The 57671-nt window shown below is 46.3% G+C and carries 52 protein-coding genes and 1 riboswitch (2 of these 53 running past the window's edge); of the genes, 12 read left to right on the top strand and 40 right to left on the bottom strand.

Annotated elements, in window-relative coordinates:
* From ABIA61_RS10285 to ABIA61_RS10240, 10 genes are all read right to left on the bottom strand, one after another.
* On the bottom strand, positions 1-4894 hold the 5' portion of the coding sequence (locus ABIA61_RS10285) for a DUF4132 domain-containing protein (protein ID WP_404521079.1). Its footprint begins 77 nt before the window's first position; 4894 of the gene's 4971 nt are visible here — the first part of the coding sequence; its start codon is at positions 4892-4894; the stop codon falls past the left edge of the window.
* A gap of 15 nt (positions 4895-4909) precedes the next feature.
* Entirely contained in the window at positions 4910-5329 is a 420-nt protein-coding gene (locus tag ABIA61_RS10280; RefSeq protein ID WP_283654758.1) for a hypothetical protein, read from the bottom strand.
* Between the two features lie 347 nt (positions 5330-5676).
* Complete coding sequence (locus tag ABIA61_RS10275; RefSeq protein WP_404521077.1) at positions 5677-6534, bottom strand: MetQ/NlpA family ABC transporter substrate-binding protein; 858 nt, start codon at positions 6532-6534, stop codon at positions 5677-5679.
* Between the two features lie 252 nt (positions 6535-6786).
* Positions 6787-7458, bottom strand: coding sequence for a methionine ABC transporter permease (locus tag ABIA61_RS10270; RefSeq protein WP_404580682.1), 672 nt, complete (start codon positions 7456-7458; stop codon positions 6787-6789).
* A complete protein-coding gene (locus tag ABIA61_RS10265) occupies positions 7451-8176 on the bottom strand; it encodes a methionine ABC transporter ATP-binding protein (protein ID WP_283654755.1) in 726 nt (241 codons plus the stop codon). The genes ABIA61_RS10270 and ABIA61_RS10265 overlap by 8 nt, the downstream gene beginning before the upstream one ends.
* 139 nt (positions 8177-8315) lie before the next feature.
* The gene (locus ABIA61_RS10260) at positions 8316-9107 is read right to left on the bottom strand and encodes an energy-coupling factor transporter transmembrane component T family protein (RefSeq protein WP_283654754.1); all 792 of its coding nucleotides are present in this window, start codon (positions 9105-9107) and stop codon (positions 8316-8318) included.
* A complete protein-coding gene (locus ABIA61_RS10255) occupies positions 9082-10584 on the bottom strand; it encodes an ABC transporter ATP-binding protein (RefSeq protein ID WP_404580114.1) in 1503 nt (500 codons plus the stop codon). Before ABIA61_RS10255 ends, ABIA61_RS10260 begins: the two co-directional genes overlap by 26 nt.
* Complete coding sequence (locus ABIA61_RS10250) at positions 10584-11180, bottom strand: ECF transporter S component (RefSeq protein WP_283654753.1); 597 nt, start codon at positions 11178-11180, stop codon at positions 10584-10586. Before ABIA61_RS10250 ends, ABIA61_RS10255 begins: the two co-directional genes overlap by 1 nt.
* A 379-nt stretch (positions 11181-11559) precedes the next feature.
* Positions 11560-12351 (bottom strand): TatD family hydrolase, encoded by a 792-nt coding sequence (locus tag ABIA61_RS10245; RefSeq protein WP_404580681.1) that lies wholly within the window; start codon positions 12349-12351, stop codon positions 11560-11562.
* A gap of 85 nt (positions 12352-12436) precedes the next feature.
* Positions 12437-13261, bottom strand: a complete 825-nt coding sequence (locus tag ABIA61_RS10240) for a nucleotidyltransferase domain-containing protein (protein ID WP_404580680.1) — start codon at positions 13259-13261, stop codon at positions 12437-12439.
* 242 nt (positions 13262-13503) lie between these two features.
* Here ABIA61_RS10240 and ABIA61_RS10235 point away from each other — a divergent pair, with 242 nt between their 5' ends.
* Entirely contained in the window at positions 13504-14829 is a 1326-nt protein-coding gene (locus tag ABIA61_RS10235) for a helix-turn-helix transcriptional regulator (RefSeq protein WP_404521070.1), read from the top strand.
* The gene (locus ABIA61_RS10230; protein ID WP_283654750.1) at positions 14804-15604 is read left to right on the top strand and encodes a WYL domain-containing protein; all 801 of its coding nucleotides are present in this window, start codon (positions 14804-14806) and stop codon (positions 15602-15604) included. The genes ABIA61_RS10235 and ABIA61_RS10230 overlap by 26 nt, the downstream gene beginning before the upstream one ends.
* A 55-nt stretch (positions 15605-15659) precedes the next feature.
* On the opposite strand, the gene ABIA61_RS10225 is transcribed toward ABIA61_RS10230, so the two are convergent.
* Complete coding sequence (locus ABIA61_RS10225) at positions 15660-16637, bottom strand: aldo/keto reductase (RefSeq protein ID WP_404521068.1); 978 nt, start codon at positions 16635-16637, stop codon at positions 15660-15662.
* Positions 16638-16658: 21 nt separating this feature from the next.
* Complete coding sequence (gene cysK, locus ABIA61_RS10220; RefSeq protein ID WP_283656198.1) at positions 16659-17582, bottom strand: cysteine synthase A; 924 nt, start codon at positions 17580-17582, stop codon at positions 16659-16661.
* 186 nt (positions 17583-17768) lie between these two features.
* Here cysK and ABIA61_RS10215 point away from each other — a divergent pair, with 186 nt between their 5' ends.
* Positions 17769-18977, top strand: a complete 1209-nt coding sequence (locus ABIA61_RS10215; protein WP_404580679.1) for an MFS transporter — start codon at positions 17769-17771, stop codon at positions 18975-18977.
* Positions 18978-19259: 282 nt separating this feature from the next.
* On the opposite strand, the gene ABIA61_RS10210 is transcribed toward ABIA61_RS10215, so the two are convergent.
* The 3 genes from ABIA61_RS10210 to ABIA61_RS10200 all read right to left on the bottom strand — a co-directional run bounded on the left by ABIA61_RS10210 (position 19260) and on the right by ABIA61_RS10200 (position 22245).
* Complete coding sequence (locus tag ABIA61_RS10210) at positions 19260-20258, bottom strand: glycosyltransferase (RefSeq protein ID WP_283654748.1); 999 nt, start codon at positions 20256-20258, stop codon at positions 19260-19262.
* A 52-nt stretch (positions 20259-20310) separates the two neighbouring features.
* Positions 20311-21348, bottom strand: coding sequence for an aminoglycoside phosphotransferase family protein (locus tag ABIA61_RS10205; RefSeq protein WP_404580843.1), 1038 nt, complete (start codon positions 21346-21348; stop codon positions 20311-20313).
* A 204-nt stretch (positions 21349-21552) separates the two neighbouring features.
* Positions 21553-22245 carry a pectate lyase gene (locus ABIA61_RS10200; RefSeq protein ID WP_283654747.1) on the bottom strand — a complete coding sequence of 231 codons (693 nt, stop codon included), beginning with the start codon at positions 22243-22245 and terminating at the stop codon, positions 21553-21555.
* 569 nt (positions 22246-22814) lie between these two features.
* Here ABIA61_RS10200 and ABIA61_RS10195 point away from each other — a divergent pair.
* Positions 22815-23387, top strand: coding sequence for a shikimate kinase (locus ABIA61_RS10195; protein WP_283656196.1), 573 nt, complete (start codon positions 22815-22817; stop codon positions 23385-23387).
* A 97-nt stretch (positions 23388-23484) separates the two neighbouring features.
* Here ABIA61_RS10195 and aroD read toward each other — a convergent pair whose 3' ends face one another.
* The 3 genes from aroD to ABIA61_RS10180 form a co-directional block, all read right to left on the bottom strand.
* Positions 23485-24249 carry a type I 3-dehydroquinate dehydratase gene (gene aroD / locus ABIA61_RS10190; RefSeq protein ID WP_283654746.1) on the bottom strand — a complete coding sequence of 255 codons (765 nt, stop codon included), beginning with the start codon at positions 24247-24249 and terminating at the stop codon, positions 23485-23487.
* Positions 24250-24354: 105 nt separating this feature from the next.
* On the bottom strand, positions 24355-25614 hold the full coding sequence (locus ABIA61_RS10185) for an MFS transporter (RefSeq protein WP_404580678.1): 1260 nt from the start codon (positions 25612-25614) through the stop codon (positions 24355-24357).
* A 133-nt stretch (positions 25615-25747) separates the two neighbouring features.
* Positions 25748-26659, bottom strand: a complete 912-nt coding sequence (locus ABIA61_RS10180) for a LysR family transcriptional regulator (RefSeq protein ID WP_283654744.1) — start codon at positions 26657-26659, stop codon at positions 25748-25750.
* A 177-nt stretch (positions 26660-26836) separates the two neighbouring features.
* On the opposite strand from ABIA61_RS10180, the gene ABIA61_RS10175 reads away from it, so the two are divergent.
* Both ABIA61_RS10175 and ABIA61_RS10170 read left to right on the top strand, forming a co-directional pair.
* Entirely contained in the window at positions 26837-28027 is a 1191-nt protein-coding gene (locus ABIA61_RS10175) for an MFS transporter (RefSeq protein WP_283654743.1), read from the top strand.
* A gap of 29 nt (positions 28028-28056) precedes the next feature.
* Complete coding sequence (locus ABIA61_RS10170; RefSeq protein ID WP_404580677.1) at positions 28057-28947, top strand: shikimate dehydrogenase; 891 nt, start codon at positions 28057-28059, stop codon at positions 28945-28947.
* A 93-nt stretch (positions 28948-29040) separates the two neighbouring features.
* Here ABIA61_RS10170 and ABIA61_RS10165 read toward each other — a convergent pair whose 3' ends face one another.
* The 5 genes from ABIA61_RS10165 to ABIA61_RS10145 all read right to left on the bottom strand — a co-directional run bounded on the left by ABIA61_RS10165 (position 29041) and on the right by ABIA61_RS10145 (position 34473).
* The gene (locus ABIA61_RS10165) at positions 29041-30267 is read right to left on the bottom strand and encodes an RtcB family protein (RefSeq protein WP_404521066.1); all 1227 of its coding nucleotides are present in this window, start codon (positions 30265-30267) and stop codon (positions 29041-29043) included.
* A gap of 329 nt (positions 30268-30596) precedes the next feature.
* Positions 30597-31805, bottom strand: a complete 1209-nt coding sequence (locus ABIA61_RS10160; RefSeq protein ID WP_283654740.1) for a M20 family metallopeptidase — start codon at positions 31803-31805, stop codon at positions 30597-30599.
* Positions 31806-31863: 58 nt separating this feature from the next.
* Positions 31864-32751, bottom strand: coding sequence for a MetQ/NlpA family ABC transporter substrate-binding protein (locus ABIA61_RS10155; RefSeq protein ID WP_283654739.1), 888 nt, complete (start codon positions 32749-32751; stop codon positions 31864-31866).
* Positions 32752-32795: 44 nt separating this feature from the next.
* Positions 32796-33458 carry a methionine ABC transporter permease gene (locus ABIA61_RS10150; RefSeq protein ID WP_404580676.1) on the bottom strand — a complete coding sequence of 221 codons (663 nt, stop codon included), beginning with the start codon at positions 33456-33458 and terminating at the stop codon, positions 32796-32798.
* Positions 33448-34473, bottom strand: a complete 1026-nt coding sequence (locus ABIA61_RS10145) for a methionine ABC transporter ATP-binding protein (protein ID WP_283654737.1) — start codon at positions 34471-34473, stop codon at positions 33448-33450. Before ABIA61_RS10145 ends, ABIA61_RS10150 begins: the two co-directional genes overlap by 11 nt.
* Before the next feature lie 139 nt (positions 34474-34612).
* On the opposite strand from ABIA61_RS10145, the gene ABIA61_RS10140 reads away from it, so the two are divergent.
* A complete protein-coding gene (locus ABIA61_RS10140; protein WP_404580675.1) occupies positions 34613-34798 on the top strand; it encodes a hypothetical protein in 186 nt (61 codons plus the stop codon).
* A 4-nt stretch (positions 34799-34802) separates the two neighbouring features.
* Here the strand turns inward: ABIA61_RS10140 and ABIA61_RS10135 are convergent, their stop codons facing one another.
* The 7 genes from ABIA61_RS10135 to desA all read right to left on the bottom strand — a co-directional run bounded on the left by ABIA61_RS10135 (position 34803) and on the right by desA (position 41413).
* The gene (locus tag ABIA61_RS10135; RefSeq protein ID WP_283656195.1) at positions 34803-35804 is read right to left on the bottom strand and encodes a Gfo/Idh/MocA family protein; all 1002 of its coding nucleotides are present in this window, start codon (positions 35802-35804) and stop codon (positions 34803-34805) included.
* A gap of 193 nt (positions 35805-35997) precedes the next feature.
* Complete coding sequence (locus ABIA61_RS10130) at positions 35998-36906, bottom strand: Rpn family recombination-promoting nuclease/putative transposase (protein ID WP_283654736.1); 909 nt, start codon at positions 36904-36906, stop codon at positions 35998-36000.
* Between the two features lie 209 nt (positions 36907-37115).
* Positions 37116-37754, bottom strand: coding sequence for a deoxynucleoside kinase (locus ABIA61_RS10125; protein WP_283654735.1), 639 nt, complete (start codon positions 37752-37754; stop codon positions 37116-37118).
* Positions 37751-38374, bottom strand: a complete 624-nt coding sequence (locus tag ABIA61_RS10120) for a deoxynucleoside kinase (protein WP_283654734.1) — start codon at positions 38372-38374, stop codon at positions 37751-37753. The genes ABIA61_RS10125 and ABIA61_RS10120 overlap by 4 nt, the downstream gene beginning before the upstream one ends.
* Before the next feature lie 181 nt (positions 38375-38555).
* The gene (locus ABIA61_RS10115; RefSeq protein ID WP_283654733.1) at positions 38556-39155 is read right to left on the bottom strand and encodes a response regulator transcription factor; all 600 of its coding nucleotides are present in this window, start codon (positions 39153-39155) and stop codon (positions 38556-38558) included.
* Positions 39152-40285 carry a sensor histidine kinase gene (locus ABIA61_RS10110; protein WP_283654732.1) on the bottom strand — a complete coding sequence of 378 codons (1134 nt, stop codon included), beginning with the start codon at positions 40283-40285 and terminating at the stop codon, positions 39152-39154. Before ABIA61_RS10110 ends, ABIA61_RS10115 begins: the two co-directional genes overlap by 4 nt.
* A 72-nt stretch (positions 40286-40357) precedes the next feature.
* Complete coding sequence (gene desA / locus ABIA61_RS10105; RefSeq protein ID WP_404580674.1) at positions 40358-41413, bottom strand: Delta(5) desaturase DesA; 1056 nt, start codon at positions 41411-41413, stop codon at positions 40358-40360.
* Between the two features lie 219 nt (positions 41414-41632).
* Positions 41633-41717: riboswitch (ZMP/ZTP riboswitch) on the top strand.
* 113 nt (positions 41718-41830) lie between these two features.
* Between desA and ABIA61_RS10100 the strand changes: the two genes are divergently transcribed.
* Together ABIA61_RS10100 and ABIA61_RS10095 are read left to right on the top strand one after the other, a co-directional pair.
* Positions 41831-42697: a bifunctional 5,10-methylenetetrahydrofolate dehydrogenase/5,10-methenyltetrahydrofolate cyclohydrolase gene (locus tag ABIA61_RS10100; RefSeq protein ID WP_404521063.1), complete on the top strand. Its 867-nt coding sequence runs from the start codon at positions 41831-41833 to the stop codon at positions 42695-42697.
* The gene (locus tag ABIA61_RS10095; protein ID WP_404521062.1) at positions 42694-43329 is read left to right on the top strand and encodes a cyclodeaminase/cyclohydrolase family protein; all 636 of its coding nucleotides are present in this window, start codon (positions 42694-42696) and stop codon (positions 43327-43329) included. Before ABIA61_RS10100 ends, ABIA61_RS10095 begins: the two co-directional genes overlap by 4 nt.
* 182 nt (positions 43330-43511) lie before the next feature.
* On the opposite strand, the gene ABIA61_RS10090 is transcribed toward ABIA61_RS10095, so the two are convergent.
* The gene (locus ABIA61_RS10090) at positions 43512-44534 is read right to left on the bottom strand and encodes an ABC transporter substrate-binding protein (RefSeq protein ID WP_283654729.1); all 1023 of its coding nucleotides are present in this window, start codon (positions 44532-44534) and stop codon (positions 43512-43514) included.
* A 314-nt stretch (positions 44535-44848) separates the two neighbouring features.
* Entirely contained in the window at positions 44849-45241 is a 393-nt protein-coding gene (locus ABIA61_RS10085; protein ID WP_404580673.1) for a winged helix-turn-helix transcriptional regulator, read from the bottom strand.
* Between the two features lie 142 nt (positions 45242-45383).
* On the opposite strand from ABIA61_RS10085, the gene ABIA61_RS10080 reads away from it, so the two are divergent.
* Entirely contained in the window at positions 45384-46058 is a 675-nt protein-coding gene (locus ABIA61_RS10080; RefSeq protein ID WP_283654728.1) for an NAD(P)H-dependent oxidoreductase, read from the top strand.
* A gap of 56 nt (positions 46059-46114) precedes the next feature.
* Here ABIA61_RS10080 and ABIA61_RS10075 read toward each other — a convergent pair whose 3' ends face one another.
* Both ABIA61_RS10075 and ABIA61_RS10070 read right to left on the bottom strand, forming a co-directional pair.
* Positions 46115-48994, bottom strand: a complete 2880-nt coding sequence (locus tag ABIA61_RS10075; RefSeq protein ID WP_404580115.1) for an S-layer homology domain-containing protein — start codon at positions 48992-48994, stop codon at positions 46115-46117.
* Between the two features lie 488 nt (positions 48995-49482).
* A complete protein-coding gene (locus ABIA61_RS10070) occupies positions 49483-50181 on the bottom strand; it encodes a hypothetical protein (protein ID WP_283654726.1) in 699 nt (232 codons plus the stop codon).
* Between the two features lie 216 nt (positions 50182-50397).
* Between ABIA61_RS10070 and ABIA61_RS10065 the strand changes: the two genes are divergently transcribed.
* Positions 50398-51126 carry a GNAT family N-acetyltransferase gene (locus tag ABIA61_RS10065; protein WP_404580672.1) on the top strand — a complete coding sequence of 243 codons (729 nt, stop codon included), beginning with the start codon at positions 50398-50400 and terminating at the stop codon, positions 51124-51126.
* 114 nt (positions 51127-51240) lie between these two features.
* Here the strand turns inward: ABIA61_RS10065 and ABIA61_RS10060 are convergent, their stop codons facing one another.
* Positions 51241-52620 (bottom strand): amino acid permease, encoded by a 1380-nt coding sequence (locus tag ABIA61_RS10060; RefSeq protein ID WP_283654724.1) that lies wholly within the window; start codon positions 52618-52620, stop codon positions 51241-51243.
* 20 nt (positions 52621-52640) lie between these two features.
* Between ABIA61_RS10060 and ABIA61_RS10055 the strand changes: the two genes are divergently transcribed.
* On the top strand, positions 52641-52874 hold the full coding sequence (locus ABIA61_RS10055) for a hypothetical protein (RefSeq protein ID WP_404580671.1): 234 nt from the start codon (positions 52641-52643) through the stop codon (positions 52872-52874).
* 259 nt (positions 52875-53133) lie between these two features.
* On the opposite strand, the gene ABIA61_RS10050 is transcribed toward ABIA61_RS10055, so the two are convergent.
* From ABIA61_RS10050 to rlmD, 5 genes are all read right to left on the bottom strand, one after another.
* Positions 53134-53304: a helix-turn-helix domain-containing protein gene (locus ABIA61_RS10050; protein ID WP_404580670.1), complete on the bottom strand. Its 171-nt coding sequence runs from the start codon at positions 53302-53304 to the stop codon at positions 53134-53136.
* 351 nt (positions 53305-53655) lie between these two features.
* Positions 53656-54099 (bottom strand): HEAT repeat domain-containing protein, encoded by a 444-nt coding sequence (locus ABIA61_RS10045; RefSeq protein WP_283654723.1) that lies wholly within the window; start codon positions 54097-54099, stop codon positions 53656-53658.
* Positions 54100-54740: 641 nt separating this feature from the next.
* Positions 54741-55265: a VOC family protein gene (locus ABIA61_RS10040; protein WP_404580669.1), complete on the bottom strand. Its 525-nt coding sequence runs from the start codon at positions 55263-55265 to the stop codon at positions 54741-54743.
* A 151-nt stretch (positions 55266-55416) separates the two neighbouring features.
* A complete protein-coding gene (locus ABIA61_RS10035) occupies positions 55417-56379 on the bottom strand; it encodes a helix-turn-helix transcriptional regulator (protein ID WP_283654721.1) in 963 nt (320 codons plus the stop codon).
* Positions 56366-57671, bottom strand: partial view of a 23S rRNA (uracil(1939)-C(5))-methyltransferase RlmD gene (gene rlmD, locus ABIA61_RS10030; RefSeq protein WP_404580668.1) — the 3' portion only. Its footprint extends 398 nt past the window's final position; only the last 1306 of its 1704 coding nucleotides appear in the window; its start codon lies off the right edge, out of view; it ends in the stop codon at positions 56366-56368. The genes ABIA61_RS10035 and rlmD overlap by 14 nt, the downstream gene beginning before the upstream one ends.

The raw sequence follows: 57671 nt of genomic DNA, 5'->3' as shown, positions 1-57671 counted from the left end.
TCTCGGCTGTTCTTGGATCTTCATCCAGGAACGGCAGGAAGATGCGCCCACGATGCTGCGAATGCACCGGAATGATATGCAGCGCTCCCTTCGCCTGCTTGTAGACACCGCCGCTTCCCAAATGCACCGCATATTCACCAAGACTGCCGTCTACACGCGCATAATTCCCATCCAAACGTACATTACTGATTTTCAACAAACGCAGCGATTCCTGCACAATAACGTTGCGCATTTCAATGGTCGTAAGACTGGCTTCCGGATCAACACCGCCCACATGAGCGACGCTGACGACCAAATCTACATCCCGCATGACTTCCGAGAACAGCACTGGAGGAACTTCCTCCAACGGCACACTCTTATACGTTGTCCGATCAAAGAATTGCACCGTCTCCAGTGTAGGAGCCTCGGTATCGGCTGGTGAGAACCAATCTGCCATCGCGTACAGGTTAGCAATCAGGTTTTCGGCATAATACACCTTCTGTAGTCCTTCCTCATAGCTGACCGTCCATTGGCGACCTTTCAGCAGGGCTACCGTTTTATTCGGCTGTACCTGATGTCCTGCATATCGACGGGAAACGGTGGCACTTGCACGTTCATCTGCATTCGGCAAATACAGCTCACGGAACACCTGTTTAAACGGCTGCCGAATCTGGCGGTCAAATAAATCCTTCTGGAAGTCGCTCCAGCGACCACTTTCGTACAAATGGAGCGGATGAGCGATGATCAGCTTGTCCTCTTCACCTACGGGATACTGTTGACCCGAAGGATCAGCCAACCCTGATGTATCTTCATTGAAATATCCCAAGCGATCTCCAGCCTTGAAAACTAGCGTTCGCACCAACGGAGCAAGCACAGGGTTGCCTAATAATCCCGTTAATTCCTTCATCATAAAGGCCGTGCCGGACTCCATAGAGCGTTCCAATTCCTTGCGGGCTCTACGATACTGATCTACCAGATCACCTTTAAGCTCCTTCAACGCAGCAACATACTCATCCTTCTTGAAGCGAGCCGGAATAGATTTCAGCGTCTTCCCTTTGCTGACAATCTCAATATCTGCCGTTCCTTCCTCATCAATGACAAGCTGTATCGTTGTAGCCTCTTCCAAAGCATGTGGCTCAAAATAAGACCGGAGATCCTCCAGCTTACGGGCTTCCATATCCCACACAAGCCGGGTTACATCATCATAACCTGCGTTACGTGCCAAATTCCCAAGCGCAATTCGTGAAACCAGAGCTTCACTGGCCTTACGCTGTGCCCCAAATTTTTTGCTCTGTTCCAGAAACTTCTGGATGAAGTCATAACGTTCCCGTACATCTGGTTCAGGAGGTTTGACAAGAGGAATCAGACTGTAGGTCAGCAAATGTTCCTTGTTTCGTTTGTCTTCCACCGACTTTTTCATTTCACTCAGTTTCAGCTTACCCAGCGTCGCATCCGCAAATAACTGAGACCTGCGATGATTGGCTCCGGCCGAAATATATTTGGCACAGTCGTACAGCAGATCAAATCGTTCCTCGCCCAACGTCTCATAGGCCTCATGAAACCAGTGAATATCGAAGGCTCCATCATTAAAATCCTGCGGAGCAATCGGCGAATAATGAGCTACAATCGTTTCCTTCTCGGCGGAAAAACCTTCATTGATATGCGCATGGAAGTACCATGCAGCACTGCGAAGACCTTCCCATCCAAGATAACCTGCTACAATTTCAATCCACTGTGGAGCATACATTGCCGCCTCCAGCAGACGTTTATCCGTAATTTTAGCGTTACTCAGCTTTTCCTTCAGCAAAGCAGCATCCTCGCCATCATGCGGATAACATGCCTTGAGCAAGTGGCTGAACGATTCTTTTTTGGTGATACGATCACCGTAGCCATACACATAACCACGCACGAACGTTTCCTTGTCGAGTCCCTCCAGAATACGAATGAAATAATCCATCCCTTCAATCCGGCTCAAGCCCATCACTTTTGGGGTGGCCTCGGTAGGCAAATCGCCTCGAACCAATTCAACCTCCAGCAGTCGTTCAATAACCGTACGCCGTATTTCCAAAAATTCCGGATTGCTGGCAATCCATGTATTGCGGGCATTCGTTAAGGAACTCATATGTCTTCTGCTATCACTGCCAGCCAACAGTTCCCGATACACTTCTCCTACACCGATCAGCCCTTTTTCATATGCCTTGAAATAATCCTCCAGCTCCAGCGGTGAATAAAAGTGATTTAATACGTTTGCCAGCTCATTATAGTTTACAAAAGTATGGAAAAAGCGCTTAAAGGACTCATCATCATGTACACGCCCTTTCTCCAGCCCGATCCACGGGCTAGACAGCAGGTGCAGCATTCCCATGTCCTCAGCAGGTCTGTCCTTGGGCATAGCTTGCATCAATGTATTCAACGAGAGATCAATGGTATCAAAGGTTTCCTCGCCAGGAGTGTCCAGAAAATAAGCATTAATCAGCGTTCTTACCTGATCGTTATACGTCAGCTCTGCTATCCATTGCTGAACTTCCTTCATTCGATCTAAAGGATACATTTGTTCAGCGAAATCTTTACGCCATCCTTCCAGCAGCTTGTGCTTTCTCAGTTCTGAATAGTCTATGTTATGATTGGAGAAATAACGGTAGTAGCGATCAAGTGTTTGATCCATAGAATCCAATCGGTCATATAAAACAAGCTCTAGCAGTTCACTTGCTTCCATGTCGCTCTCCTGCAAATAACGACTCCATTCCTCGTGAAGAGGATATAAAGACAGCATGGAGACTGCTTCCTCATTAGGCTGAGCCAAGCGTACGGTACGAAAATTAGCGCCGATTAGCAGCGTTTCTTTGTAGCCCGAATAATACTCAGCAGTATATTCTACATCACGATGCTGGTGGACAAGCTCATTCAGTCCGCTCAGGAATTGCTTCATCTTCTCCAGTGAACCCACAAAAACATCACCCAACCGGAAATCACCCAGATCCGGCTGCTTTTCCAGCCAAGCCTCCTTGGCAGCAGGCTCGTACAAGCCAAAGCCGTTTGTCCCCGTATAAGCATCCTCCTGCCCCAGCTTGGACAGCAGTTGTTCCTCCTTAGCCGTCGGCTGCTGAATGATATCTGCTAAAGGCTGGATAGTTTCATACTGCTCGGCACGCTCAGGGTCTGCATAAATCTTCGTCAATATTTCAAGTCCACCCAATCGTTGCAGCTCCGCCTTTGCCCGAAGCAACCGCTCCAATGAACTATTCAAAGACTTCTCCGGTTGTGCCAGCAGTACACCAATGACACTTTGCCGCAGGGAACCCGTCTTGAGCTTCAATAGCCCCTCCATTTGCTGCATTTCCTCTTCCGCCAGCGTCAGCTTGTGCGCCTTGGCAACAGCGAACTCGCGAATGCTCATACTTTTGTCGGACAAGCTTGAGAAAATAAATTCACGTTGCACCGTATCATCCGGATTCCGCACAAATTGATTCAGCAGCTCACCGCGTAGATTAGAGCTAATCTGATCCTTTAAGGCTATGATTTCTCCAATCCAGGTCGCGTCCATATCGTAACCGACAAGATACAGCATTTTTTGAATTGGCGCATCCGAACGGTGATGAACGTTTACAAAATCCAGCACCTTGGAGGGCTCGGTAGACTCGCCTTTTTTCATCTGTGCAAACAGAGCATGAAGTCGCTCAAAATCCTTGCGTCGCTCTTCTTTATTTTCCAGTAATGGAGTACGAACCACTTTAACGATCCGATCCGCGACCGTCCCGCCTTCTACCCATTCGTAAAAATAATTATTTGTATAGTTCGTCAGTACCCAGTATTGAAGCTCCGGGTCCGTCTCATTCAGATATTCTCTGGCAATCCCCAGACGCACATCCTTGTTTTCACTGTTAGAGAGTACATAAAGCGCTACAATCTTCTGATAAGGTGCTCCCTGTTCCATGACTTGCCGAACTTGTCCATACAGTTCACGTTCCTCATGTACTGCGGTAGCCCACAAGCTCATATATACCTCATTGGCATTCGCGCTAGTCAGCCATTCCTGACGCAGCTCGCTATTCGTCAATGCTTCATACGCCTGCTCAATCAGTTGGCGAACCACCCGCTGATTAGCAGACTCCAAGCCCATGCCTGTCCATACCGCAAGCGCCCGTACCACCGAGCTGTAACGAATGAATCCCTGGTCAATAATCACCTTCAACAGATATACAAGAGCCTCCGGGGTTCCTTCATCCATTTGCTCCACGATGCTTTGTCGCAATCCCTCCTGAAGCTTGGCAGCTGTCAAAAGCTCGCCGATCATATGGTAATTCTCCTCTTGATGGCTCAAGAGCATTCCTTTAATCATGGCACGCGTAAGAAGCGCAGTCTGGTTATCGCCATAAACAATACCTTTTAGCGCCTCCAAGACCTGCGGATTACCGTTGTCCAACTCATAGGCTATCCAATCACTAATCGTCTCTTGAATCCGATAGTCATTCCCATGTTCATAATCCTTTTTCGTTAAATAATCTATAAGCGAGAAGCCGATCCAGTCCATTCGGATAAGCTGTACCATTCTTTTATAAATCCGCGAAGTATGGGATGTGATATCCGAGGTACGGAACGGTTTACGCTCATACCCTGTACTGTAAGGATATTCAGTCACATGCTCTGTTATATATGCAAACACATCCCCGGCCGTTGTTCCAATCAACTGACGCAGCACCTCTGCCAGTGGCTTGAACAGCGGCTCTCCGCTTGCTTCTGCCTGTACTTTTAATATGCGCTGGCATTCGTTAAAAAGCTCCTCATCCTCGCGTATGTAATGAATTCGACCCAGTTCCATAACATGTTGGGCCAATTCCTGTTGTTGTCCATCCAGTTGCGCCGCGCGCCCCTTCAGTTCGGTGAAATATTCCTGCTCATTTTTCTCCTGATGCATATTTCATTTCCCCCTCTACCATAGGCTTCCGGCCAGCATTGTGAACCGTATAAATACAATCTCGTCTCCATCCTCAAGCAACAAAGGGGCATCCAGCACAGCGGCTTCCTCATCACGTACAAAAACCCTGTACAACCCGTCTTCAAAAGCCTGCATCGCCGTGTTTACCGCATCCTCCACATCAGGAACACCATCATTATAGATGGACCCGAATCCTACCTTGCCTGTCTCGCCCTGCGCCTGAACCTCCTGCCCTGTGAGGAATGGAATCAGTGCGTCACTCCCCTGCTTTTCACGCAGTCTGCGGACATTCAGGGCGACGGTAGCAGCAATCAGCTCTCGCAAAGTTTCAGGGGCAGGATTCAGCTCCATTTCCTGTTTTGCGAGTTCCGGCTTTCTTTTTCCCAAACTTTTTACAGTTACAGCCAGCTTCATGTCGTTCCCCTTCTTTCTTGCTTCCGCTTTTGATCCGTTGTCAGCTGAATTTTTTGACCCCTACAAAAAAACCGTTAACAAAACCAGAAACGAATGTTTGTTCGTATATTTATTTTAATATGCTCGCAAGCATTACTCCATCACCCTTAATGACTAAAATTTATAGCAGTGTATGTACCCTAAAACCTTAAAAACTAAGACTTTATACCCTGTTTTCGCTAAAAAATATCCATATAAAGGATAGAAAAAAAGACCTGCACAAGGAACTCCATCTGCTCATCACAGACTTCATTACCTTATACAGGCCACAACTAATCATAAAACAACGTTTCAACACTCGTATTTATTTAAAATGCTGGGACGACGCTGTCCTTGTAATTATCCTCGAAAAATTTGCGGACCTCCGGACCAGTCATTCGCTTCGCCAGCTTTTGAATGGCATCCGAATCCGCATTATCCTTGCGCGCTACCAGATTAATGGCAAAGTGAGTATCATCCTTTTCAGTAATTAATGCGTCCTTCTTCGGTGTCAGCCCCAGTGGCTTGGCATAAGCGGGATACATGGCAGCCATGTCCACATCATCCAGCGACCGCGCCAGCATCAAGAGATCCACTTCTTTGAACACAAACTTTTTCTTGTTTTCAATAATATCATTCTGTGTAGCATTATAGCCTACGCCTTCTTTAAGCTTGATCAGACCGTTTTGTTCCATCATCACGAGAGAACGTCCGGTATTTGCCGGGTCGTTGGCAATCGCAATGGTCGCACCTTCAGGCAGATCTTTAATTTTCTTGTATTTTTTGGAATACGCGCCATAGATGGCGTTGTAAATCGGTTTGACTGCTACCAGATCGGACTTGTTGCTTTCATTGTATTGTTGCATAAAAGGAGCATGCTGAAAGAAGTTAGCATCCACTTCATGGGCTGCCAATGCGTTATTCGGCTGGATATTGTCCGACAGCACGACGATTTCCAAATTGACTCCGTCCTGTTTGAGCAATGGTTTTACGATATCCAGCACATCCGTCATCGGTGGAATCAGCGTCGCCACTTTCAAAGTCACTTCTTTTTGAGAAGTCGCTTCTTTAGGCTGTGTTTCTTGTGCCGCCTGCTTTTGACCGCCGCATCCGGCAACCAGCAGCATGACGACAGCGAATAGTGTAAGTAATTTCAGGTTAGTTTTTATGTTGTTTTTCCGACTCATTAGGTGAGAAACCTCCAAGTAAATTTGTAATTGGGAAAAGAGAATGAGTTACAGTGGAGTCGCTTCGCGAATGGGCCACTGTAAAGTCATTCTCATTTCCCATAGTGGGTGGTGCAAGTGTATTGCCTACGATCTATCGGTACTGAGGGATTACATCCTCAGTTTACCTTCTTGCCATAGGCTGCTGTTACGCTTGAACATATAAGATGTTCAATAAAGCGTCCGCTCTAACATAGCAGGCTATAACCTATCTTATCGCTTGTCAATCCGACGAGATATCGTGCTTCCGGTGAACTGGATCGTTTGTACGAAAATAATCATGACAACGATGGTGAACGCCATCAATCCGGTTTCAAAACGCTGGTAACCGTAGCGGATGGCGAAATCGCCCACGCCGCCGCCGCCCACAATGCCCATCACCGTGGAGTAGGAGATGAAGCTGATTGTGGACGTGGTCAAGCCAAGTACAAGCCCCGAACGGGCTTCCACGTACAAAAATTTAAAAATAAGCTGGAGGGTAGACGCTCCCATAGAAGTAGCAGCTTCGATTACACCCTTTGGCACATCCAGCAGTGACTGCTCCACCAGCCTTGAATAGTAGGCAATGGCTACCACTGACATGGGAACCGTAGCCGCCATCGTACCCAGTGCCGTACCCACGACGAGACGTGTAAATGGAATCATAAACACGACCAGCAGCAAGAACGGGAACGAGCGAATCACATTGACCAGACTGTTTAGTATGGTGAACACCAGCCGATTTTCATATTTTTGCCCCTTGCCGCACAAATACAACATCGTTCCTGCCGGAAGCCCCAAAAGTACGGCTGCTGCGATAGAAAAGCCCACCATGATGAACGTCTCTCCGATGGCCTTCCATATCTCGGACTGATACTGCGCAATGATACTCAGCGTTTCATTCATGAGCTTCACCTGCTGTAGCTGTTGAATTGACCGTTGGGTTAGCCACCAGCTGCGTTGAAAGCAAATGTCCATCCCGCATCTCCGAAACGCGGCTACAAATGCTCCGCACCACGTCCATATCGTGCGTTACGATCACAATCGTAACCCCCAGTTCACGGTTGATCTCCTGCAACACACCTAGAATATCCGCCGTTGTCTGCGGATCAAGCGCTGAGGTCGGCTCATCACAAAGCAGCACCGCAGGTCGATTCGCCAGCGCTCTGGCAATCGCGACCCGTTGCTTTTGACCTCCGCTCAACTGTGCTGGATACTGCGCTGCTTTGTCAGCTAAACCGACGAATTGCAGGCATTCGCGCACACGTGCCGCTCTCTCTTTTTTCGGTACGCCTGCCAGCTCCAGCGGCATTGCCACATTGCCACTAACCGTCCGATTGTGGACGAGATGATAATGCTGAAAAATCATCCCGATGGATCGCCGCGCTTCACGGAGACGTTTTTCCGGCATGCGGGTCAGCTCGTCTCCATTTACAACCACATTTCCCTCATCCGGCTGTTCCAATACATTCATCAGCCGGAGCAACGTTGACTTACCGGCACCGCTGGCACCTATGATACCGTGAATTTCCCCTTCCTCCACTTGAAGGGACACGGATTGAACCGCTTGAAATGGGCCGCTTGAGGTCGTATAATGCTTGCTTACCTGATGCAGCGTAATCATGAAACTGGCCTCCTGATGATCCATTTCTCAGGGAAAATGTAATAGGCCCGCCAGCCCAGTCAGGTCTGTACGAGCCGTCAATTCCCATTGCATTAATATAACACAGAGCAGAAATCGGGCAAAGCCTTTTGACAGCAAATTAGCGCACATCCCACACGCCCACATAAGGAAAGCAGATACCGAGCCCCCAAGCCAGCGTAAGCATCACCACAAAATAGCAAATAAATACAATATCTACAGCCGAATAATGGATCGCATAATAGTACGTGCGCTTGGTTTCATTGGCAAACCCCTTGGCCTCCATGGCAATAGCAATTCGCTGGGCGCGCCGGATGCTTTGAGCCAGCAGCGGAATCGCATATCTGCGAAGCGTAGCATACATATTCCATTTGGACACATGCTGATGTACACCCCGAATGCGGTGGGCATGTCTCAACGTTTGGAATTCCTCCAGCAGCATCGGCATCATCCGCATGGCCGCCAAAAAGCTGTACGCATATTTCGGAGGAAGCCTCCATTGCTGCATCAGCGAATAAAACAGGTTCACCGGGCGTGTCGTCAAACCAAATAATAATCCTGCCGCCGCCATACTCAGTGCACGAAATCCAAGATGCATTCCCCGATAAAAGCTTTCCTGCGTAATATGGATCAGGCCCCATGTCCACCAGGTCGTCACCCCTTTGCCGAACATCATCATGCCTGTGGAGGTTGAGATAAACACCAGTATAAAAGGAGAACCATATAGCAGCAGACGCTTCCACGGATGGCCAGTCCAGACGAGCAACAGCAGCATAGCACACGCCACATTGAACATCACATTCAGATTGTGAATCAGAATGACGACCACAAACAACAAGGAAAACATAACAAGCTTTAATCCCGGATTAACCCGGTGAAGCCATGTTTCATGATGGGGAAAAGACAGGTTCATGCCGCAGTTCCCCCTTCTGTATCCGCCATATATCCGTGCAATATCGACGGACAATTTCCGGGTCATGCGTGACCATCACAATCGCCGTGCCCGCCGCTCTAAGCTGCTCCAGCATGTCCAGCATGACAAAGGTATTGCGTGCGTCCTGCCCAAAGGTCGGCTCATCCAGCAGCAGCACGGCTGGCTCACGGATCATAGCTGTGGCAATGCTCAGCCGCCTTTTTTGCCCCAATGAAAGCTGATATGGATGACGTTCGTCCAGTTGTTCCAACCCAAACCGTATGAGCATTCGCTCCACTCGCTCCCGGCGCTGTTTATCCGTAAACAAGCTCTCCGGCAACGAATACTCCAGTTCCTTCCGAACGGTATGCGCTACGAATTGCAGCTCCGGATTTTGAAACACGAACGCGATGTGCTCTGCCAGCTGTTCCGTACCACCCACCTCTATTCCGTCCACGCTGTAACTTCCCTGCGTTCGGATTAAGCGCATCATGGAGAGCAGCAGCGAGCTTTTACCAGCCCCATTTTCACCGACCACACCAATCCAGTCCCCCGGCTTCACCTGTGCTTTCTCCACATGAATGACCGGGTTCGAACCCCGAAGGCCGCTAAAATGCTCCAGCTCCAGTATAGGAGTACCCGCTGCCGCCTCTTCTACCTGATGAGAAACGTTTAACTCATTTGGTTCACAGAAGATGTGTCCCTGTGCCTCTTGTTCACTCCAACGTGGTGAAGATGCCTCATTCCATACGCCCGGATACCATACACCGTAATCAGACAACGCCTGCCGATGCACATGAAATACCTCTTCCGCAGTTCCGTCTGCCATGATCTCCCCTTGAGCAGAAAGCACCACAATCCGGTCCACATCATGGACAATTTCATTAATTTTATGCTCCACAATCACTAGCGTCTGATCTGCTGAAATGTGGCGAATCGTATCCCACACCTGTGCGGTGCCTTCTTCATCCAGCAAAGCCGTCGGCTCATCCAGAAAAAGCACCTCCGGCTCCATCGCCAGCACTGACGCTATTGCGAGCCGCTGCTTCATGCCCTGAGACATGCTGCCAATCGGCATATGTATTTCATCCGTCGAAAGACCGACCTGCGTCAGCAGCTTGCGGATACGAGACGGCATTTGCTCACGGGGAACCTGATTATTTTCCAATACAAAAGCTAGCTCCTCGTCCGCATACGACATACAAAACTGCGTATCCGGATCTTGAAATACGACACCCGTACACTCCGGAATGACAGCAGCATCACATTTCATCGGCACTTCTATCGTGCGCGGAATCAGACCACTCAGCACCTGGAGCAGCGTTGATTTACCGCATCCACTCGGTCCGAGCAGCAGCAGCTTTTCCCCTTTGCGGACGGATACAGACATGTTGTGAAAAAGCAGCTCCTGCTCACCGGGAAATTTCAAACGAAGACGGGTGACCGACGCCACCACATCTTCGGCTACCCAACTCATTAGTCCAGCCCCTTGTAATCCTGTTCCGTTGCAGGTCTCAAGGTACGTGTCACCCCTGTGACTTCCAGCGCCTTAGCCAGATAGAACGCGAACACCCCGGCAATCACAATACTGCCAATCATGCGGAATCCGACATACAAAACATAGTTCCAGGTCGAAAGCTGATCAATATACCCGTAACTGAAGTCCAAAATCAGGGAGGCTATAGCCGATCCAGCCGCAGCCAGCGAAGTGACCCACAGGTTGGCGTTCCGGTACAAAAAAGCCGCAAAGAACAGCTCTGCTCCCAAACCTTGCAGCAAGCCGTAGTACAAGGTGGACATCCCCCATTCACTTCCCAAAAAAGCACTGAGCGTTGCCGCTGCCACCTCTGCCAAAATCGCAACTCCCGGCTTGCGGATAATAAGATATGCGAATGTGCCCGCCATAAACCACATGCCATACACCAATTGCTCGGCGTTCAGCCCAAGCGGTTTCACCAGATCATACGCAGGCCCCCATATTTTATAGACCAACCCGAACACGACGGCGATCACAATCGTGACCAAAATATCCGTCAGCTTCAATCCTTTAGACGCTTTTACAGCAGTATTCATTATGATGTACTCCCCTTTTCCCTTAAAATGGGCCTCGTGGCCATGAAAAAAAGCTTGTCCGGAGCTGAATCTCCAGGCAAGCTTTATGCGCAGTAAAAGGTGGATCACCATACACAACATCATTCGTCGATATACCTCATACAACCAGTAGCCTAAGCGCAGCCGTCTAGCTTGATTATAAGATATGAACCTAATCTATCGACAACCGCAAAACACGCGGCATTCCTGTATAGTGTTCTAGGTTTCTCTACGCTGGCATTACCCAGATCAGATTTCACGGTCGATGGCAAGGGCCACCCTCTCAGCCTGACTTTCTCAAGCTCCCGACAATGCTTTTTAATTCACTATAATGTACACCACATCTATTGCTTTGACAATCCTACAATCCGAAAAAACGTTTGGCTGTCTCTGTCGTCGCGATTTCGATCTCCATGATGCTTCGACCTGTACATTCTGCAACCGTAGCGGCAATATGTGCGAGATAGATCGGCTCATTGCGCCCTTCCTTCGGCTTTACAGGTAAATTACGCGGGGTGAGAAATGGAGCATCCGTTTCAATCATCAGACGGTCCAGTGGAATATCCCTGACCAGTTCACGCAAATGCTTGCCGCGCCGTTCGTCGCAGATCCAGCCTGTAATACCGATGTACAATTCCATGTCTACATACATATGCAACTCCTGTGCGGTTCCGGTAAAGCAATGCACCACCGCCTTATCTATCAGCTCATTATGCTCCCGCAGCATAGCCGCAAAATCCTCATGCGCATCCCGCTCATGCAAAAATAACGGCATTTTCAGCTCGCCAGCCAGCTTCATCTGTTCCCCAAACCATTGGCGCTGCACATCACGCGGAGAAAAATCACGGTTATAATCCAGCCCGCATTCCCCGATGGCTACGACCTGCGGCTGACCCGCCAGCGCACAGAGTTGTTGAATCGTACCCGGGGTACAGTCTTTGGCATCATGGGGGTGCACACCAGCCGTCGTATACAGCTTGCCGGGATAACGTGCCGCATACTGAGATGCCTCCCGGCTGCTACGGACACTTGTCCCGGTAATAATCAGCGGTGTAATCCCTTCGGCTGCCGCTCTTTCCACCACCTGCTCCCGATCCTCATGAAACGAACGATGCATCAGATTTACACCAATATCAATCAGTGACGTACTCATTTCAGTTCCTCCTTTATAAAACTATAATCTCGGATCATATTCCCATACCACTATTTCTCCCAATTCATAGTCAACGAACCAGTCTTTACAGTTCGGCTTGCCATACTTCCTTCACCGCAGCGCGGAACAAATCATCCAGTTGCTGATCACGTCCTCCCTCCATATGCTGGAGCAAGGGCGCCTTCTGTTCAAAATAAGCCATTTGCTGCTGGATAAAATCATTCACCACCGAAAGCTGTGGCTCAATATCCAGTTTCTCGCCGGCTTTTTTACGTTGCAGCAAATGTCCTATCACCTGATAAAGCTCTGTATCTGCCGGAATGAATTCCTCCAGCAAGTCTTCGAATTCCATCGGAGGCATACTGTTATAGCGTTCGATCCAGCCACAGGCCAGCAGCGGGCGCAGCACGTAAAAATACTTTTTAATCTTCACCTGTTCTCCTTGCAAATAATCCCGATAGTTGCCCCGCGCCATATTCAGATAGTGATACATACAAGACTTCGGCGAGAAGGTTAATGGCGATATAGCGCGAATCTGCTCTGCCACTGAATATGGCTCCAGATAGGGGATCGGGGATTGCAGCCATTCCAGCAAAGGCGGGTTGGACTTGCGAAACAGATTAAGCGCTTTTTTCAAATCCCAGCCGTTGATATCCAGCAAATCGCTGATCGGACGCTCAATCACATCCCGTTTATCAAAAATGGACAAATACCACTCCACGGGCCTTACATAAATAAAACGCACATCGTAGTCACTGTCCTGTGAAGGAAATCCCCACGCCCGACTGCCTGATTCACAGGCATATACAATACGTACCTGCTCCTCCTGCTCCAAAGCACGCAGCTCATGCAATATCGTTTCACGCATTTCCGGTTTGATTGAACTCCGCCCATGTTTTATATCTGTCATGCTATTCCCTCCCTAACTACCGCTTTTATACTTTGATATTTCCTAATATGCCTCATTCATTCTACGCCCTGCTTGGGTCGCGGATTCTAGTTGGTATTTATTATCATCCTTTATTTTGCTTGCCACGAACATGGCGAAAGTATTACAAGGATGAATAAATTCCCTTTTTCCTGCATCCCTTCCCTGTTAGAATATAGGGATACTTGTTTTCGGAGAACGGCAACAGAAACGGGGAATCCGCCATGGCGAGAGAGAGCTTTGATAAAGAAATTCAATTTCTGCGCATGCTGACACTGACGAGCGGCGCTTATAATCGACAGCAATTTGCAGACAGACTGGGCATTTCGGTACATACCTTTGACAAAACAATCCGGCGTCTCAAAGAAATCGTTCAATCCGTACAGCAACAGTTACCAGCGGAGCAAGGACATGACTTCAATGAAATGCTGCGCTTTAGCTACTATGAATCCGCTGATCCGCTACTGTTATTCCTGTTTCGGGCCAAATCGCTTAAGGAATCGGAAAGCGTCCGCTTGGCCCTTCTGCTGACAGCGCTACAGTCACAACCATTGACCACCATGGAGCTGCTGGATGCCTGCTGCCAGGGATTGCCTGCCGACAATGCATTGCCGGATGAGAAAACGATCCGTTCGGACCTGAAATATCTCGTCGAAGTCGGCGTGGTTCGCAAGGAATCCGGAGGAAGACCTTATCGCTATGCTGTCCGCAACGATTTGGTCACTGGACTGATGGACGAGGAATTACTGGACCTGTATGACTTTGTGGACGTAATGGCGAATACGCACCTCCCCTCTGTACAGGGATATCTGCTGCGGGATCATTTGAAAAAAGCTATGCGCCGTCAAGCGGGGGTGCAGGAGATCGCAGAACCTTTTTTATACAAATACCACTATTACTCACGCATTCTGGATGAGGCACATATTCATCCGCTTCTTCACGCCATTCGGCAACGTCGCTGTATAACTTTTTTGTACTTTTCGGCGGCCAAACGAAGCATGTATGGGTCACAGAACACGAATCCGCTGTTTGAAAAAGAAACCGAAGGCCGTGAGCACACCATTCTTCCCTTGCAAGTCATCTATGATCATCAATATGGACGTTGGTATGTGCTGGGTCAGGTGGACGGCAAAGGGATCATGAAGTTCCGCATGGAGGGCATGACACAGTTGGCGGAGGGCGAACCCGTGTCCGAGAAGCGTTTTGCTGACCTGCTGGCCGTGTTGGAAGAAAGAACGCGGTATAGCTGGCTTGTGGATACCGGGCGTGCCGTGAAGGTGCGGGTACGTTTTTTCAATCCTGAAGGTGCCAAACGTAACTTTATTCGGGAACGTGTGCTGTTACAGGGGCAATGGGGAACGATCACGGAGGAAGAAAGTGAATCCTTTATCTATGAAATTACGGTGAACGGAATCACCGAGATTAAACCGTGGCTGCGCAGCTTTGGATCAAGCTGTGAGGTGTTGGAACCCAAGCGGCTGCGTCAGGAATTCAAGCAAGAATGGAAGGAGCTTCAAGCCTATTATGAGCCTATTCGAGAAAATATTTAACTACCAGATCGTCTCGCGGCTGGATGAATCGGGCGCTTTTGCTACCACATCGCAGGAAAGAATCTGGCTCCAGTCCATGCTGGCATATCCGTCGGCGACAGAAGCTTTTACCCCGTCTACGCTCGATAAGCTTCGGCTGATGCTCGCAGATGACAAGTCGCTGGAGGTCGATGGCAGCTTGAGGGAAAAGGCCCGCATTCCTGCCTCCCCGGTTTATCATCCGCTCCTGCGTATATTGCGTCCCATCCTGCGGTCCCGCTCAGGTATTTGTATGAGCTATAGAATGCGCAACGGGCGTGTTCATGAACGCATGTCCGGCTTTCCGTATAAGCTGGAATTTTCCATGGTCAAAAAAGAATGGAGCCTGCTTTGGTACAACCGCCGACACCGTGCACTGATGTCCACCAAGCTGTCCAACATCGCAACCATCACCAAAGAGAAAATTTCATCTGAAGAGACCGACAAATTCACCCAACGCATACTCGGTATTCTGGAGTCACGCAAAGAACAGGGCATCATTGAAATTATGCCTATGTACAACGGGGAATTATCCCGTATTTTATATGCCTTTTCCTGCTTTGAGAAAGAGGTGGAGTATGTTCAGGATGTGGATACCTATCGTATTACGCTCACTTTTCAGGCAGACGAATGTGAATATGTACTGTCCAAAATCCGCTTTCTCGGCAAACGCGTCAAGGTCGTCCAAGGCTCCCGGCTCATTTCCCGAATGAAGGAAACAACCGCCAGAGCACTTGCCAGATACGAAGAGGATTAGCTACATAAAAAAGCCCATCCTCTGTCCTATCGACAAAGCATGGGCTTTACACATATTAAGGCAACTTTTCGCCGCGCGCGCTGACATATAAAGTATACCATTCGTCGCGGGTCATTAGCTCGCTCTGGCGTTCAGCATCCTGACAAGCCTTGATCCGTGCTGGATTGGCGGTGCCAATGACAGGCTGAATGCGTGCCGGGTGCTTCATGATCCAGCCAAGGACGATTGCTTCACGTGTCGTTTCCTTTTCAGCAGCCAGCTTCTGTACCAGCTCTGCTGTTTGGCGTATACGCTCCGGCTGCCCGTCCAAAGAACTGCCGCTAAAACGACCCTGTGCCAACGGACTCCACGCTTGAAGCTGAATATCCTGCGTTTGGCAGAATTCCATCAAGCCTTCGCCAAAATGGACATTAGTCCCGGCCTGTTGATTCACATGCACCGTCTGATCTATAAAGTGCAGATGCGCCAGGCTCATCTCCAATTGATTAGCAATCAGCGGCTCCGCCAAGCTGCGCTCCAGAAACTGAATTTGGCTTACATTCATATTGGAGACGCCAAAATGCCGTACTTTACCGGATGCCTTGAGCTTGCTGAACGCCTCCGCCACTTCTTCTGGCTCTACCAGCGGATCGGGACGGTGCAGCAGCAGGATGTCCAAATATTCGGTGCCCAAACGCTTCAGAATACCATCCACAGACTCCATAATATGAGCATATGAAAAATCAAAACGGGTCGGGAGCGTACCTTCCGGAAGACATATACCGCACTTGGACTGAATCACGATCTGCTCGCGCAAGCCGGGTTGTCCCTTTAAAATTCGACCGAAAATCTCTTCCGCTTTCCCTGCTCGATAGATATCTGCATGATCAAACATCGTAATGCCGATGGAACGCGCAGCTTCTACTGCTCGTTCTGCTCCCACCACATGCTCCTGTGTATACGGCGTACGATCCCATTCCCCGCCAAAAGGCATACAGCCAAGCACCAGACGGCTATCCGAAATGTTGCGTTTCTGTAAAGGTATAATTTTCATGTTGGTCCTCCTTCACTCTTTTTATCCGAAAATACCCATGCTCAAATAACGCTCTCCTGTATCCGGGGCAATACAAAGCACCCGTTTGCCCGGTCCCAAGCGCCGAGCTTCCTGAATTGCCGTCCATATTGTAGCTCCGCTGGAAGGTCCGACGAGAATTCCTTCCTGAGCAGCAATGGCCCGTGTCATCGCAATCGCATCCTCATCCGAAACCTGTACGATTTCGTCATAAATATCCGTATTCAGTACAGCAGGAACGAATCCCGGGCTAGTACCAACCAGCTTATGCGGACCCGGCTTGCCCCCTGAAAGCACTGGCGAACCCTTCGGCTCTACCACGACAACCCGCAGATCCGGCAAATGCTGGCGCAGCACCTCACCCGTTCCCGTAATCGTACCGCCTGTTCCCGAAGAAGCGACGAACACGTCCAGCTTGCCTTCCGTCTGCTCCAAAATTTCAAGCGCAGTCGTCGTACGGTGGATATCCGGGTTGGCCTCGTTTTCAAATTGATGCGGGATAAAGCTCCCTTCGATCTCAGCCCCCAGCTCCAGCGCCTTGCGAATCGCTCCTGACATCCGTTCCTCCGCTGGTGTCAGCACAACCTCAGCCCCGTATGCTTTTAAAATATTGATTCGTTCCCTCGTCATATTCGACGGCATCACCAAAATCGCACGGTAGCCTCGGGCAGCCGCATTCATCGCTAAGCCAATCCCCGTATTCCCACTGGTCGGCTCAATAATAGTTCCACCCGGTTTTAAATGTCCGGCCTTTTCCGCCTCGTCAATCAAATTACCCGCCGCCCGATCCTTAACACTGCCGCTGGGATTAAAGTATTCCAGCTTCACATACACTTCCGCATCCTGCGGTCCGGTTAACCGTTGGAGCCGTACACAAGGCGTATCTCCAATTAAATCTGTAATACTATGTACCACTTTAAGCGTCATCATTGTATCCTCCTTGGATAGGTCCATACTATAAAAATAACATATTTAACCCGCTCATACCTGTCGCTTTTGTAAAATACATAAATCTTATCTGCTTAGTATGTAAAATTCTTGCAAATGGGTCGCCAGATGTCGTTTCTAATGATATACTCGCATTACTATTTTTCAGGAGGATACAAGACACTCATGAGTACTCAAGAAAATTTGACAACCCATCGCTTTCCCCCCTCCTTGCTATGGTTGACGCTCGGTGCCTTTGCCATCGGCATGACCGAATTCGTCATCATGGGGCTTCTGCCTAATGTAGCCCAGGATCTTCATGTTACCATCCCGCAAGCCGGACAGCTAATCACCAGTTACGCGCTTGGTGTAGCCATTGGCGCACCTGTGCTCACCGTATTGACTCACAAGATACCGCAAAAAAAGCTGTTATGCCTGCTGATGATTATATTCATTTTAGGCAATCTTTTTTCCGTCATTGCTCCCAACTACGAGCTTCTGATTGTAGCCCGTATGGCTACCGCGTTATCGCACGGAACCTTTTTGGGAGTGGGTTCCCTGATCGCGGCGCGGCTGGTCCGTCCTGATAAGCGGGCTGGTGCCATCTCCATGGTGCTGACTGGACTGACCGTAGCCAACATTATCGGCGTGCCTTTTGGCACCTTTATCGGACAGCAGCTCGGCTGGCGTGCTTCCTTTGGAGCCATCGTCGTGATCGGCCTGATTTCTCTCTTTGGCATCATCCGTTACATTCCGGTCACTCATCAGGACAAGCCTTCCAGTCTCAAACAAGAAGTCCGAAGCCTGTTTAATCCGAAGGTACTGCTGATGCTGCTCACAGGTGCTGTCGGTTGTGGTAGCCTGTTCACCGTCTTTACGTACATCACGCCTTTACTGACCGACATTAGCGGCTTTGCCGAGCATAGCATTACGTGGATTCTCGTCCTGTTTGGCCTCGGCGTAACCATCGGCAACATCGTCGGCGGCAAGCTCGCAGATTGGAAGCTGCTCCCGTCGCTGATCGCAAATTATGCCATACTGGCTATTATTTTGGCCATCCTGACGTTCACGCTTCAAAGCCCGGTGCTGGCCGTCATCACCGTCTTTATCTGGGGCATTGCCGCGTTCGGCATTATGCCCGGCATTCAGGTTCGCATCATGAATCTGGCCTATGAGGCCCCTTTGCTCGCCTCTACCTCCAGCCACTCCGCATTGAATCTGGGCAACGCAGGAGGCGCTTTTATCGGCGGGGTCGTCATTAACCAGATGGGACTTGCCGCCATCCCTTGGGTCGCGTCTCTTATCACTGTCGGTGGCCTGCTTCTCATGCTGGTCAGCTACGTCATCGACCGCAGAACGGCTCAATCTGAAGCCGTAGCGGGGATACAATCCTAAATTGGATTAACTCGTTAGAGAAACCTTGGCTACAGATATTGAGTTTGGACCCATTTGATATCAGCACTGCAAAACATCGAAGAGATTCTTGTGATAAGTCACACAGGGATCTCTTTTGATTTTTAAACCCATAAAAACTAACCTTATCGCACTTTCGATATTAATTTTTTTCAAATCTTTTAGGTATACAAATAAAGGGGATAGATACAATGGAAATATAGGAAGTTGTAGTTTATTTGCAGTTTAACTTGCAGTTTGATTGCAGTTCATTTAGTTACCTGCTCAGCTTAACCAATTCTCAAAAAAGTCCCGATATCCCTGCTTCATCACCCTGCTCGAAAACTTTTCCATGGCATACGCCTGATTTTCCTTGGAAACCCGACGAGGCGAGGCAGCAGCCATATTGACCAGTTCGAACCAGTTTTTCTCATTGCCCGAAAAAGAGTGCGTAGAGCTGATATGTCCGTAGCAAGGATGCTCAGGCTTCACGACGATTTTACCCATAGCCAGCGCTTCGGTCAACGGCATCGCAAACGTGTCGAATTTGGAGCAGCTCCAATAAACTTTGGCCGTATTCATCAGCGCAAATACCTCATCCTGCGTCAACGCAAATTGGAGCTTTACATTGTCAGAGATATCGTACTTCTTCATGCTTTCCTTGTAGCGTTCTCCGCCAAACACCATGTAAACTTCCTTGTCGGGATTATGCCGTGCATACTCCAGCACCAGATCAGGACGCCGATTCTCCTCATCCCTTCCGATCCACATCACCCGATTCTCCACGACCTGCGAAGGGTCAAAATACTTTTCCACCAGCCGCTCATTAAATCCAATCGGGATGACCGTCACATCGGTTACACCAAATTTGGATGCCATCTCCTGCTTTAGAAAGTCAGTCTGCACAATAGCCTTGTCCACGATCTGATAAAAAGGCTTCATCATCTCATAGCCTGTAAGCGCCGGATCAGGAAAACTGTGCGGAAAAAGCACGCTGTTTTTAAAAAACATTTTCAAATATGTAAAGCCGGATACCGTATAAATAACATCCTCAATCTGCTGCTCATGAAGCTGGTCGAGCACCACGTCATAATTAACAAGATCACCCTTTTCATGCTCATAACCGGGAAGCCAGTCATGGCTGCTAACATGGCGCTCCGGTGACACAAATACGATATCCACGCCCAGCTCCAGCCCGATCTGCTTCAGACGTTCCGCAAAAATACGCGGGCCCTGCGCTTCGGCAAACTGTATTTTTCTCATGACCAAACCGACTTTTTTCATATATGTCCCCACCTTTGTTTACGATCTGTACACACGCTGCAGCTCAAACTCTTTATTCACACCTTCTGACTTGTCCCCATTCCATCATCAATGCGCATTGGTTCAAACAGGCTAACGCCTCGCCCCGTTGGGCTTCTAATTGCTCTTTTGACCATTTATCACTGTTTATATGCAATTCCGTTCCGATCCTTCGCAAATCACTTTCAATTAACAACAGCATCCACAGCGAAAATACCACAGCAAACATGCCATATTCTTGCATAAATACGCCTCGCTCCAGTCCTGCTCCCAACAGGTCCAGCTGCTCCAAATACCTGTCCAGCAAGCGAATTCGCAAGTCGAACGTTATACGCCGGGGAAACAACGGGTGGGACATGTCGATCAGATGATACACATCCCAGAGCCGTGTGTTCAAATGGGCATGCTCCCAATCCAGCACCATCAGCCGCTCCCCACTCAGCGCATAGTTGCCCGGATGAAGATCACCATGAGACAACACAAGCTGCGGTGAAAAAGCGAACTGATCCAGCTGTGCATACATACGCTGAACCTGCTGTTTAGGAAACCCTAACGAGCTGCAAAGCTTCAATACATCAAGCTTGCGCATGTACAACTCAGAAACCAATTCCTGAATGAGCGGCTTCGGTCCTCGCAGTGGAATTCCGGTAAAACGATCCGGCGGCAAAGCATGCCACCCTGCTATAAGTCCAACAGCCCGCAACATCGTTTGTTCTTCGTGTAGATGATGCAACGGACCAAGATCCTCAAAAATCATCCATTCTACTCCGCCATCTTCCTCTGAATCAGAGCAGGCAAGCAATCGGGGATAAACCGACGGTAGTGAAGGAAGTACATGCTCATACACCCATCTCTCCCGGCCTGCTTGCTCATCATTGGTTAATGGCTTGAACACATAACTCTCAGAAGGTGACACGTAAAAACGTTCAACATGCCGACCATTTGTACCTGTATATAAAACTTCCCGACTCCACACCTGCGTATCATTCAAAGTACCGTCAACATTCACATATGGATGAAATAGATTCATAGCTTCCCAACTTTTTTGTATAAAATGTAATAGCAAGATCATATCACAGTACTCGTTCTGAACGAAGCCCGGCTTGTCTTTTGAGCGATCCAACGGTATCCTCCGGCGGCACAAAAAACAAATAAAAGCTAAATAGGGCTTGTCCCATCAGATCCAGACGATCTGTGGGACAGCCCCTATTTTCAATCTATACAAGGATAGAATCAAAATCTCTCGATTTCCATCCCCGCTCCTATCCTGTTCCGATTAATATTTAGTATTGCCAGACTCACTCGTATTACCGGATTTAAAGCCTTTGAACAATTGTGGCACATTGTGATAACGAGTGTTCGTAATTTTAGCTGTGCTGTTAGGACCGTCCGATCTCAGGATCGAATCCTTTACATTGGAAATATCCGATTTATCCAAAGTCATATTCACTCTGAAGGTAGAGCCGCCCAGTTGGCGAACCAGTTTTCCGATATCATCGGCTCTAAAGTTTTTAATGTTAATCGTGCCCTCGGCATTGATTTGGAAGACTTTATCATATGCATGGAACGCTCCACCGCCCGTAATGTTTACCGTACCTTTTTCTTTAAGCGTCAATGCATCTTCACCTACATCCTCCCACGTTACGTTGGAAATGGTTCCGTTGCCATACACATGCACACCATCCGCAGCAGGGGCAGCAATGATCACATTTTTCAAAGTTGCACCATTTTCAAGCTTGAAAATAGGCTTTTGGGCCTCAGCCTGGCTTCCGTCACCCAAGGTTTTTGGATCAGCGGCTACCGTCTTCCCCTTACCATCGTATACTTCTCCGGCTTTTACAAGAATGGTTTTACTAACCACTTCTGGAGCTGCATGAGCAGAATAATTGCCAACAAATAAAGCGACCAGCATACCTGATAAAGCGATACTCATTCCCTTTTTCAATACTTTGGCTGTTCTTGTGTTCATTTCAATTCATCCCTCTCGAAGATATTTTTTTTATTCCTGTCTCACAATTCTTCGTTGACTAGAGTGCGTAGACCGTATCACCACCTTCGTACAATGAACCCATTGACCAATACACGTCTGTGAAATATATATTATTATTTACATATGTATACTTGGTATTTGGTTCAAAGTTATCAAATCACATAAATTTAATTAAACACAAATTGTAAATACAGCGATTTCATTTACAATTTGCATAACTCTATTATAATCCAACTTCCAGTAATTTCAATATATTTTTCGGCAAAATATGTCCTTTTTTTCAATTAAGTACACAATATTGCCTTTTTTATGCTTGTACAAGTTTATTTTTCGAGAAATTACGCATGAAATTACTTTATGAACTAATCCGTCCGTCTTACATGTTCAATATCATCCATATGGTGATGAACACCATTTTATCTTGTACCTTTCTCCTAAAGTGATCTATGCTATTGAATGACACGTTTGATGAACGTATAATGTATTTATGTATTTAGCGCTTTGAAGCGTTACATCTCAACATTACTGGTGAGAAAAGAGTGGTTATGGTGCAAAACAAGAGAGAGATTCCATTAAGAGAACAGAATATTGTGCTCATTGGCTTTATGGGTGTAGGCAAAACAACGATCGGTTCCCATCTCGCGCGCAAGCTGTATCGGGACTTTGTGGATATTGATCAGGAGATTGAACAAGAGTACAACATGCCGACAACAGAAATTTTCAAAACATATGGAGAAAAAAGATTCCGTGAGATTGAAAAAGAGCATATTCTCAAACTATGCAGCAATACCCGCCTGAAAGTCATCTCGGTTGGTGGCGGTGCCTTTTTACAAGAAGAGGTTAAACAGGCTTGCCTGGCTTCATCTATCGTCTTCTTTTTAGATTTAAATTGGGAATCCTGGAAGGATCGACTCAAGATGCTCATCGATACCCGTCCCAATCTGCAAAACAAGAATTTGGACGAAATCGAAGCTCTTTTCCGTTCCAGACAGGACATTTACGCGGTAAATCACTCCAAGATCGATACAGATCAGCTGGATGCGGAAGAAGTCGCAGACTACATTATTCAAACTCTAAATCTCGGTTGGGAACTGTATGAGCCTACTCGTGGATTGAATTAGAGTTACAAAAAGGAAGGTTCCATCATGCTTACTGCATGCGGACCTTCCTTTTTTGGATGCTGGCACTTGGGTTGTCAGCATTAATACCATGTGTCTTTTATGAATGACTGTGCAGCACTGTTAATATCTCTCTCAGTTCAGTGACAGGTATCTGCCCCGGCGCGGAAGCTTTCTTAGCGGCACCAAAGGTTAAAGCCGAACCAAACAGCTCTCCGGTCAGACGGCTCACGACACCTTTTCCCGCCATCGACATCGTAATAATAGGCCGGTCTGCATATTCCTCTGCCATGATACGCGTGGCATCCAGCAAGGTCAGTACATCGGCCGTATTTGTTGGCATAACTGCTATTTTAGGCAGATCGCCTCCCAGCTCCTGCGCCTTACGCAACCGAGATACGATTTCCTCCTTCGACGGTGTCTTCTGGAAATCGTGGTTGGATATAATCACGGATACGTTATGCTTATGCGCAGCTTCCACCAGCGCCTTCACATCGGCTTCGTCATTAAAAAGCTCCACATCAATGATATCTACCTGTCCCGTTTCGGCTGCCGTGCGGTTCAACTCCACATAACTCGCTGTACTGATTTCCTTTTCCCCACCTTCCCGGGCGCTGCGGAACGTAAAGACGAGCGGAATATTCGCCAAGATGGACCGGATTTCAATCAAGGCAGCCTTAACCTTCTCCAAATCCTCTACATGCTCGAAAAAATCGACTCTCCACTCCACGATATCCAAGTCGAGTGTACGCAAATAGGCAGCTTCTTCCTTCAGTTGCTCCAACGTTTCTCCCACCATCGGAACACAGATTTTAGGCGCGCCTTCACCGATCAAAACATCTTTCACCTTTACGATTTTTTCCATATCTAACTCACTCCCAAATCATAGTTTTAAATCGAGCATTTACAATATTTCATAGTATAACGCATTCTGAATAAGCCAGCTGATGATTAGGTTTAGCCTGTCCTACTATTCCGTTTCCAGCGCGATTTTGGAGGGCAATTTGCGGTTCACTGGAAAAACTGTACTGTATCGGAAATTAACAAATACCGCCAGCACTATACCCAACACATTCACAATAATAGCCAGCATGAACACACTGGATATTTGGGAATGTTTCAAAAGGAACCCCGTAAACACAGGAATGACCGTGTATGACAGAGAAGTTGCCGTGTAAATAAATCCCGTAATCTGTCCTTTACGTTGACTGAAAAATTCACTCATCACGGTCAATGTCAGCTGAAGCACACCCGAAATGGAAAACCCGATGACACATGAGCTAATAATGGCCGCAGCCTGTGATTTGAAAAGGAGCAATGCTCCAAAAGCCAACAAAGAAATGCATGGATAAATGAGAATAATGTGAACAGGTTTGATCCACTTTCTTAACACAATCACCAATACGAACACGGATACGAGAGAACCGACATTGTAATAGACTAATAACCTCAGGGACTCTGATTCAGTCATACCGATAAACTGCTGTCCAAAAGTAGGCAGCCACAACTGAACGATGTACAGCAAGGTAGGCCCGGTAAAGCCGAGAACAATAAGGCACAGTCCTTCCTGCCAGAAGCGCGGCTTGCTCCGGTCATTTGATTTTAGATCCACCGTTTGTTCCACGTCAGACACGCTAGTATCGTGAACTGGCTCCTTGGGCGCCTGAACCCGCATGTCTGGAAATTTCATTTTGAACAGGTAAATCGCATTCAGAGCAAATATGAGTGCCGGTAAAAAGAATGAGAATCCGTAAAAAATATCGTGATTCATAAAAAAGATAATCATTAACGGTAAAAACGCCGCTCCGATGGATATAAAACCTCTCACCAATACAGTAGCCGAACCGGAAGATTGAGGAAAAGCTTCGATCAGAGCTGGATAGGTGCCTGAATCGAGAAAAGAATTCGCTACACCTGCCAGCACTGCCAGCACCATCGCAATTTCAAAGCTGGGGCTTAGCGGTATACCAACCAAAAAAACGGCCATTAGTAGCCCTGCGGCTATAATAAACGGCTTGCGACCATAACGGTCGGAAAGCACCCCGGATATGTACAGCGTAAACAGCCTGCCAAATCCCATTGCGGATACCAGAAGACTGATTCCCGCCTGATCTGTATGCAAATGCTCGGTTAAAAAGGACATGTGTGACGCCAGCATAATGTTAAACATACCAAACAGAAGATAGTTTACATAAAGGCCGGACGCCACTGGAAAAGAAGAACGTTTCATCGTGAATTCACCTGCTTTTGTGAGTAAGTCTTGTGGTGCCAATAATGTGAATCATTTCACATCATCTGTGTCGATGATGAAGTATAGAACACATTTTAAAATTTATCAAGTTTAAATATTGCGAGACACACATTTAGACACGCTGATGCGTTTTCAGATAAAATTCCTCACCGTAGCTTAGCGCAAAGTTCCGAAAGTCCACTACAGCCGGGGATAAATACCTGTTTTTGATGCTCGCCAGATAGATAAAACGCTCGTATTCGGGATTAACAATGGGCAATGTTTTGACGTTAAAATAATCCAACGATGAAATTCGAGGCATGACTGCAATTCCGTAATTCACAGATACCAGCCCTGCCATCGCCGTGTCCTCTTCAATCTCGCAAATGATCTCTGGAGTAACACCTACTTTGGCGAACAAATTTTCAATAATGGGACGGATACCGCTTTTCTTGTTAAAAAAGATAAAAGGATAAGCCGCCGTATCCTTGAGATCGATTTGGTCCAGCGAAGCCAGCGGATGATCTGGTGAAACAATAACAACAAGCTCCTGCTGAGCCAGCGGAATGAATTCAACGTCCGGTTCATTTTCCATGTGCGAACAGAACGCCACATCATAATGCTCCTGCTTCAAGCCCTGGATAATATCGTTCGTGTTCCCTTGGTGAAAAGAAAAGGATATGTCTTTACGGGCATCCGAGGCCGAGAAGGCCTGAATGATCGCTGGAATGAAGTGAGAGCCTAACGTGTAAATGAACGCCAGATCCACATTCCCATGGCTTGGACTAACCAATTCCCGCAAGTTGTGCTCTCCCTTCTCCAATTCATCCATCGCATGCTCCACATATTTCAGGAAAAATCGTCCGTATTTGTTCAGCCGAATATTCCTCCCCTGCTTTTCAAACAAATGAACCCCCAGATCCTTTTCTAATTCTGAAATCGCATGGCTTAAACTGGGTTGAGTAATACATAGTCGTAAAGCTGCTTGGGTAAAATGCTCCATCTCTGCAAGTACACGAAAATATTGTAGGTGCTTCAGGTTCATAATTATGTAGTTCCCTTCTTTAATTTATTTTTTAAATTATAGACCTAAACTATGGAAAACGATAGAAATATGCATTGGATTTATAATAACACTCCTTATATAATAAAGACATAGAAACAATGTGAATTTTTTCACTATTAAACCATTGATCTAAAAATTAAGTTGGGAGCTATACTCATGAAAAATCCTTATATCAGAATGGCAACAGGGCTTTACATCAACTATTTTCTTCTGGGTATGATCAATGTTATTCTCTCCTCGAATATGAGCTTCCTGACCGTGCAATTGAACACGGATAAGGCTGCCATCGGTTATCTGGTGTCAGCCATCGGGATCGGCAAGCTGCTGGCGCTCGGGGTAGCCGGGAAAATGTCAGACAAGTATGGAAGAAAGCCACTCGTTGTGATTGCATCATTTGCTTATTTAATTTTCCTGATCGGTATTCCCCTTGCACCCAACTATACGTTGGCATTCGTATTTGCTATTATCGCAGGGCTTTGTAACTCCATGATGGATTCGGGAACGTATCCCGCATTAATTGAAGGTTTCGGAAAAAAAGCCGGATCTGCAACGGTCTTGGTCAAAGCATCCGTTTCTATCGGTGCCATTGTTATTCCGTTCATGATTGCATTCTTTATCGATCACAATATGTTCTATGGCTACTCCTTCTTTATTCCGGCAGGTATTTATCTGCTGAGTGGTATCTTCTTGTCGATGACAGCCTTTCCCAATCACAAAATGGAGGAACAAAAGGCTACAACCGAGGCTGCTCAATCCATGGATACATTCCGAAGTGAGCCTAAGTTTTGGCAAGAGGGGCTCTCTCTGATCATTATCGGTTTTACTTCCACTCTATTGTTCATGGTCGTGCAGCTATGGCTTCCTACCTTTGGACAAGAAGCTCTTGGCATGGACAAAGCCAGTGCTATTAAACTGCTAAGCTACTATAGTATAGGTTCGTTGGTTTCCGTTATTCTGCTAGCCGTGGTACTTGGCAGATTCATTAAACCGGTTACCGTCATGATTGTGTATCCGTTTATTGCCTTGCTTTCCTTGCTGGCTTTAATTACATGGCACAATCCTGTCGCTACTATAATCAGTTCGTTCTTAATCGGATTGTCTACCGCAGGTATATTCCAAATTGCTCTCACCGTTATGACTGAATTTTTCCGCAAGAATAAAGGAACTACGACTTCTCTCGTGAACATTGCAGCCAGTCTTTCGTTCATTCTGATGCCGTTAGCTACCGGGGGCATGTCCAAGAGCCTCGGAATTACTTCCGTGTTCATTCTGGATATTGCGATTGCCGTAGTCAGTATTTTGCTGGCCGTGTTTGTTGCTTATCGATATAAAAAAGTATTTCATTAAACTACACAGATAACTTGGAGGCTTATATCATGAAAAATGCTGGACGTATTGACGGAAGAACACAATTAATCGGACTGCTTGCTACACCGATCGGACATTCTTTGTCCCCGGCTATGCATAATCTTGCGTTTGAAAAACTGGGCCTGAACAACGCGTATATGGCCTTTGAAGTAGGAAATGAACAACTGGAAGAAGTGGTACGGGGGATGCGTGCTCTGAACATACGCGGTTATAACGTGTCCATGCCAAACAAAACAGCCATTGTGCAGTACCTTGACGAGTTGGACGACAGCGCTAAATTTACAGGTGCCGTCAACACCGTCGTGAACACGGATGGTAAGCTGAAAGGCTACAGCACAGACGGATCTGGTTATGTTCGCAACTTGCGTGAACACGGTATTGATCTGAAAGGCAAAAAAATGACACTCGTCGGCTCTGGCGGTGCAGCTACACCCATTGCTATTGAAGCGGCTCAAGCAGGTCTGGCTGAAATTTCAATCTTTGCCCGTAATGATCAGTTCTTTGCCCGTGCAGAAGAAAATGTCCGTATTATTAATGAAGATATGAAACACACCCAAGTCAAAGCGAATATATATCCTCTGGAAGATCAAGAACAACTGCGTGAAGAGATCCGCACAAGTCATATCTTCGCTAACGGTACAGGCGTCGGCATGAAACCGCTGGAAGGCAAAAGTGTGATTGAAGATGTATCCATGCTTCGTTCCGACCTGATCGTAACCGATGTAGTATACAGCCCGGCTAAATCCAAGCTGATGGAACAAGCTGAATCCGTAGGTGCAACCGCCATTAACGGTCTGGGCATGATGCTGTGGCAGGGCGCACTTGCTTTCGAGCTGTGGACAGGCCAGGAAATGCCAGTCTCTTATATCAAAGAACAGCTGTTTGCGGACCAGCTGTAAGACTTAAAGTTACTATAATACTCAAAAGAGACTATATCCGGCGAATGATCGTTTCTGCCGTATATAGTCTCTTTTTATTACTAAATCTTTTCATTAGTCCTTATACGGATCGAACTCATTCGCCCCCGCCATACATACTCCAATAGGCTTGAGCTCATGCAGAACCTCCACCGTCTCAGCATGAGCGTCCAGCACCTCGCGCAGCTTGCGGTAAACGAACGGGCTTTCATCCGTACCCGCTCCGCGCAGCTCGACACCATAGTTCTGAACGGCTTCCTTCATCTGCAAGTCCGTAATCTGCCCGCCGCTGCGCGTACGGGTTTTCCAGTTCATTTTACCGGCTGCCTGCGTACGGCTCATAATGCGTCCTGCACCATGAACTGTACTATAGTAGGAATCGCAATTTTCTACCGTATCCTTCCCGCGTACAATCACCGAAATATCGCCCATGCTTCCGCCAATAAAACCCGTTTGACCAGGAGCCGAGGGAGTAGCACCTTTGCGGACTACAATCGTGTCACGTCCATCATGCTGCTCTTTCCAAGCGTAATTATGGTGATTATGCACGGCAAAGTCCGCTTCGGTGCCCATAATACCAAGCACCTGATCTATTACATAATCCCGTCCCGCATAAGCATAACGTCCGGCAAGCCGCATCGCACGGTAGTACATATCCCCCAACTCACTATTCATGTCCAGCAGCACTGGCGGTTGATCCATATGCTCTCCCGGCGCTTTTCCGAGAAACTCCCGTCCTGCCGCCAAGTTTAGAAATCCGCTTGCTGTTTTGTGTCCAAAGCCCCGGCTTCCAAAATGATTCGCAATCCAGACCTGACCTGTCGCTTCCTCCACGAATACGTCAACAAAATGATTACCACTCCCCACCGTACCCAACTGGTCTCTCGCCAAGGATTTCAGCTTGTCATGCTCCTGTTTCCCAATCGCAGCATATACCGCCCAATCCGGGTCATCGAACAGCTCATGGTCTACCTGAACCGCATTTATACGGCCTACGCCAAAGGAAATATGACGTGCAATCTCATCCATAATGGATGGAATACGTGGCAAAATATCTGCTGCGGACAGCTTGGTCCTAACCGCCTTGTTTCCGCATCCGATATCATATCCGACACCCGAAGGTGAAATTTGTCCGTCATATACCATCACGCCGCCAATCGGCTGACTGTAGCCTTTATGATGATCCGCCATCAGCAGCGCTTGAATCACATTACCGTTCTCTGCACAAGTACGGGCTTGAGATAACGCCCCTGAATCGGGTACTCCCCACACTCGCACTCCGTTGATTTCTTGATAAGCCATCGTTTCAGCCTCCTATATTTTGCTTGGAAATCTCTAGCCACTTATCCGTCCCTCAGTTTATACTATTGCAACATATACTTTTAAACGTTGAACCTGTTAATAGCATTATGTACGTTTTACCAGCTTCCGAACAGGGCGTAAGTATTACGAGCACAGCAGCAGACGTCCCATAAAAAAATGAAAAAGGATATCCAAGCAGCCAACAAGACTGTAGGATATCCTTTTATACTATTAATATAGAAGCAATTAAAATCGGCTTATATCACAGCACCAATTTTCGAAGTGCAATGCTCAGATCAGATCGCTCTCCTTTACATCACCGATGATGCTTACTGTGCCGCTAAATGCGTGCGTTTAAAATCTTCTTTCACCGCAGCCAGCAGCGCTTCATCTACCAGGAGCTGCAACCCCGACAAGGCCAACGCCTTCGCGCCAGTCACTAAGGCTTCCTCTCCCTTGGCAGAGCCGGCCGCTTCCCGAAATTCCACCGTATGTGCAATCAGATCGTCCGATCCGATTTTAATGTAGGCATGCGCAGTGGGAATGACGTGGCTTACATTGCCCGCATCTGTCGAGCCGATTCCGCCACGTGGTCCACGATCCAATTGTTCTCCCAGCGCTTCCAGTTCCCGGCCTACAACTTCATCCAGCGTATCATTCAGAATGAAATCACGCACTTCATTTTGAAAACGTTCGATCTTCACGGTAGCCCCTGTTGCCAATGCGGCAGCTTCTGCGATATTACGAACCTTCGCGGAAACCTCCTCCGTTCGCTGCCAAGTGCTTGCCCGGATGAAAAAGCGTGCAGATGCATAATCCGGGATAATATTGGGTGCGTCTCCCCCATGCGTAATAATGCCGTGAATCCGTACATCGGTGGGAAGCTGCTGACGCAAGGCATTGATGCCGCTGAACAATTGAAGAACCGCATCCAGCGCATTAATCCCCTGCTCCGGTGATCCGGCTGCATGAGCCGCTTTGCCGTAAAAATGAAAGTCCAGCGGGTCAACCGCCAGGCTTGGCGAAGTCAGCCGGGTTACACCAGACGGATGAACCATCAGCGCAGCGTCAATCCCTTCGAACAGCCCATGCTTTACGAAGCTTCCCTTCGCACTGCCATTAGGCCCACCTTCCTCTGCCGGAGTGCCGAATACATACACCTCGCCTCCCGTCTCGTCAATCACCTGCGCCAAGGCGATGGCGGCAGCCGTACTCGCCGTCCCGATAATGTTATGCCCGCAAGCATGGCCCAGGCCAGGCAACGCGTCATATTCCGCCAGGTATCCGATTTTCGGACCTTGTCGGGTCGAAGCCTTGCGGGCAACAAATCCGGTTTCGTGACCCGCCACGTTACGGGTTATCTCAAAACCCGCCTGCTGCAAAATATCTGTCAGCGCCCGGGAAGCTTGAAATTCCTGATTCCCGATTTCAGGGTTGGCATGAATAAACCGACTCGTCTCCGTATAGAGCGCCCGGGAACCCTCGATGTGTTCTACAATCCGCTGCTTGTGCGTATCCACCGTGTTCGTTGCACTCATCGCAATCTCTCCTCTTTTTTTGGAATCATATGCTTTCAATCCTGTTTTTCAAACACCCTTATTTCTTTTGCGCTTTGACATCCGCCACCAGCTTATCTAATGTAGCCTGTAGTTCCTCCGCAGACTGGTCTACCACGACGTTGGCTCCTTTGGAATCCTGTTTTACAGCCTCCGCTACCTCCGGATCATGGTACAAATCCACAATCGTTTGGTAGGTTGCATTGTCCTTATCCTCCGCACGGGCGGCAAATACGTTGACATAAGGCTTCGCTTCCTCGCTACTTGCATCATCCTTGTAAATGGACGCGTCCAGCTTGAACCCGGCATCTGTAGCGACACCACTATTCACAGCCGAAGCTGCTACATCAGACAACACACGCGGCGTCTGTTGGGCGACGACAGGAACGATCTCCAGCTTTTTCGGATTGCCTTCAATCTCATCCGTGGTTGGATACAAGCCTGCATCCTTCTTCAATTCAATCAGCCCGGCAGACTGGAGCAGCTTCAAAGCACGTCCCTGATTGGAGGGATCATCCGGTATAGCAATTTTGGAGCCGTCAGGAAGTTCCGATACATTTTTGAATTTTTCGGAGTACAGCGCCATCGGAGCAATGACCGTTGCACCAACGGGAACGATATTCAGATCATTTTCCACGTTGAACTGACTGAGGAAAGCCAAGTGCTGAAAGGAGTTCAAATCCACCTCTTTATTGGCAAGTGCCTTGTTGGGCAACGTGTAATCCGAAAAGCTGATCAGCTCGATTTCAATATTTTTAGCCTCCGCTTTCTTCTTGAGCACATCCCAATATGTGTCTTCCGACCCGGAAACCCCGATTTTAACATGCACCTTTTCATTTGCACCTGAGCCTGAACCGTTAGCCGAGCACGCAGAAAGAAGAGATACACTAAGAATAGCGAGCAAACCCAAACGAATCATTTTTTTCATGTCCATTTCCCCTTTAATCGTTATGTAAGATACCTGATTTCAAATCAGCGTCGTAAAAATTTACGTGACAGGTAGTTCCCCGCATATTGGGCAACCTGTACAAAAATGATCAGCAAAACAATCGTGACAATCATGACCGAGGTATCGAACCGTTGATAACCATAGGTCATCGCCAGATTCCCCAAACCTCCCCCGCCTACGGTGCCAGCCATTGCAGAGAAGTCAATCAATGCCACTGTAATAGACGTCAGCCCGAGAATTAAAGGTCCCAACGCTTCCCGAATCAGCACACCCGTGATGATCTGATAAGGAGTCGCCCCCAACGCCTTGGCCGCTTCAATCATCCCCGGGTCGATGGAAACCAGATTATTTTCCACAATCCTCGCTACAGCAAAGGCAGCTACAATGGTCATCGGGAAAATAGCCGCCGAAGTGCCAATGGTGGTCCCCATAATCAAGCGTGTAAACGGGCTAATCGCTACCAGGAAAATAATAAATGGAATCGGCCGGATGATATTAATCAGCAAATTCAGAAGCATAAATACAAATTTGTTTTCAAACAGGCTCCCTTTGCGTGTCACATACAACAACAAACCAATGGCAAGCCCCAAAATACTGGCGAAAACCAGCGTGACGACAACCATCAGAAGCGTTTCTCCTGTAGCCTCCACCACCTTCAGCCAAAATGTATCCCAATTAACTCTCATGATCGACGACCTCCCTGACTTCTACCGTCGTTCGCAGTTCTTCCACGACCTTATCAACCTCGTCTTTGGCCCCGATCAACTCCACAATGAGGCTGCCGAACAGCGCTCCCTGTAGCTCATTAATGCTGCCGTATACGATGTTGTAATCCAGATTGTATTTGCGTGTAGCCCTCGACAGCACGGGTTCACTTGTCGCCCCATCCCGAAAAATAAGTCTGTACAGCCGTCCGGCATGGTGCTCCCGAATCTTGCTCAGTAGTTTGGGTGATAGCTGATCATTCAGCACTGAGCGAATAAAATTTCTCGTCGTTTTCGTCTGTGGATTGGCGAATACATCGAACACATTGCCCTGTTCTATCACCCTGCCATTCTCCATCACCGCGACACGGTCACAGATACTACGGATCACGTTCATTTCATGGGTAATGAGTAAGATCGTAATCTGATATTCCTCATTGACCTTTTTCAACAGCTTTAATATATCTTCTGTCGTCTCCGGGTCGAGCGCAGAGGTTGCTTCATCACATATCAGAATATCCGGCGAGTTCGCCAGTGCTCTGGCAATGCCAACCCGCTGCTTTTGACCGCCAGATAGCTGCTCTGGATAGGAATCTGCCTTGTCCTCCAGCCCTACAAATTGCAGCAGTTCCTTAACACGAGCATCAATCTGCGCCTTTGGCAGTTTGGCCAGCTTCAGTGGATATGCCAGATTCCCATACACGGTACGCGAGTTGAATAAATTAAAAGTCTGGAACACCATCCCGATCCGCCTTCTTAAGTCCCTTAGCTCCTTGGGCCGTATACGGGTAATATCCTGATCATTCACGACAATTCGCCCTCCCGAGGGACGCTCCAGCAAATTCACAAGCCGCAATAGCGTGCTTTTACCTGCTCCACTGAAGCCAATGACGCCGAAAATCTCTCCTTTTTCAACGGATAACGAAACCTCTTCCAGTGCACTTACCTTTCGATTGGGCAAAGAAAATATTTTGCTGACCTGTTCAAACTTAATCAAACCTGCTTACCTCCTTACATCTGCACCTCTGCATTCCCACTTTTTTAGTAATCCGGTTGAATTAATCGGAATTATAGCCTAAAAAAAGCTCCTTTGGCTCCTTTTATACCGGAGGTGGGATTATTTAACTATATACCGTATGGTTAACACCTTAAGACAAGAAGGAGAATCTGTCAATAAAAATGAATACATCCTTCATCCTCCTGTGATCACAGCCGCTTACACTATTGGACATATAGAACCAAAAAAGGCCGACCGGATGTTTGCAAAATTCGCAAAACCGGCAGCCCTGTCTCCCGTGTTAAAGGGTATCGTTAATCACTAACCAACTAATGTGCAGACGTATTTTTCAAATCCGCTTCAAAACGAAGACCAATCTGCTGTCTTGCATCCTCCATCACTTCAGCGACTGCGAGTGAACACTCCAGTGAATTAATGGAGCTATTACGTTCTCCGCTTTTAATCAGATCAATAAACTCCTGAATTTCATAATACATCGGTTCACGGGTCTGTGCTTTCGTCAGATCCTCAATCGTGCCGTCCCGATAATGAATTTTCACCTCATACGGCTGGCTAATTTTGTCGATCACCATCGTTCCATTCTCACCCTGAATTTCGGCAGGCAAATATGAATCGGTAATCTTGGAATGCATGACGACGGCGTCCATATCCGGATATCGCATAGCGATGCTGCCTTCCCCATCTACACCAGAGGACAAGAGCACGCCAACCGCGCGAACTTCCTCCGGTTTGCCGAACAATGCCACCATAGGATACAGGCAATAAACCCCAAGATCCATCAAGGAGCCATTCGAAAAAGACGGATTAAAGGCATTCAGCACTTTTCCTTGCTTAAAAGCATCAAAGCGTGATGAATATTGACAATAACTTGCAAAATAACGCCGGACCCGACCAATTTTATACATATGGTCCTTAACGATTTTAAAGTTTGGCATAAGCGTGGACTTAATGGCCTCCATCAGCAAAACATCATTGTTGCGCGCAGCCTCAATCATGCTCTGCACCTCCGTTGCATTGGAGGCAAGCGGCTTCTCGCACAGCACGTGCTTTCCGTGATTCATACACACAATCGCTTGCTCCGCATGCAAGGAGTTGGGACTGGCAATGTATACGGCATCCACCTGATCACTTGCAGCCATTTGCGCCAAGTCTGTAAATACCTCCGGATGGCTGCTGTACTTGGCGGCAAAGGCTTTGCCTTTATCCTCTGTTCGTGAGTACACCGCCGTCAGGGCAAATTCGTCCGTCTCTACCGCGGCTTGAATAAATCTCTCCGTTATCCAGTTGGTTCCAACAATACCAAAACGTATCACAGTATCCCATCCTTCCCCGTGAGTCATTTACATTTAATATATGTATCTATTCTCGCATTCTAGCTTAAGCTTGTCCACTATACGGTTAGGCATACTTCGTCCTTAGAGCTTCTCATTCGACAAAAAAAGACTGCGGCCATCAGCCAAATTCATTCTGATTGTACCACAGTCCTTGAATGCTGTTTCTAATTTATACTTTCAGCGAACGCACCTCTGGCTCGGATAAGCCAGATGCTTTTACAATCACTTCAATTTCAAGCCCCATATTCAGCATATTTCGTGCGATTTCAATTGCCTTCTGGCGCTCTCCTTCAACTTTACCTTCTGCTTTACCTTCTGCCTTTCCCTCTGCCTTACCTAGCTTCAAACCTTCTTCCCTTGCGCCTTCGATCATGGAAGCCTCATCATGCAGGTACTTTTGTCGGGCTTCATACTGTAAACGCGCCTCTTTATCCTGACTTAGAAACTCCAGCGTAGTCATCGCCTTTTTCAAACCGGGTTCATTCATGGCTAGTACCTCCCATTGAGATAGATTACTTCCCTTTAGAAACAGAAGCCAGTTGACCAAGCCACCGCTACCAGCCGGAATCTCGTGTTCATCCAGTTTGGTAAGTTCCAAAAAATGTAACTCCATATCATCACTAAACGAAATGCCCGTACGGTCCTCTGTCAAATGAAACACATTATGATAACGGCTGTTCGGTAGGAAGGAATAATTCAAAATGTTGATCGTTACACACTTTCTCAGCAGCTTATAGGATTGGCCTTCGTACAATTGTCCTGCATACTGCTTACTCCAATAAAACAAAGTTCGCTTATCCATGTCATACTTATTGAAAAGCTGCATCTCCACATTAATGAGCTGACCTTCCGTCGTTCTGGCCCGAATATCCAAAATAGACTGCTTATCATGCGGTGCGTCCTTATCCGTATACGGATTCAAAAGGACAATTTCCGTTAATGGAGGTTTCCCCGCTTCCTCAAAGGTACGATTTAGAAAAGTTAAAAGCACATCACGATTTTCCTCGCTTCCGAAAATGCGCTTAAACAAAAAGTCATTGCGGGGGTCCAGCATTTCTACCACTAGAATCAACTCCATCTGCTCATATTATACCACGACAATGAATAAGAAAGCACAGAAAAGAACATATGTTCCTATATCCATCAATCAAAATATACCAGCTTCATGATCGCCAATCCATATTCCTGATGGATCATTTTCAGCGTGCTTACCTGCACAGATGTGCAAGGCTTTTAGAAATGTGTAACACAAAAAAACCGTCCTCACGGACGGTCAACAATTTTTATTTATTTAGAAATTACCTTGCCTACCTCTACCAAAATGGCATCCATAGAAGCGGGATCATGCACGTCATATTCATCAATGTTCAGACGCAGCACAGGACAGGCATCGAACTCGTTGATCCAATTGGAATATCTGCGATACATTTGCTCCCAATAAGATCGTTCGGTCTGGATTTCCATTTCACGACCGCGCTCCTCGATCCGGCTCAGTATGGATGGCAAGCTGCCTTCCAGGTAGACCAGCACATCCGGGTGCGGGAAAAACGGTGTCATCACCATCGCCTCAAACAAACTGGTATACGTTTCATAATCCGTAGGGTTCATCGTCCCCTGATCGGCATGCATTTTCGCAAAAATTCCTGTGTCCTCATAAATCGAACGGTCCTGCACAAAGCCTCCACCGGATAAGAAAATATTTTTTTGCTCCTTGAAGCGCTCGGCCAGAAAATAAATTTGTAGATGAAAGCTCCATCTTTCGAAATCGTGATAAAACTTCTCCAGATATGGATTATGATCCACCTTCTCCAGTGAGGTTTTAAAGCCCAGGCGTTCAGCCAAAGCAGCCGTTAGTGTGGATTTCCCCACACCTACCGTGCCCGCTACCGTAATCAGGGCATTCGCGGGAATGTTGTATTTATTCATTGAATAAGCTCCTTTACATCAGAAACAATCTGTTCAAATTGTGCTCGGTTTTCTACAAAATCAATCTCATTCCCGTTAACGGTCAATATCTTGGGAAAAGGAGCCTGTTTGGCAAGAAATTGTATGCCATTATCATAATCGGTGATGAGCTGCTCCAGATATGCCGGGTCCATCTCCTGTTCAAAGGAGCGCGCCCGTTTGCGAATTCTGCCCAGCAACGTATCCAAATCGGCCTTAATATAGATGATCATATCCGGCTTAGGCATATCGTCGGTGAGCAAATGATAGATTTGGCGATATTTTTCGAGCTTCACACCCTTTAGGGTTCGCTCAGCAAAAATCAGATTTTTATAAATATGATAGTCGGAAATAACAGGCTGTGCCTTCTCAATATATTGCAGGCCAGTATCCTCCAGTTGCTTGTACCGATTGCAGAGAAAGAACATTTCCAGTTGGAAGCTCCACTCATCTATATTTTGATAAAATTTATCGAGAAACGGGTTCTCCTCGACAATCTCTTTAATAATCGGCATATGCAGCTCCGTTGAAAGCATGGAAGCCAACGTCGTTTTTCCTGCTCCGATCGGCCCTTCAACGGCTATAAATGGGGCTTGTTTCATACGATTCCGTTCCTCCTTGTACTACGGTCCATCCCATGGACAGCTATCCTATTGTATCACAAGGAAGTAGACTAAAGGCATATACTTTCTCTTATGTATCCTCCGATAAAACAACAAAACAGGGGAGCTATGTCTTCCTTCATAGCTCCCCTGTTTCTCCTTGAACATTTCTGCCTTACGCTTATTTAAACCAGCCTTTTTCATTAAAACGCGTAATCGCCTCAATTCGATTGCTGACACCCAGCTTATCCAGAATGACTGAAATGTAATTGCGCACCGTTCCTGTCGTTAGGTACAGCTCACCGGCAATCTCTTTGGTGTTCTTCCCATCAGCAATGAGCGACAAGACGGTCTTCTCACGCTCGGTCAGCGGGTTAACTTCCGCATAAGCATCATCGACCAGCTCTGGAGCATAAATGCGGCGGCCTGCCATAATACTTCTAATCGAGGAAGCCAGTTCTTCACTGGGACTGTCCTTGAGCAGATAACCGTGCGTGCCTGCCTTGATGGCCCGTTCAAAATATCCGGGACGGGCAAATGTGGTCAGAATCAGCACCTTGCAATTCAAGCCTTTGAGTTCCTCAGCCGCATCCAATCCGCTTTTGATTGGCATTTCGATATCCATGATGCATATATCTGGCTGATGCAGCTTGACCAGCTCTAAAGCCTCTTCCCCGTTGCTTGCTTTTCCGACTACTTTCATGTCCTCTTCCAAGTCCAGCAGGGAGGCCAAAGCACCCAGCAGCATACGCTGGTCTTCCGCAATGACGATTCGAATCATGGCCCCACCTCCTCATTTGGCTTTTCAGTAATATTCGGCACTTTTATGATCAGGGCCGTTCCCTGATCTGAACGCAGCTCCATACACCCGTTCACAAATTCGAGCCGTTCCTTCATCCCTTGCAGACCATTCCCCCGAAAGGCTGCACTTTCTCCCGTAACGCCGACTCCATTGTCCTGAATCCGAAGGGTCAGCTCCTTACGAGACGGCTCAATGGTAATGGAGCAGGCTGTAGCGCCACTGTGCTTCACCACATTGGTCACCGCCTCTTTCATGCACATACTAAGCACATTCTCGTTCATCAAAGACGTATGCTCCAGCTTTGGGTCGCCCTCCAAGGTGAATTCAATGTGAGCAGCCTTTAAAATCTGCCGAATACGCAGTAATTCATCCTCTAATCGCATACCTCGCATCTGAGTGACCATTTCCCGCACTTCTTTTAACGCACTTCTCGCCGTAAGACGAACATCGTTAATTTCAGCGTGAGCCCGCTCCGGGTACTGATCCATCAGCTTGCCAGCCAAATCACTTTTCAGTCCGATGAGTGACAGCTTTTGACCGAGAGTATCATGCAGGTCGCGCGCAATTCTTTGCCGCTCCTCCAGCTTAATCAATTCCGATATTTTCTTATTGGCATCCTCTAATTGCACTTGAAGCCGATCACTTTTATTTCGGTTAAAAGTGGTTATCGGAATCAAGATTACACCAAGCAGATTCAGCAGAATAAAGGGAATCTGCTTAATAAAAACAGGATTTCCAGAAACAAAACCATAATTGATCAATCCAATGGTACAGACCATCAGAACAATATACAATGTAGTGAATGCGGCCTTGCTTTTGATATTACCAATCAGGAAAGCGATAAATATCGAGAAATACATATAGCTGAATAACAACGTCATGGTAATGGATATCGCAATCTGTACACTGGTCCAGAAGTAGATCAGCCAACCTTGAGCGACAAAAGCCAGTACATAACAAGCAAAAAACACTAAAATAATGATGGTACCCAGCACAATATGGCTTGTAGATGAGGAGCTAAAAAAATAGAAGGGCAGGATATAAAAGACGACCCATACATAAGGGTTAAGTCCCGTATTTCTTTGAAAAATCTGATACCATTTTTGCATCCTGCCCACCCTTTATCATTTCACTAATTCAGCTTATATCCCTTATCTTATCATACCGTGTTTCGTACAAAGTTATTTTCTTTCCGTACTCACAACAGGTGTGGGGACGGGTTTCGTAACGGCAGCACGTTTGCTGAGCAACGGCTTCACTTGTTTAAAGGTCAAAAAGGTTTTCGTGCTTTCATCCCAAAGCCGGAACTTCAGAGATTGCAGACTTGTGCTCACCGTGATAGTCGTCGCTTTTTGAAGCTGCGGGGTGGCATCATGCGCCTTCTCCAAATTGTAATTCGGTACTTTCGGACTCAAATGATGAACGTGATGGAAGCCGATATTGCCCGTAATCCATTGCAACACCTTAGGAAGCTTATAATAAGAGCTGCCTTCTACGGCTGCATTAATATAGCTCCACTCTTCATCATGCTCAAAATACGAATCCTCAAACTGATGTTGTACATAGAACAACCAGATTCCCAGCACACCTGATACAAAAAAAATAGGTGCCTGTATCAAAACAAAATTCTGCCATCCGATGGCCCAGCACAACAGAGCGTACAATACGACGAGGGATACATTCGTCAAATAGGTGTTTATTTTTTCCTTGCGTTTTGCCTTCTTTGTGTTAAAGCGATAGGAAATCAAAAAAGTGTAGATCGGACCGAGTCCGAACATACCCCATGGACTCCGGTATACACGATAAGCCAGTCGTGTCCATGCAGAAGCTTCTACATACTCTTCCACCGTAAGCACCCACATATCACCTGTGCCCCGTTTGTCCAGATTACTGCTGGTTGCATGGTGGATCGCGTGGCTATTTTTCCATTGGTCATACGGGCAAAGTGTAATAATACCTGTAATCGTGCCCACAATGTCATTCAGCCTGCGGCTTTTGAAGAACGATTGATGACCGCAATCATGAAAAATGATAAATGCTCGTATAACAAATCCGGAAGTAATAATAGTAATCGGAAGAGTCAGCCAATACGATACCGACAGACTAAGATAAGCGGCATACCATAGCAGAATCAGTGGACCCAGGGTGTTAATGAGTTGCAGAACGCTGGATTTCGTGTTTATTTTCTCGTAGGGAGCCATATTTTTTTTCAATTGGGCTAATGGGAGTTGTGTCATACTTATTTATGATCCTCCTTTAAAATGACGCCCATACTTTGATCTCGTCAGGCGTACATGTTGATCTAACCTCAGTATAAGGGGATACCTGTGTTGGATGTAGTCATAAACGTCAGTTCGGGAATATGACATTTGTCATATAGACAAATAACATGACCTCTTTGCCAATTGTTCACGGGTTTCTTTTCGGAAGATTATTTGTTAAAATATAAGGTAAATAACGCTGTATGTGACTGGCGAAGTCAGTGGAATCAACCACGAGGGAGCATACAATGAAAGCGTGCCGTTCGCCTGGGAGAAGTATTTGCAGAGGATTCGTCTGTTGTGACGACCTTGTGCAAATACTTTTTTTCGTTTTACAAGACCATGACACCCTGTTGATTCCATCATGCGATAAATTCAGAGGAGGTTCAGACTATGGCTATCATTATGAAATCCAAAGAAGCAGCTGAGCAAGTGTATGCAACGATCCGTAACAAAGTAGAACAAATGAAACAGCAAGGGCATCTCCCTCATTTGGCAACACTGTTGGTAGAAGGTGATCCGGCCTCTGCCTACTACGCCCGGACCAAGCAAAAAATAGCGGAGAAGCTGGGCATCTCCTTTCATCTTCATACCTTTGACCGCCATGTAAGCGAAGCTGAACTCCTTCACCTGATCGGCAGCCTGAACGAAGCCTCTCATGTACATGGTATTATGCTGGAATTGCCTCTTCCCCAGCATCTATCCGCCTCCGCCATTAAACAATCCATCGCCCCATACAAGGATATTGATGGAATTACCCCAGGCAACAAGCTGGCTACCGTTACAGGTGAAGCCGGGTTGTATCCCGCTACGCCTCAAGCCTGTATTGAGCTGCTCAAGCATTACGGTCACACATTGGCAGGCAAAAATGTCACCCTTGTCGGCATAGGACAGACAGTGGGACTCCCCCTTTTTCACATGCTGCAAAGAGAAAATGCCACCGTTACCGCCTGTCATGCAGGCACACGTGATATTGCAGAGCATTTGAGCCATGCAGACATTGCCTTTGTCGCAGTCGGATGCCCTGATGTGATTACACAGGATATGGTTCATCCCGGTTTGATTTTGGTAGATGCGGGAATTAACGAGACGCTGGAGGGAAAAATAGTGGGGGATGCCGCTTTGGACGTTGGGGAAAAGGTACATGCGATTTCTCCGGTTCCCGGCGGTGTCGGCACATTAACGACTGCAATCTTGTACAAAAATCTGCTCAAAGCGATTGATCTGCAACACTACTCCAGAGAGGTGGCCTATTCATGAGTGAATTGTCGTGGAGTGATTCCATCGGACATTTTCTAAGAGAGGCTGGAAGTGCAGCACCTACTCCCGGCGGAGGAAGTGTATCCGCACTGGCAGCGGCACTGGGCGCGGCTATGACCTCCATGACCGCCAACCTTTCCCAAGGAGAAAAGTACGCGCATGTTCATGGACAAATCGCCGAAGTGATTCACAGCATGGAAAACCTGTCCACACGCTGTGAGGAACTGATGAACGCAGACATTCAATCCTTTGAACAATACATGACCGCATTGCGCTTGCCCAAAGAAACAGACGAAGAAAAACGCTATCGAACCCATTCCCTACAGACCGCGGTGATCGCCGCCATTGAGGTGCCGATGCGTTTGCTGGAAGTATGCCGGGACGGAATGCAGCGTGCCTACAGTATCGTGGAGCTGTCCAACAAAAATGTCATTTCTGATCTCGGCATAGGGGCGATCCTGTTCGAGGCTGCCGCCCAATCCGCCCTGCTCACCGTTGACATTAACCTTGCTTCCCTGAAAGATTTGGATGCCAAACACGCCTATGAAGCGAAAACGGCTGCACTCATTCGTGAAATTGGACAAATCAAAGCGCAAACCTTATTGATCGTACGCAGCCGAATAACGGGCTAAGAAATAACCTCCAAATCCATCTCTAAGCATGGGTTTTTGGAGGCTATTTTTTTTGGAATTGATTTGTTTTGGATATCTTAGAATGTAACCGATTGCAACAAAAAACGATCTCACAAAAAAAGCACCTCACCCACGGCCATACTGCCCATGTAGTAAAATGCTTACGAATGTGGATCATATACTTATTTTTTCGCTTTATTCTCTGTTTCTCTTTCAATCAGCATATCCACGATCATATCAATCTGCCCGGTAATGGCGATAGGATCATAGCGATAGTACGTATCAAAGTCGTTAAAGAACACTCTATTGTTCTTCACCGCAGGCAGGTTCCCCCACACAGCGGACGATTTCAACTGCTTAAGCGCGTCTCCCTTTTTCTCCGGGTCATAGGTTGTCAGAAACATATAATCTGCGGCGTACTGTGGCAATACCTCCAGCGAAAGCTGTACGGTTTGTTCCTTGGAGTTGGTCGTTTTCTTCGGCATGTTCAGCTTGAGTGCATTGTATACCGCTTGTCCTCCACGACCTGCATTGTCACCGAAAATCCAAAGAGCGTTTTTGTCCGTCAGCTCATACAGACCAAAGGTAGCATTGGGATCAATGACGCCTTTAAGACGTTCGCGGCCTTCGGCAGCCTTTTTATCAAATGCAGCAATAAATTGCTCTGCTTTCTCTTTCTCCCCGGTGATATCACCAAACAGCTTGACCGTATCGTAAATATTCGTAGTCGTTCCGTAAGGAATATACAGCGTAGGTGCAATTTTGGACAATGCCTCATAGTTGGTATCCTTCATCACCACAATCAGATCGGGCTTGAGTTCCAGCGTCTTCTCCAAATTGGTCGGGTCACCCACCTCTTTGGTCCCTTTTTCCTTGAGCAAAGCAGTTATGAAAGGATTTTGAAAGGCCGTCGGCTCCACACCCACCACATTAGCCCCTACGGACAGTAATTCTCCGCCGTAAAAATCCGTCACAATACGCTGCGGTTTGGCCGGAATTTGAATATCCCCTTTGACCGTTTTAAAGCTTCGCATCTGACCGTCTGTCGTATCAGCATTTTTCTCTCCAGTGGAAGCTGACTCTTGCTTATCTCCTGGAGATGAAGCGGAATTACTTCCATTGCTGTTTCCGCCGCAAGCGCTAACGAATATAGACAATACGAGCATCATTGCAGCCAAAATAAAAAACGATTTTTTCTTCAACATATTAGCCCCCTATGTATTGTAAAATTGACCTTTTCAATTGCGTGATAATGATTATCAATATCGTATGAAATATATCAGGCAGCTTCCCTGCTGTCAACTTAAAATCGAAGCTTCAAAAAAGAGAGGAACTGGAGAATACCTGACCAAATCATCCGATGAGTGGTTCATTCTTATGAATCATTTGATTCCAGTCTCTCACTGGATTTATGCAAAATGCTCTTATTGATAAAGCGTAAAAGGCACTACGATATATGCTCTAGCATACGATCGTAAGTGCCTTTTTCGCGTACCTGTATTGATAGATGAACATCCCTCTACAAGCCGGGCTTGGATGGCTCCATGCAGCTTTCTGATGAACGATGCCTGGTTTTATATTCTTCTCCCCAATCCTTCATTAAGTTAATAATCGGAGTCAGAGTTCTTCCAAATTCGGTTAGAGAATATTCGACTTTGGGAGGAACTTGCTGATAGACTTCACGGTGAACTACACCATCCTCTTCCAGCTCGCGTAACTGGAGCGTCAGCATGCGCTGAGTGATCCCCGGACAGATTCGCCGAAACTCACTAAACCGCTTGGTTCCATACATTAGATGATATAAGAGAATCCCTTTCCATTTGCCTCCAATCACATCCAGTGTGTACTCCACCGGGCAGGCCTGTTCCTTTCCATCGGGACATTCTCCAAAGCCGCCTTTCCGATTTCGCATAGGTATTTTTCCTCCTAGTATCATTTTGTATACTACAGCACATTAATGTGCGTACTTCTAAAACGGTCATGTATATTCTAATATTAAGCATGCCACTTGATAAGCGTCAATTCAATCATTATTCACAAGGAGTGAATGAACTATGGAAACCTTAACAACTGCTAAAAATCAAATCTTATCTGCATATGAGTTCAGACATGCTACCAAAGAATTTGACAGCCATAAGAAAATCAGCGACTCGGACTTCGATTTTATTCTCGAAACAGGTCGTTTATCCCCCAGCTCGTTCGGCTTTGAACCCTGGAGATTCGTTGTCGTCCAAAGTAACGCCATGCGTGAGAAGCTGCTCCCGTACTCTTGGGGAGCCAAAAAACAGCTACCTACAGCGAGCCATTTTGTACTCATTCTCTCCAGACTGCCTAAAGACATGTTGGCCTCATCCGAATATATCAAGGGTGTAATGGAAAACGTACAGCAATTGCCTGCTGAAGTGGCTCAAGGCAAAGCAAAGGTATATGATGACTTCCTGAAATCGGATTTTGAGCTGGAGGAAAATGAAAGAGCGATGTTCGAGTGGGGTTGCCGACAAACCTACATCGCACTGGGCAATATGATGACAGCGGCAGCTCAAATCGGAATTGACTCCTGTCCGATCGAAGGTTTTAATAAAAACAAAATTGAACAAATTCTTTCCGAAGAAGGCATCATGGATGCCGAGCATTTCGGCATTTCCTGCATGGTGGCTTTTGGATACCGTCTGAATGAGCCGCGTGGAAAAACTCGGCGACCTGCGGATCAAGTTATTGAATGGGTATAACTAAAGGACGAGTAGACCAAAAAGAACCGAAAGCGATATGCTCTCGGTTCTTGTTCTTACTGATAGTTCACTTCTTCTGCGAAGTAAATCTCCTTCAAACGATCCTTAACGCGCTGAATTTCCTCTGCTGTTAACGGAGCCGTAGGCTTTAGCTTGAAGTTTCTTCCGGTGACATAGCTTACATCCGTGTTCCTATCCAGGTTGAATGGTGTTTTGGGAACCGGATTTCGGGTATAGTCGGTAAAATCAATAATGGACCATGCCGTATCTCCATCCTCCTTGGATAAAATGATCCGCTGTGAAGCATTTTCAGTCCACAAGTAACGCAGATTGGCTGGTGAATTATTGGAGTCCATAACTGCCTTAATGCCGGAACCCCTAAACATGAGCGAAAATTCCGTATGATCATTATTCGATCCAGCTAACGATTCATAAATCTGTTTCAGCCCGTCCACTCCCACAATCTCGACCTCGCGGTCAGCAGGGAAGTGATTCACAAAGTTCTCCCATATTTGAGACATGTTATGGTTCTTGGCAAGCCAGTTGATGTCCAAAATAATGGACATGTAGTTTACCGTATTTAAACGTTGATACGGGTTATCTAAATATTGCTGTGCTATATACAGTTGTGGTGCCGCATCCGTTTCAGTCACATATGGGTCGCCTGGATGGAGAGTCCAGCGTGAGGAATCCTTTGTATAGCGTGATCCAATGGGATCAATCGTAATCGAGTTCATAAACACGATACCACTATTATTTGCAAGCCCCTGTGCTGGAACAATCGGATTATCCTTATTGGACCAGTAAGGCATCAAAGGTGAACCTTCACCATACATGCTGTTAACATTATACTGTGTAGCCGACCACCCCATCGCTGAAGTGATCTTAAAATGATCTTTAAGCCATTGGGCCTGCTCAGGGTTCACCGTAAAACTGGTCAATGATTTAGGCAGATACTTCCGGTATTGGTCTGTATCCATGCTTTCAAACACCGAAGGTGATCCCAACGACCCGGATTGGTGCAGCTCATTGAGTGCATTATAACGATACATATACAACCACTCGTTCATCCGTGCTTCCCATTCAGGGAGTGCGTACAGATTATTCGGATACCCGTCCAAAATCCCGACTTCATCACCGTACTGATCCACATATTCCAAAACCTTTTTAAGCTGCGGGCGATTCGTTTCTACAAAAACAAATCTATTTTCCATGGCCCAGGTCACTTTTAAGTTGGGGCCAAATTGATCCATCAGCAATTGACGAGCCTGCTCAATTTGGTCTACCGTGGTCGTACTGCCCGCATCTTGTCCCTGTAGCATCATTGAGACAGCAAAATATTGCTTTTTGCGCTCTCCCGGTACTACCGTTAACTCGGCATCGGTTATGAAGTGAATTCCCTGAGATGGTGATTCAACCTCGATCTTGAATGGAATGACAGAGTTCACTGTAGGAATCAGATGCAGATTGGCAATATGTCCATCCTCGTCAAATATGCCTCTGGAATCCTCTATCCGAAGCTTCAAGTCTGACGGCAACAAACCTGGCGGTATGACCTCTCCCTTTGCATTTTGAAATACATAGGGCATACTCCAGGCTACAGGGTCTAGAGTAGTGGCCTGTGAAATGGTGTATGTCGCCAAGTATACGGAACTGATTACACTCGGGTCCTCTACTGGAGGAGTCTTCCCTTTCACGATCAGCTTGGTCTGTGCTTTAAGTACCCGATAGGGTTTGGCAATTGTGACTTCTATCTCTACAGGGATGTAACCATCAGCATCAGGAATATTTTGGGAACGCGCGATTTTCCCTTGTTCATCAAAAACACCTAATGTATCACTAAATGTGTAAGTGACACTTGTGACGCTGACATCGGGAATGCTTACCAAGCGTCCTTCATTGTATAGCTGAAAGGACAGCTGATATGCAGGATACGTTTCCGGTTGATTTACCAACTCCGGCGCCTTGATTACAACCTCATCCACTACAAAATCCGAGGAATGATCCGGTGGAATCACCGGTGGTTTCGGTTTCGGTCCCGGTGGCGGCGGCGTTACTGGCGGTATTACTGGCGGTGTCTCTGGTGGTTTAGGGCCAGGTCCCGGTGGTATAACTGGCGGTTCAGGCTTCGGCTCTGTTGGTGTTATCGGCGAGTCCGGTGGATCGGGCCTTGGACTATGGCTTTTAGGCTCTTCGATTTCTGGATTCGCACGCTGGTGACTAATTTCCGGCGCCAGGTCGACCACTACCTTCTTCGATTCTGGTAGGCTGATCGGCTGATTTGTCGTTGCTGCTCCATTTCCTAATGACTCCAGCAAACGCTTGGCACGTTCTCTCAGATCGTCACCGCCTAGCCATATCCGATAAGCAACCAGTGTAGCATCCTGCCGTTTCACAGACTCTTTGGGGTGGAAATAGTGATTTGTATCCCCCTCCATCAGTTCCAACCGTTCCATCAGCCATACGCTCGTTTGTGCATAGTCTGATATATCAGACTGATCCACAAAACTGGATATACTGGAAGCGCGGGTATCTTCAGAAACACCGAAATACCTGGCATACCAAACTGCCATATCCTGGCGAGTCATATTGTGCTTTGCACCGAATAACTGATCACTAATTCCTTTGGTAATGTTCTCTTCCTGCAGGGTCTGCACATAAGATAAAGCCCACGGCGACACATCTGTAAAAGGAACAACACTTCTGGTGTTCGACGTTCGTTTTACGGTTTTAGCAAAGATACTCGCCCACTCCTGCCGCGAAATAAAATCTATGGGCCGGAAGCTGCCATCGTGATAACCAGTAACAACCCCTTGAGAAGCCATGGCTTCAATCGCATCAGCAGCGTAGGAATGCTCAATATCGTTAAAGGCCCTGTCTGCAAAAACAGGTACAGTATGTACGCAGAACAACCAAACAGCTAGTAAACCAGCCATGTACCGCCTAATTCGTTGTAACTCTTTTTTACATTTCATAAGATTCTAGAGCATTTCCCCTCCTTTATGATGTAATACCAGATCACTTCCCCCTGTGCTCCTTTTCATTTGTGAAAATTATCTCTTTTGTTTTCAAACGAATTCTCATAATCAGTGACACCAAACTGTATATACTTGAATTATCGGAATAATCTCCCTAGGTTTGAATAAAGACAGTAAAAAAAGTCGCTTTAGGTATGCTGTATAATCCGTTAAATCGTCATTATTTTAAAGCCATATATCCCGATCATTTAAAATGGTTTTCATTGGAAATCAAATTTTCAACCCTTTTCTTCCATCACTGTATGTTCTCATTGCCAGCGTAGAAATAAAAAAGATAACATCATGTATATAGTCCCGGATGGGTATACACTATGTTATCTCTACTATTGCAGATCACTCTCACTTACTTATTTGGATCACTTATTAGCCATCCTATATCATCTGGGTTATTCTTTTGTAATAGCACCATTAAAAACATAATAGTAACTCTCTGAAATCCCATCTTGCGGATAAGCTGCAGGATCTTCGCTTGTTACTTGGCCTACAAGCTCCCGATTTATAAACGTGTGAGGTCCTTCCTCTATTAGCGCTTCAGCAGACATACCACTGATAGGTCTTACGGTACTGGACCAGAATGTAACTAAATATATATCGTCAGGATTAAATTGAAAGCGTCCTTCACTTGATGTCCCCTCATAAAACAGCTCAGACAAAGAAGTCGCTTCTGACCCTCTCATAAAAATTCGAATATCACTAGTTCCATTCCATCTATGAGGAATTCCACCTCTGGGATTGATATACTCTACAACCTCAGGCTCTTGATCGCGAAGAAAATCAGTAACTGTAAATTTGTAAACCGCATCCGTTATGCTTACGGTTACAACTCCAGTTGTTTTCCCCGTTTTATAGCCGCTGAAATCTCCATACACATTTGGGGTTTGGCTTAAAGCGGCAAAAAAACTTTCCTGATCCATATATTCTATTCTTCCAGGTACTGCAGTCAATCTATATGTCTTCACCTCAGTACCCTTGTACTTGTCCCAAGTATATTCTGTGGTAGCTGCGTAAGATACCCCGCCGTTCCAGCCCAATGATGCTACTACTAGCAAGGCTAACATCAAGAGCAATGACCATTTTTTCAACATCTTCCCCTTAACCCCTCTCCATTTGCACTCCAATTATTTAATAAAATTATAGCTTCTCTAAAATTCTATTAACAGTTAAAATTTAGAAGAAAGTATAGATAATTTATGTCCTTTGTATATTGGCTAGACCTAAACAAAATTAGTGCTTTCTTTCTATTTCTTTTTGGCTTATTATTCGTTAGTATGTATTATTATTCATTTGTATGGAGGATACCTATGAACCTTAAAATGATTGAAGAGCTATCCTTGAACAACTGGCAGCCCCTGTCCACTTTGCTTTACGATGGATGGATTTTGCGCTTTGCAGATGGTTATACCAAACGTGCCAACTCGATTCATTATTCAACCTTTGACCTCGATCATAAAATTGAAGAGTGTGAGAGCTTATATTTCAATCGTAACTTGCCCGCAACCTATAAAATCACTCCCTTTATCCATCCTGAGCATTTAGATCGCATTTTAGAGGAAAAGGGCTATTCCCTCATTGACCCAACAAGTGTTCAAACCTTGAAGCTGGATAACCTAAGCAGCCCCCAACTAAATTCGGTGAACATAGATGAACATATGAATGAAGAATGGTTAGCGCATTTTTGCAGACTTAATCGTGTGGAAGTTCATCATAAGGGTATCATGGAACGCATGTTATCTAATATCATAACGAAGAAAGGGTTTATCTCGCTTTATGACAACAATCAAGTTATTGCTTGCGGTCTTGGAATTATCGAAAGAGAGTATCTAGGTTTATACGATATTGTGACCGATTTAAATTACAGAAATCAGGGCTTCGGGGAACAAATGATATTACATTTGCTCAAATGGGGACAAGAGCATGGGGCCAGACACAGCTATTTAGCCGTTGTAGCCGATAATAAACCTGCACAACGGCTTTATGCCAAACTGGGATACTCGGAAGTTTATACGTATTGGTATAGGGTTAAAGCTTGAGCCGTTTTTCCGTTTCCGAAGTAAGCTGCTTTTACCTTGGCAAAAGAAAAACCGAGCGAACTCAGGGAGTAACCTGAATCTCGCTCGGCGTGATCTCTGCATTTTAGCAGCCTTCTATTTCTTATCTAATTCTTCAATTCTCTGCCGCTTTCCTATGCCAAAGACAAAATAGCCGACAATGACGATTGCCATGAATGATGCTCCGACAATCAGTGACGTACGCGTGTCTGGATTGAACCACATTCCAACGATCACCAGGGACAAGAAGATAATGGTGATGTAGTTACTGATCGGGAAAAAACGAGACTTGAAGGGATGATTTTCCATTTCGTTCTTCCACTTTTTCCTGAATTTAAATTGGCTGATTGCCATTGCAAACCACGGTACCATGCCTGGAAGAACACTGGCGCTATAAATATACAGGAACAGCTTGGAATCAGGGATTAAGTAATTAAACAGCACTCCCACCAGCAGCAAGGAAATGGTCGCAATAATACTATTTCTGGGAACCCCGCTTTCGGAAACTTTCCCAAAGAACTTGGGGGCTTGTCCGTTTTTAGACAATGTATATAGCATTCTTCCAGCACTGTAAATCCCGCTGTTGCAGCCTGACATCGCGGCTGTGAGAACAACGAAATTGATGATACCCGCAGCGGCAACAATCCCTACTTTGGCAAAGGTTAGAACGAAAGGACTGCCGATCTCGCCAATTTGGTTCCAAGGATAGATCGTAACAATAACAAAGATCGCACCCACGTAAAAAATCAGAATACGCCAGATAATATTCTTAATGGCTTTTCGCAGCGTCATTTTCGGATTTTCTGCTTCACCCGCCGTAATGCCCACCATCTCTATACCCTGATAAGCGGCCGTTACAATACAGAGCGCAAATAAAAATCCTTTTAAACCACCTGCAAAAAAACCGCCATGGCTGTACAGATTGGAGAGACCGATCGGTTGCCCGCCGTTCCCCAGGCCAAAGAAGATCATACCCGTGCCAATAATCAGCATAAAGATAATGGCGACAATCTTAATCATGGCAAACCAAAATTCAAATTCTCCATAAAATTTCACAGCCGCCAAATTGGCTAACGCAATAATGATGACACCTGCCAAGGCTGGTAGCCATTGCGGAATGTCAGGGAACCAATAGCCCACGTACACCCCAATGGCAGTAACCTCCGCCATCCCTACAGTAACCCATAAAAACCAATAGCTCCAAGCGGTCAAAAAACCGGCCAAAGGGCTAATATATTTATGTGCAAAAGTAGCGAATGAGCCTGTCACCGGTTCGAGAATCAGCATTTCTCCCATCATCCGCATGACAAAAAACATAATAATCCCGGCTAAGAGATAGGCCAACAGCACAGAAGGCCCCGCCCATTTTATCGTACTTGCTGACCCCATAAACAAGCCAACGCCAATGGTGCCTCCAAGCGCAATCAGCTCAACATGCCGTGGCTTTAGCCCTCTCGTTAATTGTTTCGATTCCAAAAAAACGCTCCCCTTCGTATATGTTCATCATCAAACTGAAAGATATGGAAAACAGCCCCTATCCCAAAAAGGATATCGAGATATCAGGCTGCCGTGATGCTGATTTTGCCAATATAGAGATACTTCATCATCCGAGTGCGCACAAGGAAATCACGTCCAAATATGAATCAAGCCTTGCTGTTCCTGAGTCCGACCCTGTAGCAATGAAAGAATTGTATGACAAAAAAAACGGAAAATCAACACTTGTTAATTAACCAATGGTTAAAGAATAATGGTAAAAAATAGAGGAGCAAATTTGTCGTTGCAACAGCTTATTCACTATGACCACGCTTAGAGCTAATATATTTCACGGAAACGTGTTTATCAACGACAAACTTCACTATTACACCATCAAAAATGATCATTTTCCTACAATTTATCTACAGATAATTCTTAGTTGCTTTCTTTGCATTCCTGATATGTATTTCATAGCTTGCTCAAAAAGTATTCCTTTAACGTTATAGAATAGAAATATTATTGGTTTGTATCTTTCACATACTTGAGCAATTCTCCAGGCTGGCAATCCAGCGCAGCACAAATACGGTCAAGTGTATCCAATGTAATGGATTTAACGTCTGCCCCACCGTCAGACACCCACTGACTTATCGTATTGGGGCGTATCCCTGATTTTTTTTGCCAAAGCATACATCGTCATTTCCCTGTCTTTCAGCATTTCATCGACCATAAACTTTATCATTTATATACATCCTCAGTTCATTTTATTTTGAAGAAATATAATAACCATAAATTATCTAATACCGAGTCGGAATACATTCAATTCTCCAATGAATGTGACCCATATTTCAAAGAAATTCGGCAATTAAATAAGATGTAACACATTAAAAATCACACAAACGAGGAAAAGATACAAACATACCCACTCCCAATATCATAAGTAAAAAAACCTTAACAAAGATAACCCCTTATCCCTGTTAAGGTTTTGTCTGCATTACCAGTAACAATCCTTAAAATACATTCAGTTGTAGGATTCCGACATTATCTTGTGGATAACGAAGCCCATTTTTGCTCCAGCCACTGATCAAACTCAGCACCCTTGTCACCTTCATAGACGTCAAAAATATCGACTCTCATCTTGTGCAACTTCTCGCGAAAATCGTTATAGGTATGGTCGGCTGGCAGGCTTTTTTTAATCCGCACCAGGATCTTCGTCAAGCCCTTAACAAGCTCACCCTCTTTGCGCACAGGGGGCTGTACATTCTCGCCCCATTCCTGAAGCTTGCGGTAAGCGGCTTCCTGAACGGCATATACCGTATCATTATTCAATCGGTGTGTTAGCACGTCAATCGTCTGTTGGTTCTTCCATGCACCCAGATCATTCACCGCAGCTAGACGCGTTTTCCAATCGGAGGTTCGGTTTACGGCTACTTTAAGCTGCTCATATACTTCTGTAAATTCCTGTTGAGTTTCGTTGTTTTCCAAAATAATCTCATCCTTTTCTATATCTGAGTCAATCTATATTCGATCCTATAACGGTTCCACCATCAGAACGCTTTGTTCACCTGTTCTTCAACCCTGTGACTTTACTAAAAAATCACTCCATTTGATGTTTATCATGATTGCCGTTTGTTAAATATAACATACTTGCAGGTCTTCTTCATATCTCGAACCATCTTCTTTATTTACAAACTTACGTGGAAAGTTAAATTGAGCTGTTGATTGGTCAGGCTTTCTTGGTTTGTATCACCAGAATTCATACAAAACTTCATCTATCCATCTGCATTTTTAGTTGGAGTAGCACAAGCTTTTATGAAAACATATGTTCGTTTATAATTAGTGGGTTGAAAAATATATTCAGCATGAAAAGAGGAGATTCATATAACCATTCATTATAGACATACAAAAGAAGACGTGAATAGCTCACGTCCTCATTTCGTCCCCAACGAACCCCTCTACTCACTCTACACCCTTATATACCAAGCGTGCGATGCTCTCCACATGCCTTGTGGCGGTGATCATGATGCCATATGAAGCTGGTAGCCCCTTGGCGACACGGTATATTTTCGAAGGGTTGCTTTTTCAACCTTAAAATTTAACACTTTTTATCAAGACAGTTATTGCATTTATTCTCCACTAAAGCTTTTGGCCCATTCAGCAACCCTCCGACTACTTTCTTCTTCTGACAAATCCTCAATCCTAGCCATAATAGACCATCTTACTCCAAAAGGATCCAATATACTTCCGAATCGATCACCTGAAACAAAGCTTACAACCGGTTCCCTTACTTTTGCTCCTCTTGCTACCGCATTTTCAAGTACCTGATCAACATTAATTACGTAAATTCCTAAAGAATAACACGCATTGTCTTCATCTGGCGGCAAGGCCAATTTATATGCCGGATTCGCTGCTCCCAGCTGCAAAAAACCATTTCCAAAATCTAATTCCGCATGAGCAATTATTTTATCGCCATTTCCATCAGGATATTCAGTAATATCCTTAACCCTTGCATTAAAAACAGTTTTATAGAACTCTATTGCCTCAGAAGGATTCTTCACTGTTATAAATGGGGTAATAGATGTAAAGCCGTTGGGTGTTCCATTCTTTGTATATTTACCTGACACTCCCATATATTCTCTGCTTTCAGTCATTTTTACTCCTCCTTTAAATGATCATAACATATCAATTTTATGCTTATACCTTCATTGGATAATTCATCAAGTGATACCAACTTTCCATCGGTAATCAATGATTATCATCATTATAAAATAGCTTCACTGACATCTGCTGTCAGTGAAGCTATTAAAGTTGATAATATTCCATTAACTCCGACGCAACAGCAACAAGTTTTTCCTTCAAACTCTGTGGTTCGATTACTTGAATGGATTTCCCGTAGGATAGAAGAAAATAAGGGACATATATATGAATTGATTTTTCCTCAAGTAAAAAGATTGCTTGATCTGATGTCCGCTCTTTCAGATGATGCCCCATAAACCAATGCAGGCATAAGTCATCCAATGCCTCTGACCTGCCCCCGATAATTAAAGAAATTAACCCGTCCTTGCCCACTAAATCAGGTAACAGATTTTGCATAAAAAATTCACGGGCCGAAAAAGCTTCGGGACGCTTAAATATGATTTGAGTACGCTTGATTTGTAGAATTCGATCTGCCCGAAAGCTGCGGATCTCATTCCTTAGGTGGCAAAATGCAACAGTATACCATTTATTGTTCCAGTAGACCATTCCATAGGGGTCTATCACCCTATTCTTGGGTTGTTCTTCATGGCTTGTGCGATAATCAATTTCTACAGAGAATTCGTTTGCTACAGCCTGCTCCAATTCCGCCAATACCGGCTGAACAGAAGGGTCTCCCATGCGGTTTATAACTTCAAATCCGGCTAAATGACGGCTAAGTATACTTTCCTGCTCCTGATTCGAATACATTTTCAATTTTGATGTCGCATTGCCTAACGCCTCACTCAAAGGGTATCCGGCTTCTTTTGCAAAAACAGCAGCATGAAGGAGTGCCTTTTTTTCTTCAATATCAAATAGCAGAGGTGCTCTGATAAAATTATTCAGCAAGCTATACCCGCCATTATGACCTGTGTCGGATATTATAGGCACTCCACTGGCACATAGTGCATCAATATACCGATAAACTGTCCTTATATTTATTTCTAACTTTTCGGATATTTGTTTTGCAGTCATTTTTACGCCTGAATTCAGCATCCATAGAATGGCCAGCATATTATCATTTTTTGGCATAAGATGAATCCTCATCTTTTATTTTCCAACAATCTTTCAACCTTTCAATCCTCACAACAGCCTCCACATGCACCGTATGCGGGAACATGTCTACGGGCTGAACCTCCACCGTTCTATACCCTCCATCCTCCAGTATCCTTAAATCCCGTGCCAGCGTGCTCGGATTGCAGGATACATAGACCACGCGCTCTGGCTTCATCTCCAGAATGGTTTCGAGCAGGCGAGGATCGCAGCCCTTGCGGGGTGGATCGACGACGATGACGTCGGCTGTGATGCCTTGCTCTTTCCATGCGGGGATGACGTCTTCGGACGCGCCTACCTCAAACTTCACATTGCGCATATTGTTCAACAGCGCATTACTCCGTGCATCCTCAATAGCTTCTTTGACGATCTCCACTCCGTATACCTGATCCGCATGTTGAGCGAGGAACAAGGAAATGGTGCCGATACCGCAGTATGCGTCGATCACCGTTTCTTTACCCGTGAGTCCGGCATATTCGACGGTTTTGCTATACAGCACTTCGGTTTGAACGGGGTTCACCTGATAAAAGGACCTCGCGGAAATAGCAAATTGGACGTTTCCGATGTAATCATAGATCACGTCACGGCCCCATAGTACACGGGTTTCGTCGCCAAAAATAACGTTCGTTCGCTTGGTATTCACGTTCTGGCAAATGCTTGCCACGTGTGGGATATGCTCACGAATACTGCCGATCCAGGCATCTGCGTGCGGGATATCTCGTCCATTCGTGACGAGGACCAGCATCATTTCACCTGTATGAAAAGCAGTCTTGACGACGACATGGCGCAGTAGTCCGCGTCCGGTTTCTTCATTATATGCGCTGATGCCCAGCGTCCGCCCAATCTCTTTAACATGTGCAACGACCTCGTCGTTACGCTCGTCCTGAATGAGACAGGTGTCCATATCCACGATACGATGACTGCCACGTGCGTAGAAGCCGCCGACAAGTCCGCCTTCGGTGACGCCGATCGGCACTTGGGCTTTGTTGCGGTATCTCCACGGCTCGCTCATGCCCAGCGCAGGAAGTACCTTTACAGCAGCTTGCTCACCTGCAATGGAACCTTCATTTCCCTCCACATTCAGCTTCCCGATACGCTCCAGCACGTCCACGACATGCTGGCGCTTCCAGCCTAGCTGCGCTTCGTAGCTCATATGCTGGATCTGACAGCCGCCGCACTGATCGTAGATGGCGCAGGGAGCTGCAATCCGGTCAGGGCTTGCCTGTACGATATCCAGAAGTTTGGCATAGCCATACTGCTTTTTCGTTTTC

Origin of the sequence: Paenibacillus sp. RC21 (genome assembly GCF_044907935.1) — a bacterium.
In the GTDB taxonomy this organism is placed as follows: Bacteria; Bacillota; Bacilli; order Paenibacillales; family Paenibacillaceae; genus Paenibacillus; species Paenibacillus terrae_A.
Note: the sequence above shows the minus strand (reverse complement) of the source record. Positions and strands in the feature narration are given on the sequence as shown.

What these genes read in the sequence shown, in the direction of transcription:
- ABIA61_RS10235 (WP_404521070.1), top strand. Translation starts at nt 13,504, where the DNA reads ATGGCGAGAGAGAGCTTTGATAAAGAAATTCAATTTCTGCGCATGCTG.
- ABIA61_RS10095 (WP_404521062.1), top strand. Translation starts at nt 42,694, where the DNA reads ATGAGTGAATTGTCGTGGAGTGATTCCATCGGACATTTTCTAAGAGAG.
- ABIA61_RS10130 (WP_283654736.1), bottom strand. Translation starts at nt 36,906, where the DNA reads ATGGAGTTGATTCTAGTGGTAGAAATGCTGGACCCCCGCAATGACTTT.
- ABIA61_RS10110 (WP_283654732.1), bottom strand. Translation starts at nt 40,285, where the DNA reads ATGCAAAAATGGTATCAGATTTTTCAAAGAAATACGGGACTTAACCCT.
- ABIA61_RS10125 (WP_283654735.1), bottom strand. Translation starts at nt 37,754, where the DNA reads ATGAATAAATACAACATTCCCGCGAATGCCCTGATTACGGTAGCGGGC.
- ABIA61_RS10225 (WP_404521068.1), bottom strand. Translation starts at nt 16,637, where the DNA reads ATGAAAATTATACCTTTACAGAAACGCAACATTTCGGATAGCCGTCTG.
- ABIA61_RS10265 (WP_283654755.1), bottom strand. Translation starts at nt 8,176, where the DNA reads ATGATTACGCTGCATCAGGTAAGCAAGCATTATACGACCTCAAGCGGC.
- ABIA61_RS10270 (WP_404580682.1), bottom strand. Translation starts at nt 7,458, where the DNA reads ATGAATGAAACGCTGAGTATCATTGCGCAGTATCAGTCCGAGATATGG.
- ABIA61_RS10160 (WP_283654740.1), bottom strand. Translation starts at nt 31,805, where the DNA reads ATGAGTGCAACGAACACGGTGGATACGCACAAGCAGCGGATTGTAGAA.
- ABIA61_RS10200 (WP_283654747.1), bottom strand. Translation starts at nt 22,245, where the DNA reads ATGAACACAAGAACAGCCAAAGTATTGAAAAAGGGAATGAGTATCGCT.
- cysK (WP_283656198.1), bottom strand. Translation starts at nt 17,582, where the DNA reads ATGACGCTTAAAGTGGTACATAGTATTACAGATTTAATTGGAGATACG.
- ABIA61_RS10075 (WP_404580115.1), bottom strand. Translation starts at nt 48,994, where the DNA reads ATGGCTGGTTTACTAGCTGTTTGGTTGTTCTGCGTACATACTGTACCT.
- aroD (WP_283654746.1), bottom strand. Translation starts at nt 24,249, where the DNA reads ATGGAAAAAATCGTAAAGGTGAAAGATGTTTTGATCGGTGAAGGCGCG.
- ABIA61_RS10065 (WP_404580672.1), top strand. Translation starts at nt 50,398, where the DNA reads ATGAACCTTAAAATGATTGAAGAGCTATCCTTGAACAACTGGCAGCCC.
- ABIA61_RS10080 (WP_283654728.1), top strand. Translation starts at nt 45,384, where the DNA reads ATGGAAACCTTAACAACTGCTAAAAATCAAATCTTATCTGCATATGAG.
- ABIA61_RS10085 (WP_404580673.1), bottom strand. Translation starts at nt 45,241, where the DNA reads ATGCGAAATCGGAAAGGCGGCTTTGGAGAATGTCCCGATGGAAAGGAA.
- ABIA61_RS10230 (WP_283654750.1), top strand. Translation starts at nt 14,804, where the DNA reads ATGAGCCTATTCGAGAAAATATTTAACTACCAGATCGTCTCGCGGCTG.
- ABIA61_RS10205 (WP_404580843.1), bottom strand. Translation starts at nt 21,348, where the DNA reads ATGATCTTGCTATTACATTTTATACAAAAAAGTTGGGAAGCTATGAAT.
- ABIA61_RS10180 (WP_283654744.1), bottom strand. Translation starts at nt 26,659, where the DNA reads ATGAACCTGAAGCACCTACAATATTTTCGTGTACTTGCAGAGATGGAG.
- ABIA61_RS10245 (WP_404580681.1), bottom strand. Translation starts at nt 12,351, where the DNA reads ATGAGTACGTCACTGATTGATATTGGTGTAAATCTGATGCATCGTTCG.
- ABIA61_RS10210 (WP_283654748.1), bottom strand. Translation starts at nt 20,258, where the DNA reads ATGAAAAAAGTCGGTTTGGTCATGAGAAAAATACAGTTTGCCGAAGCG.
- ABIA61_RS10040 (WP_404580669.1), bottom strand. Translation starts at nt 55,265, where the DNA reads ATGACTGAAAGCAGAGAATATATGGGAGTGTCAGGTAAATATACAAAG.
- ABIA61_RS10140 (WP_404580675.1), top strand. Translation starts at nt 34,613, where the DNA reads ATGGTTAACACCTTAAGACAAGAAGGAGAATCTGTCAATAAAAATGAA.
- ABIA61_RS10055 (WP_404580671.1), top strand. Translation starts at nt 52,641, where the DNA reads ATGTTCATCATCAAACTGAAAGATATGGAAAACAGCCCCTATCCCAAA.
- ABIA61_RS10175 (WP_283654743.1), top strand. Translation starts at nt 26,837, where the DNA reads ATGAAAAATCCTTATATCAGAATGGCAACAGGGCTTTACATCAACTAT.
- ABIA61_RS10120 (WP_283654734.1), bottom strand. Translation starts at nt 38,374, where the DNA reads ATGAAACAAGCCCCATTTATAGCCGTTGAAGGGCCGATCGGAGCAGGA.
- ABIA61_RS10250 (WP_283654753.1), bottom strand. Translation starts at nt 11,180, where the DNA reads ATGAATACTGCTGTAAAAGCGTCTAAAGGATTGAAGCTGACGGATATT.
- ABIA61_RS10240 (WP_404580680.1), bottom strand. Translation starts at nt 13,261, where the DNA reads ATGACAGATATAAAACATGGGCGGAGTTCAATCAAACCGGAAATGCGT.
- ABIA61_RS10070 (WP_283654726.1), bottom strand. Translation starts at nt 50,181, where the DNA reads ATGTTGAAAAAATGGTCATTGCTCTTGATGTTAGCCTTGCTAGTAGTA.
- desA (WP_404580674.1), bottom strand. Translation starts at nt 41,413, where the DNA reads ATGACACAACTCCCATTAGCCCAATTGAAAAAAAATATGGCTCCCTAC.
- ABIA61_RS10150 (WP_404580676.1), bottom strand. Translation starts at nt 33,458, where the DNA reads ATGAGAGTTAATTGGGATACATTTTGGCTGAAGGTGGTGGAGGCTACA.
- ABIA61_RS10115 (WP_283654733.1), bottom strand. Translation starts at nt 39,155, where the DNA reads ATGATTCGAATCGTCATTGCGGAAGACCAGCGTATGCTGCTGGGTGCT.
- ABIA61_RS10275 (WP_404521077.1), bottom strand. Translation starts at nt 6,534, where the DNA reads ATGAGTCGGAAAAACAACATAAAAACTAACCTGAAATTACTTACACTA.
- ABIA61_RS10280 (WP_283654758.1), bottom strand. Translation starts at nt 5,329, where the DNA reads ATGAAGCTGGCTGTAACTGTAAAAAGTTTGGGAAAAAGAAAGCCGGAA.
- ABIA61_RS10255 (WP_404580114.1), bottom strand. Translation starts at nt 10,584, where the DNA reads ATGAGTTGGGTAGCCGAAGATGTGGTGGCGTCGGTCACCCGTCTTCGT.
- ABIA61_RS10035 (WP_283654721.1), bottom strand. Translation starts at nt 56,379, where the DNA reads ATGCCAAAAAATGATAATATGCTGGCCATTCTATGGATGCTGAATTCA.
- ABIA61_RS10185 (WP_404580678.1), bottom strand. Translation starts at nt 25,614, where the DNA reads ATGAAACGTTCTTCTTTTCCAGTGGCGTCCGGCCTTTATGTAAACTAT.
- ABIA61_RS10050 (WP_404580670.1), bottom strand. Translation starts at nt 53,304, where the DNA reads ATGCTTTGGCAAAAAAAATCAGGGATACGCCCCAATACGATAAGTCAG.
- ABIA61_RS10090 (WP_283654729.1), bottom strand. Translation starts at nt 44,534, where the DNA reads ATGTTGAAGAAAAAATCGTTTTTTATTTTGGCTGCAATGATGCTCGTA.
- ABIA61_RS10260 (WP_283654754.1), bottom strand. Translation starts at nt 9,107, where the DNA reads ATGAACCTGTCTTTTCCCCATCATGAAACATGGCTTCACCGGGTTAAT.
- ABIA61_RS10155 (WP_283654739.1), bottom strand. Translation starts at nt 32,751, where the DNA reads ATGAAAAAAATGATTCGTTTGGGTTTGCTCGCTATTCTTAGTGTATCT.
- ABIA61_RS10215 (WP_404580679.1), top strand. Translation starts at nt 17,769, where the DNA reads ATGAGTACTCAAGAAAATTTGACAACCCATCGCTTTCCCCCCTCCTTG.
- ABIA61_RS10165 (WP_404521066.1), bottom strand. Translation starts at nt 30,267, where the DNA reads ATGGCTTATCAAGAAATCAACGGAGTGCGAGTGTGGGGAGTACCCGAT.
- ABIA61_RS10100 (WP_404521063.1), top strand. Translation starts at nt 41,831, where the DNA reads ATGGCTATCATTATGAAATCCAAAGAAGCAGCTGAGCAAGTGTATGCA.
- ABIA61_RS10170 (WP_404580677.1), top strand. Translation starts at nt 28,057, where the DNA reads ATGAAAAATGCTGGACGTATTGACGGAAGAACACAATTAATCGGACTG.